Raw genomic sequence first — 57,671 nt, 5'->3', positions numbered from 1 at the left:
ACACCATCCCCACCAAGGATCGCATCGGGCTGGTGACCATCCGCGGCGAAGACTACGCCATCGTCGACATCGGCATGCGCATGCTGACGCCCCGCGAGCTGGCGCGCGCCCAGGGCTTCCCGGAGACCTACATTCTCGATCTGGTGCATAACGGCAAAAAACTGTCGAAGGAAGCGCAGGTGCGCATGATCGGCAACAGCGTTTGCCCGCCGCTGGCGCGAGCCTTGGTGGCCGCCAACTTTCAACACGAACAACACTTTGCGAGGGCCGCATGACGAAATGCATCACCAGCGACAAATGGCGCGGCGAGCGTGACGAGCCGGTCAACCCGGCCGCCGTGCGCTACAAGGCCCAGGAGGCGGCAGCGCCCAGCTGCGAGGGCTGCCTGTTCGAGCGTTCCGTGGGCGTGTGCTTTACCGCTGCGGCGCTGGCCATGGCCAATGACCAGCCGGACTGCGACGACCGCTCGCCGGCCGGCATGACCTACATCTACGTGCTGGACAAAAGCGACCCGCGCCAGCTCGACCTGATCAAAGTAATGAAATCACCAGCACCACACCCGCAACAACAAGGAATCGAATAATGGACCAACTACTGTATAAAGTAACAACTGTGATGGCAAAGCTTGAAATCTGCCGGGCGACTGTCTACCGCATGGTCCATCGCGGCGATCTCGATCTGGTCAAGGTGGGTGTCGGCGCCACCAGAATCACCGCAGCCAGCGTGGAGCGCGTGGTGGCGGCGGTGAGGCCGGCTAAATAACGCGTGTATCATGCGGCTGAAACAGGGTTCATTGTGGCGCACCTCAAATTTGTAGCTAGATTTGTAGCCAGTCACAATATTTAATATTTATCACCCTTGAAACCCGCATTATTACTAAATATAAGGTCAAAAATGAAATTAGCCACCTGGAACGTCAACTCGCTGAAAGTGCGCCTGCCGCAAGTGCTGCAGTGGCTGGCCGACAATCCGGTCGACATCTTGTGCCTGCAAGAAACCAAGCTGACCGACGACAAATTCCCTGCCGCCGAGATCGCGGCGGCCGGCTACCAGGTGGTCTTCAGCGGCCAGAAAACCTATAACGGCGTGGCCATCCTGTCCAAGCTGCCGATCGAGGACGTGGTCAGGAACAATCCCCGCTACGAAGACGCGCAGCAGCGCATCCTGGCCGCCACCATCGGCGGCGTGCGCGTGGTGTGCGCCTATGTGCCGAACGGCCAGAGCGTCGATTCGGACAAGTATGAATACAAGCTGGGCTGGCTGGCCGCCCTGCATGACTGGCTGGCCGACGAAGCGGCCGCGCATCCGCAACTGGCGGTGGTGGGCGACTACAATATCGCGCCGGACGACCGCGACGTGCACGACCCGGTCGCCTGGGCCGGCCAGGTGCTGGTGTCCGACAAGGAACGCGCCGCGCTGCAGCGCCTGTTCGACCTCGGCCTGGTCGATTCCTTCCGCCTGTTCGAGCAGGCCGAAAAAACCTTCAGCTGGTGGGACTACCGCCAGCTGGGCTTCCGCCTGAACAAGGGCCTGCGCATCGACCATATCCTGCTGTCGGCGCCGCTGGCGGGCCGCTGCAGCGCCTGCGTGATCGACCGCGTGCCCCGCAAGTGGGAACAGCCGTCCGATCACGCCCCGGTGATCGCCACCATCGATTAATTCGTTCTTCGTTCGAGCAGTACCTGGGCATTGGACACCGGCATCGGCGCCGAGAACAGATAGCCCTGCGCATAGCGGCAGCCTTTGTCCTGCAGCAGGGCGAACTGCTGCTCCGTCTCCACCCCTTCGGCCACGGTCGACAATTGCAGGCTGTCGGCCAGCGCGATGATGGCCGAGACGATGGCGCGGTCTTCCGCGCTGGTTTCCAGGTCCTTGATGAAGGCGCGGTCGATCTTGATCTTCTTGACGGGAAAGCGCTTCAGGTAGGCCAGGCTGGAGTAACCGGTGCCAAAGTCGTCGATCGACAGGCGCAAGCCCATGGCGTTGATCTGGCGCAGGATCTCCAGGGTCTGCTCGCCCTGCTGCATCAGCGCCGTCTCGGTGATTTCAAACTCCAGCAGACCGGGCGCGATGCCGCTTTCCTCGATGGTGGCGGCGATCGACGCCACCAGGCCCGCATGCATGAACTGGCGCGGCGACAGGTTGACCGCCAGCGGCACCGGCTGCAAGCCCTGGCGCAGCCAGTCCATGCTCTGTTCGCAGGCCTTGCGCATCACCCATTCGCCGACCGGCACGATCATGCCGTTCTCCTCCAGGATGGGAATGAAACGGTCCGGCATCACCAGGCCATGGCCGGGCCGGCGCCAGCGCAGCAGCACCTCCATGCCATGCAGGGTACGCGTGGCGATATCGATCACCGGCTGGTAATACAGCTCGAACTGGTCCTGCGCCAGCGCCGTGCGCAGGCTGCTTTCCAGGTCGAAGTGGATCGCCGCCGCCTGGTTCATCTTCTGCGTGAAGAACTGGTAGTTGTTGCGGCCATTGGCCTTGGCGTGATACATGGCCGCGTCGGCATGGCGCATCAGCGCGTCGACATCGGCGCCGTCGTCCGGATACAGGCAGATGCCGATCGACGGCGTGATGTGCAGCACGTGGCCCTCGAGCGGAAACGCCGGCGTCAGCGACTCGATGATCTTGGCGGCCACCGTGGCCGCTTCTTCGGCGCCGCGGATGCCCGGCACCAGCACCACGAACTCATCGCCGCCCAGGCGCGCCACCGTGTCGCTGGCGCGCACCGCGCGGCACAGCCGGGCCGCCACGTCCTTGAGCAGAATATCGCCCGTCATGTGGCCCAGCGAATCGTTGATGTTCTTGAAGCGGTCCAGGTCGATGAACATCACGGCCAGCTTGCGGCCCGAGCGCTGCGAGGCCAGCATGGCGCGCTCCAGGCGGTCGGCCAGCAGCGCGCGGTTCGGCAGGCCGGTCAGGCTGTCGTGGTAGGCCATGTGGTGCACGCGCGCCTCGGCCTGGCGCCGCTCGGCGATCTCGCCCTGCAGCAGGGCGTTGGCGCCGGCCAGTTCGGCGGTGCGCTCCCGCACCCGCAATTCCAGTTCGTCGCGCGCGCGCAGCACCGCTTCGGCCGCCTCGCGGCGCGCCGTCACGTCGTCGACCAGCCACACCGAGCGGCCATGCGCATGCGCCAGGTCGAACGGGCGTCCTGACAGGCGCGCCCAGAAGCGGCTGCCGTCCTTGCGCACCAGCTGGTATTCCGACATGTGCACGCGGCCGGCCTCGAAGTCGCGCGCCGTCTCGCCGCGCGCCGCCTTCCACGACGCCAGGTCCGGGTACAGCGCCTGCACCGACAGGCCGTTGATCTGCCCGGGACCATAGCCGAACAGCTCTTCCATCTTGCTGTTGGCATGCAGGTTGTAGCCGTTTTCGATCACCGAAATCCCCAGCACGGCGCTGTCGAGGATGGCCTGGTTTTCCAGCAGCGCATTGCGCAGGGACTCTTCGGCGCGCTTCGCTTCCGTGCGGTCTTCGATGATCCAGATGGTGCCGGCCGCCGCATCGTCCGGATTGACGACATAGGCGATCAGCTGGCCCCACAAGGTACTGCCGTCCTTGCGCTGCATTTCCACTTCGGTCTGGAACGGCTTGCCCACCGACAGGAAGGGAAAGGCGGCCGCCCCCAGCCTGTCGTAGGCGTCCTGCGACAGGTACAGCGCCCGTCCCGGCAGGCCCAGCGCCTCGTCGCCCTTGTAGCCGAACATTTCGGCAAAGCCCAGGTTGTAGCGCGTGATCAGCCGGTTCTTGGTAAACAGGATGCTGACCGAGGCATTGGTCATGATGGCCGCCACTTCCATCTGCGTCTGGCGGCTGGCGCTGACGTCTTCCAGTATCCAGATCGTGCCCTGCTCGCTGCGTTCCTGGTCGACCGCCTTGGCGCGGATGCGGCACCAGAACAGGCTGCCGTCGCGGCGCCGGAACTGCGTCTCTTCCTGCTCGTACGGCAGGCCCTGCCCCAGCAGCGGCGTGGCCAGCGCGCCAAATTCGGCATACGCCTCGGGCGAGGGGAACAGCGCGGCGGCCGGCATGCCCGTCATCTCCTGCTGCGCATAGCCGAACATCTCGGCAAAGCGCGGATTGCAGCGCAAGACCTGGCGCGAACGCGAAAACAGGATGCCGACCGACGCGTTGTCGAGGATGGCCTGCTGTTCCACCATGGCCCGGCGCAGCTGGTCTTCATCGCGCCGGTGGTCGCTGATGTCCTCGACGATCCACACCGTGCCGTCCTGCGTATTGAGCGGATCGACGGCGCGCCCGTGCAGCCGGCTCCAGAACAGGCTGCCGTCAAGGCGCCGCAATTGCAGCTCGGTGCTGAAGGAGCGGCCGATCGACAGCAGCGGGCCGGCCTCGCGGCCCAGCGCCTCGTAATCTTCCTGCGAGCGGTACAGCGCCACGCCGGCCATGCCGGTCAGCTGGTGGCGCGCATAGCCGAGCATTTCGGCGGCGCGGCTATTGCATTCCTCGATCACGCCATCGCGTGAAAACAGGATGCCGACGGCCGCGCTTTCCAGGATGGCCTGCTGTTCCAGCAGCGATTTGCGCAGCGCCTGCTGGTCGCGCTGCTGCACGCTGATGTCGGCAAACACCAGGGTGGCGCCAGCCAGGCCGGCGCCATCGGCCGGCAGCAAAGGCCTGGCCCAGACCTGCACCGCGATATGCGCATCGACGCCCTGCAGGCAGCTGTCCCATTCGCGCTCGCGCCCGTTTGGCCCCAGCGCGGCGCGCAGCATGCTGGTGCTGGACGCGCGGTACGCGTCGCTGAAACAATCGGCCAGCAGCCGCCCCGACACATCCATGCCCAGCATGCGCGCCAGCGCGTCATTGGCGGCCACCACCATGCCGCAGGCGTCGCAGGCGCAGGCGGGCAAGGCAATCAGCTGCAAGGCATCGGCAATGAAATCAGGACTGGTCGGAACGCGGTTCATGGACACCACAAGGTTGAAAAGACGGAAAACGTATGCATTCAGGCAACAAGATGCTGACAGATCATAAACCAGTTTCGCCGGATTTTTCCAACTGACGCCAGAGCGGGACGCGCAAGCCATGGCGCGTGCCGGCGATACAACAGACCACTTGCCTGTTTCACCGTCAGGCAGCGAAGCAAATGCTTTACAATCGGCCCCATGCGCCGCCCTTCCCTGCCCATGCTGGACCACCGCGACAAGCCCGTCATCTGGACCGTCTCGGTCTCGCGCCTGTTCGACCTGTTCCGCGACATCACCCTCGAATACGACCACCTGGCCACCATCGAGCCGATCAACCTGGGCTTTGACGACGCCGTGCGCCATATCCGCGAACGCATGGCCGTCGAACGCTGCGACGCCGTGATCGCGGCCGGCTCGAACGGCGCCTATCTGAAAGGCCGGCTGTCGGTGCCGGTGATTATCGCCAAGGCCAGCGGCTACGACGTGATGCAGGCGCTGGCGCGCGCGCGCCGCATCTCGCCGCAGATCGGCGTGGTGACCTACCAGGATACGATGCCGGAACTGGCCGAATTCGCATCCACCTTCGGCTTTCGCATCGCGCAGCGCAGCTATGCCACCGAAGAAGACGCGCGCGCGCAGATCAATGAACTCAAGGCGGCCGGTGTGAAAGCCATCGTCGGCGCCGGCCTGGTGACCGACCTGGCCGAAGAGGCCGGGCTGGCGGCCGTGTTCGTGTATTCGGCCACGGCGATCCGGCGCGCCTTCGACGATGCGCTGGAACTGGCGCGCCTGACCCAGCTCGAAGCGAACCGCGGCAAGCGCGCGCCCGCCGGCGAAGTGCAGCGCGCGCGCCATGGCCTGCACGATTTGCGCGGCGAGTCCGACACGATGGAAGCGTTGCGCCAGTCGGTGGTCCTGTTCGGCAAATCGCCGGCGACGGTGCTGATCCAGGGCGAGACGGGCACCGGCAAGGAACTGGTGGCGCAGGCGATCCACCGCGAAAGCCCGCGCAACCTGGGCGTCAACCGGCCGTTTGTCGCCATCAATTGCGGCGCCATCGCCGAATCCCTGCTGGAATCGGAACTGTTCGGCCACGAGGACGGCGCGTTTACGGGCGCGCGCCGCGGCGGCCACGCGGGCCTGTTCGAGGCGGCCAACCACGGCACCCTGTTCCTGGATGAAATCGGCGAAATGCCCCTGCCTTTGCAAACGCGCTTGCTGCGCGTGCTGGAAGAGCGCGAAGTGGTGCGCGTCGGCGGCACGCGGCCGATCCCGATTCACGTGCGCATCATCAGCGCCACCCACTGCGACCTGGAGCAGCGCATCCGCGAAGGACGCTTCCGGGCCGACCTGTTCTACCGCCTGGCCGTGCTGCGTCTGCAGCTGCCGGCGCTGCGCGAGCGCGCGGGCGACATCGCCGGCCTGATGGAGTGGTCGCTGAAAACCGCGCTGGCCGCGCTGGGCGCGCGCCCGCAGCCGAACCTGCATGCCGAGCTGCTGGCCTGCGCGCCGCTGCTGCGCCGCTACGGCTGGCCCGGCAATGTGCGCGAACTGCGCAACCTGGCCGAACGGCTGGCCCTGTTCCTGGCGGCCGAACCGCTGCAGGCGCTGACACCGGCCTTTATGCTGGCCGTGGCGCCGGAGTTGGGCGCGAGCGGCGACAGCGTGCCGCAATCCCCTTCCTTGCCGGCGGCGACGCTGTCCGCGCGCGAAGAAAGCGCGGCCGAAGTGCTGGCCCGCTTCGGCGGCCGGCGCGACGCGGCCGCGCAACACCTGGGCATCAGCCGCACCACCTTGTGGCGCCGGCTGCGCGCGTCGTGATGGAGACGCCATGATGGATGACATGCCATTGCTGCGCAGCCTGTGGCAGCGCAGCGCCGGCCCGGCCGGTGACAAGGGCGCCGCCACGCCGGCGCGGCATCAGCAGGAAGTCAGGGCGCTGTACGCGCGCGGCATCTTCATGGACGATGCGCTGCAGTTCCTGTTCCACCAGCGGCCATCGCTGGACGCATTCCTGGCCTGGACCACGGTGCGCACGCGCGCGCGGCCGGCCCACGCGTTTGACATCGTCGACGACGTGCTGTCCTTCGATGAGCTGCAATTCTGGGAGCGCAACGGCTACGTGGTGCTGCGCGGCGCCGTGCCAAAAACCCAATGCGCGGCGGCGCAGGCCGCGATCTGGGACTACCTGGGCGCCAGCCTCGATGACCGCGCGTCCTGGTACCGGGCGCACCCGGGCAAGGTGGGCTTCATGCTGCAGTTTTCCGACCATCCGGCGCTGGAAACCATCCGCCACCAGCCGCGCATCCGGCGCGCCTACCAGCAACTGTATCGCAGCGAGGCGATTTATCCGACCATCGACAAGGTCAGCTTCAATCCGCCGCAAGCCGCGGACACCTGCTTCACGGGCAGCCCGCTGCACTGGGATACCAGCCTGGCCTTGCCGATCCCGTTCAAGCTGCAAGGCCTGCTGTACCTGGGCGACTGCGCCGCCAGCCATGGCGCGTTTCACTGCGTGCCGGGCTTCCAGCACCGCATCGGCGACTGGCTGGCGACGGTACCGCCCGGCCACAATCCGCGCGAGTGGGCGCTGCAGCAGCTGCGGCCGGTGGCAGTGCCGGGCCAGGCCGGCGACTTCATCATCTGGCACCAGGCCCTGCCCCATTGCGCCACGCCCAACCTCGGCGACGTGCCAAGAATGGTGCAATACCTGAGCTACCATGCCGACGATGGCGTAGACCAGGAGGAGTGGATCTGAGGGCGGCGGCGCCGTTCATCCCGCGGTATCGCCACTCATCACCTGGCAGTAGCCAAGCGCAGCGCGCTTCGCCAAGATCGGCCTGTCGATCACTTACCCGGAGCCTGCCATGACCCTCTTCCTGCTGCGCCGCTGCGCCGCCTTTTTCACCACCCTGGCCATCGCCTGCGCCGCCCAGGCTGCGCCCGTATCCGCCCGCACGGCCTTCCAGGTCGCCGTCACCGGCCAGGGCGCGCCCGTGATCCTGATTCCCGGCCTGGCCTCCTCCGGCGAGGTGTGGCAAGCCACGGTCGCGCGCCTGTGCGGCGACGCTCGCCCGCAGCGCCAGTGCCATGTCCTGACGCTGGCCGGTTTTGCCGGTGTGCCGAAGATCGAAGGAGATTTGCTGGCGCAGGCCGAAACGCAGCTGGCGGCCTATATCCGCGATCATCAACTGGGAAAGCCGGCCATTATCGGCCACAGCCTGGGCGGCTTCCTGGCGCTCAAACTGGCCATCGGCCATCCGCGGCAGGCGGGGAAACTGATCATCGTCGACTCGCTGCCGGCGCTGGGCGCGGCCCAGTTGCCAAGCATCACGCCGGAACAGCTGCAAGGCATGGCTGCGCAGATGCGCAGCGCCATGCGCGCGCAGGATGGCGCCGGCTTTGCCGAAGGCCAGCGCCGTTCGGTCGCCAGCATGGCCGGCAAGCCGGACGACGTGGCGCGCATCCTGGACTGGGGCGCGCGCTCGGACAGGAACACGGTGATCGACACGATGGCCACCCTGATCGGCACGGATTTGCGCCAGGACGTGGCGCGGATCGCCTCGCCCACGCTGGTGCTGGGCACCTGGATCGCCTACAAGGATTATGCGCCGCGCGCCGCCACCGAAGCCGTGTTCCGCAGCCAGTACCAGCAGCTGCCGGGCGTGCGGGTCGTCATGAGCGATGCGGCGCGCCACTTCATCATGTACGATGATCCCGACTGGCTGCATGGCCAGATCGAACAATTCCTGAACTGAGCCGCCTGCCCTTTGCATGAAACATTCGCCGCCCCTGCTCGCCCGCTTGAACTGGTACTGGATCTTCCAGCTGGCGGGCTGGAACATCGCTGCAATGCTGAGTTTGCTGAGCCTGAGCCGCGCGCCTCTGAGCTGGGCCATCCTCGGTGTCTGCTGGTGGGGCGCCGCCAGCGGGCTGCTGCTGTCGATGGCCTGGCGCCGCGTGCTGCAACGGCGCGGCTGGATCCACGGCCGCTTCGCCTGGCAGTATGTGCTGCCCGCCCTGATGCCGCTGGCGCTGGCGCAGTGCGCGCTGGCGGGACTGGGTTACGTGGTGCTGCAGCCGTTCGGCCCGGTCACCAGCCTGAACTGGCTGCCGTCGGCGCTGATTTCCTGGTTCACGACCTTCCTGGTCTGGACCGTGCTGTATTCGATGGTGCAGTCGCTGCGCCGCGCCAGCCGCTTCGAAGCCGAAGCGCTGCGCCTGGAAGTGCTGGCCAAGGACGCCGAGCTGCGCGCGCTGCAGGCCCAGGTCAACCCGCATTTCTTTTTCAATAGCCTCAACAGCGTGCGCGCGCTGGTGTTTGAAAACCAGGCAGCGGCCGCCGGCATGGTCGACCAGCTGGCCGCGCTGATGCGCTACACGCTGCAATCGAACCGGCACGACACCGTGCCGCTGGCCGACGAATGGCAGGCGGTGCAAACCTACCTGGCGATCGAGGCGATCCGCTTCGAAGCGCGGCTGCGCGTGACCCTGGCGTTTGAGGCGGGACTCGCCGCCGTGCGCATCCCGCCGATGGCATTGCAGACGCTGGTGGAAAACGCCGTCAAGCATGGCGTCGAACCGTGTTTGCATGGCAGCGAGATCGCCATCAGCGCCAGGCGCCACCATGACGGCGTCATCATCACGGTGAGCAACACGGGAGTGCTGCGCGCGCCATCGGGTTCGCCTCGTACCGGGCTGGCCAACGTGCGCCAGCGCCTGCATCTGGCGCTGGGCCCTGCGGCCACGCTGTCGCTCGATGAACGCGACGGCGCCGTGCATGCCGTGCTGCTGTTGCCGCAGCCATGAGCCGCTTGCGCGTCCTGCTGGTCGACGACGAACGCCTGGCGCGCGCCGAATTGCGGCGCCTGTTGCAAGCCCATCCCTCGGTGGAGATCGCCGGCGAGGCGGCCAGCGCCTTGGAGGCGATGGCGCAGATCGCGGCGCTGCAACCGGATTTGCTGCTGCTCGACGTGCAGATGCCGGGCGGCTCGGGTTTTGATTTATTGGCCGCGCTCGACCACGCGCCCGACGTGATCTTCTGCACCGCCTACGACCAGTACGCGCTGCAGGCGTTTGAAGTGAGCGCCCTCGACTACCTGCAAAAGCCGGTGCAGGCGCAGCGCCTGGCCACGGCACTGGCGCGCGCCGGTGCCCGAGTTCAGGCGCTGCCGGCATCGGCAGCGCGCAAGATCTTTATCAAGGATGGCGAGCGCTGCTGGTTCGTGGCGCTGGCCGACATCATGCTGTTCACCTCGGAAGGCAATTACGCGCGCGTGCATTTCGGCTCGCAACAGCCACTGATGCCGCGCTCGCTGAACCAGCTCGAAGAACGGCTGGACCCGGCCCAGTTCCTGCGCGCCAACCGGCGCCAGATCGTCAACCTGGCGCACGTGAAACAGGTGACGGCGAATGCGGCCGATGGCCTGGAACTGCTGCTGGCCGACGGCACGCAAGTCGAGGTATCGCGCCGCCGCGCGCAGCAGTTCCGCGCCGCCGCCAGCCTTTAGCGCTTCAGGGCCGGTATCGGCTGCGCCTGGAACTGGCGCAGCGGCTGCTCTTTCAGCTTCCTGGCCAGCATCTCCAAAGCCACTTCCAGCTGGCGGTCGGCGCCGTTGAAGGTGGCGTGCGGCGGGTTTTCCACCTCCACATCGGGCACCACACCCACGCCTTCGATCAGCCACTGGCCGTCCGGGCCGAACTGGCCGTTTTCCGCCACGCGCGCCATGCCGTTGTCCAGCAATCGGGTATTGTCGCTGAGCCAGACGCCGGCGCCGGCCGTGCGCTTGCCCACCAGCGGCGCCAGTTTCAATGCCTTGATGCCGGCGGCAAAAGTCTCGCCGTCGGAATAGGTCAGCTCGTCGACCAGCACCACCAGATGGCCACGGAAGGTGTTCTGCATGTTCGACGACGGCTGCACGCCGGGCGGCGCCCAGAAGGCCCAGGCCTTGCGCAGCAGCTTTTCGATGATCCAGCTGTCGATATTGCCGCCGTTATTGCGGCGCACGTCGATGATCAGGCCGTCGCGGTTGATATTGGCATAAAAATCGCGCGCGAACGAGGCGATATCGCGCGCGCCCATGGCGCGCAAATGCAGATAGCCGATGCGCCCTTGCGAGCTGGCCGCCACCTGTTCGGCGCGGCTCAGCTCCCAGTCGCCGTAGCGCAGCGCCGTCTGTTTCGCCATGTCGACCGGCGTGACGATCACGGCGCGTGGCGCGGAGCCACCCCGTTTCACCTGCAGCAACACCTGCTTGCCGGCCTGGTTCAGCAGCAGGTCGCTGATATCGCGCGCCCCCAGGGCCGGCTTGCCATTGACGGCGGTGATCACGTCGCCTTCCCTGACGTCCACGTCCGGGCGCGACAGTGGCGCGCGCTCGGACGGCAGTTCCGGTTCGCTGCGGTAGATATGCTCGACCACATAGCCGTCCTTGCCGCGCGCGAGGACGGCGCCCAGGCCGGCCGGCGCGCCTTCCTGTTCCGTGCGGCGCAATTCGCCGGGGCGGATCTGCGAATGCAGGGCGCCCACTTCGGCCACCATCATGCCCAGCAGGTCGTTGAGTTCGGCGCGGTCGGTCACGCGCTCGACCAGCGGCGCATATTTGTTGCGTGCGGCCGTCCAGTCGACGCCGCGCATCCTGGCGTCGTACAAAAAGTCGCGGTGCAGACGCCAGGCGTCGTTGAACATCTGCTTCCATTCCAGGCGCGGATTCGACACAAAGGTCCAGTCGTCGACCTTCACCTTGGCTTTCGTCAGGTCGGTCGGCAGCTTGGCGCCCGCCTCGATCACCAGCATCTCGCCGGGTCCGGTCTCCGCCGCAGTACGGTAGTACAGATGTTTCTTGTCCTGCGCCAGGTCGAACTCGCGCACATTTGCCACCAGCAGTTCGGGCTTGGAACCGGTGTTGCCGATCGCCAAGGTCTTCAGGCTGGCCTTGTTGTCCGCGCCGTCGCGGTCCAGGAAATACAGGCGCTTGTCGTCCACCGCCAGCGCCGTGTAGTTGCCGGCCGCCAGCGGCACTTCGTACAGCCGCGCCGCCAGGCCATTGGTAATAATCGCCGGCAAGCTGGCCGGCGCCTTTTTCACGGCCGGCTTGCCACCCGCTTTTTCCAGCGCCTTTTCGGCCGCCAGTTCGGCCGCCTTTTCATCGTCCGTTTCCGCTGGCTTCACGCCGGGACGGCTCAGCTCATCGTCGGGCTGGAAAGGAAAACGGTTGCCTGGCTGCAGCGCCAGCGCATACACGCCGACCCGCTTGTCGAACACGGGCCCCATGTTGCGGTCACCCCAGGGCGAGCCATTGGCCAGCTGGAAATTGCGCGCCGACAGAAAATACAGCCAGCGGCCATCGGGCGAAAACATGGGCGAGCCCGAGGTATAGCGGTCACTGGTAACGAAATGCAATTCCTTGCTGGCCAGGTTGTACAGGCCGATCTGTTCGCGCTGCTCGTTGCTGGCCACCCGCACCAGCGCCAGGTTGCGGCTGTCGGGCGACCATTGCACCTCGTCGTGCTTGTCGACGCCGGCCTTGCCCGCGTCGTCGATCAACTGATTGGCCTTGGTCGCCAGGTCCAGCAACCAGAAGCGGCCCTTCTTGTCGCTGTGCGCCAGATAGCGCCCGTCCGGCGACGGATACAGTTTCCAGCGGTGGCTGTCGCCCGCGGTGGTCAGGCGTTCGCCGGGACCGGAACCGTCGGCCGCATAGCGCCAGATCTCGTTTTCGCCGCTGGTGTCGACGATGGCGTAGACGAATTTTTCATCGCTGCTGAAGACGGCGTCGCGCGCGCGGGCGCCTTCGGGAATCGCGATATCGACCCGGCGCTGGCTGCCGGTGCCGGCGATGCTGACCCGTCCGCGCGCGGTGAGGATAATCCGCTCATCCTTGCCGGACAGCTGCACATTCGACAGCGTATCCAATGGCGAACGCACCTGGCGCGCGCGCTGCTGGTCGAAGTCCGAGACCAGGCTGATCGGCAATGGCGGCGAGTCCGTGCCCGCCGCCAGATCCAGCACCTGCAAGTCCGCGCCCAGCTGATACACGATCTTGCCGTCGCCCAGCGAGGCATTGCGCACGTCCCACTGCGTGTGGCCGGTGATCGCGCGGCGGTCCGAGCCGTCCGGCAGCATGCTCCACAGATTGTCGCTGCCGCTCTCGTCGCTGATGTAATAGACCCTGCCCTGCCACCACATGGGGCGCTTGTTGTTGCCGTCACGTACAGCGGCGTCCGCATGCAGGGGCACCGCCTCGTTCTTGCCGTCCAGCTCATAGCGCCACAGCTGGGCATGCGCGCCACCGCGGTAGTTGCGCACATTGTCGTTGGTCATGGCGAGACCGAAGCGCGTGAAGAACAGCGTCTTGCCCGCATCGTCGAGCACGGCGTCGTTGGCGTCGGCGACCGGGAACACGCGCCGCGTGAGCTTGACGGGATCGATGGCGGCGACGATGCGCCGCGAGGCGGGGCCATCGGTATTTTGCGTGCTGATCAGCACTTCGCCCTGCGCCGTCCAGCCCAGCACCAGCACGCCGCCATTGTCATACGAGATGCGGCGCGGCAAGCCGCCCGCCAGCGGCATCACATAGGCGTCCTGCGCCCCTTCATACGAGGCCGAAAACGCCAGCCACTGGCCGTCGCGCGAGATCGCCGCATTGGTTTCATAGCCGGGATGGGTGGTCAGGCGCTGGGCGGGGCCGCCCTGCACGCTGCTTTTCCACAAGTCGCCTTCGGCGGTGAAGACCACGGTGTCGCCGCGCACGGCAGGGAAACGGAAATAACTGGTGGCGGCTTGGGCAGCGGCGCTGCCCAGCAGGCCGGCCGACAACAACAGCAAGGAGAGACGATGAGAGATTTTCATGTAAGCATCCAGAGAACGGTCAGGCGGCATGGACATCGTGTCGATACCGGACAGCAATTCTGGCATAAAGCGCTCCGAAGAAAACCTTCTTTATTGCCCATATGAACGTAAAAAAACCCGCGCAAGGACGTAAAAAAACCCGCCCATTTGCGTGGGCGGGTTTTTTGAAGTGCCAGGGACCTATTCGACTTCAACCGTTTCCGGTGCTGCCGTCGGCGCCGCATCAGGCGGTTCCGGGAATTCCAGCAGGACCTGGTCCTTGTCGTCGAGGTCGACCGTGACCTTGCCGCCAGACACCAGGCGGCCGAACAGCAGTTCGTCGGCCAGCGCCTTGCGGATCATGTCCTGGATCAACCGCGACATCGGCCGCGCGCCCATCAGCGGATCGAACCCTTTCTTGCCCAGGAAGGCACGCAGCTTCTCGGTAAACACGGCTTCGACTTTTTTCTCGTGCAACTGCTCTTCCAGCTGCATCAGGAACTTGTCGACCACGCGCAGGATGATTTCCTGGTCCAGCGCGCGGAAGCTGATAGTGGCATCGATACGGTTGCGGAACTCCGGCGTGAACATGCGCTTGATGTCGGCCATCTCGTCGCCTGCCTGCTTGGAATTCGTGAAGCCGATCGAGGCCTTCTGCAAACTCTCCGCGCCCGCATTGGTGGTCATGATAATGATCACATTGCGGAAGTCGGCCTTGCGACCGTTGTTGTCCGTCAAGGTGCCATGGTCCATCACTTGCAGCAGGATATTGAAAATGTCCGGATGGGCTTTTTCAATTTCATCGAGCAGCAACACCGCGTGCGGCTTCTTGGTGATCGCTTCGGTCAGCAGACCGCCCTGGTCGAAACCGACATAGCCCGGTGGCGCGCCGATCAGGCGGCTGACGGCATGACGCTCCATGTATTCCGACATGTCGAAACGGATCAGCTCGATACCGAGGATAAACGCCAGTTGCTTGGCCACCTCGGTCTTGCCGACGCCGGTAGGACCGGAGAACAGGAAGGAACCGATCGGCTTGTCCGTCTTGCCGAGGCCAGCGCGCGCCATCTTGATGGCCGAGGCCAGCGCATCGATGGCCGGGTCTTGCCCGAACACCACGTTGCGCAGGTCGCGGTCGATGGTTTGCAGCTTGCTGCGGTCGTCCTGGTTGACCGTTTGCGGCGGAATACGGGCGATCTTGGCGATGATGTCCTCGATCTCCGCCTTGCCGATGGTTTTCTTCTGCTTCGACTTCGGCAGGATGCGTTGCGCCGCGCCCGCTTCATCGATGACGTCGATCGCCTTGTCGGGCAGATGGCGGTCGTTGATGAAGCGCGCCGCCAGTTCGGCCGCCGTCGACAGGGCCGACGCCGAGTATTTCACGCCGTGATGTTCTTCGAAGCGCGATTTCAGGCCGCGCAGGATCTGCACGGTCTGCTCGACGGTCGGCTCGTTGACGTCCACCTTCTGGAAGCGGCGCGAGAGCGCATGGTCTTTTTCGAACACGCCACGGAATTCCGTGTAGGTGGTCGCGCCGATGCACTTCAGCTGGCCGTTGGCCAGTGCCGGTTTCAGCAGGTTGGACGCGTCCAGCGTGCCGCCCGAGGCCGAGCCCGCACCGATGATGGTGTGGATCTCGTCGATGAACAGGATGCCGTTCGGATTGTCCTTCAGCTGTTTCAGCACGGCTTTCAGGCGCTGCTCGAAGTCACCGCGGTATTTGGTACCGGCCAGCAAGGCTCCCATGTCCAGCGAATACACGACGGCATTTTGCAGGATTTCCGGCACATCGCTTTGCGTGATGCGGTAGGCCAGGCCTTCGGCGATGGCCGTCTTGCCCACGCCCGCCTCGCCGACCAGCAGCGGATTGTTCTTGCGGCGGCGGCACAGGATCTGGATCACGCGGTCGACTTCGTCCTCGCGCCCGATCAGCGGGTCGATCTTGCCTTCGGCAGCGGCCTTGTTCAGGTTTTGCGTGAACTGGTCGAGCGGACTTTCCTTCGGTTGCCCTTCGGCCGGCGCCTCTTCCACGCCTTCCGACGCTTTCGCGCTTTCGGTCGACTGGTCCTTGCGTACGCCGTGGGAAATGAAATTGACCACGTCCAGGCGGGTCACGCCCTGCTGGTGCAGGTAGTAGACCGCGTGCGAATCCTTTTCGCCGAAGATCGCCACCAGCACATTGGCGCCGGTGACTTCCTTCTTGCCATTCGATGCCGATTGAACGTGCATGATGGCGCGCTGGATCACGCGCTGGAAACCAAGCGTCGGCTGGGTATCGACCTCGCCCGTGCCAGGCACGGTCGGCGTGTTATCGCCGATGAAGTTGGTGAGGGTCTTGCGCAGGTCGTCGATATTGACCGCGCAGGCCCGCAATACCTCGGCCGCGGAGGGATTGTCCAGCAGTGCCAGCAGCAGATGCTCCACCGTGATGAATTCGTGCCGTGCCTGCCGAGCTTCGACAAACGCCATGTGCAAACTTACTTCTAATTCCTGCGCAATCATACTTCCTCCATCACGCACTGCAGGGGATGCCCCGCCTTGCGCGCATGCGTTAAAACGAACTCCACTTTGGTACACGCTATATCTTTAGAGAACACGCCGCACACTCCTTTGCCGTAGCGGTGAACACTGAGCATGATTTGCGTCGCCGTTTCACGGTCCTTGTTGAAATACTCCTGAATGATGGCCACCACGAATTCCATCGGGGTATAGTCGTCATTGAGCAAGGCTACCTGATAGAGCGGCGGCGGCTTGAGGGCTTGCCGCTCCAGCAGGGCTTCTGTGTCGTGCTTGGTTGCCATACGCTTATTCTAATGCTTTCACAGTGGTTGTCATGCGCAATATCTGCGCGTTTCCAATTGTTTTCAATCTTACGCGTTTTCTCACTACAGCGCAGATGGCGTCCCTGTCGCCAAAATCAAGAGTTGCTTTTTTGGTGCTCGTGAAGAATTTGGCAAGATCAGTGGAAAAGCGCTTGACTTCAATATTTATTCCGCCAACAATGCGGTATCGACTGTTGCAGTAATATGTACAGCTTGATAAGAAGTGAGACGTCGAGGAGGGGGCAAGAAGCTTCTTGCTTTTATGGCTCGTGTGATTTGTTTTAATTTTGAAAGTTCTTTTTATGGCAACAGGTACAGTTAAGTGGTTCAATGATTCCAAAGGCTTTGGCTTCATCACTCCAGATGATGGCGGCGAAGATTTGTTTGCTCATTTCTCCGCAATCAACATGAACGGTTTCAAGACCCTCAAAGAAGGTCAAAAAGTTCAATTCGAAGTCACGCAAGGCCCTAAAGGCAAGCAAGCTTCCAACATCCAGTCCGCCTAAGCTTCTTTCGGCCCTCAGATGTGAAAAACCCCGTTTTCGAACGGGGTTTTTTTTCGTCCGGCCGCTTTACATCTGCTCGACCATCACCGCGCCAAAGCCCGAGCACGACACTTGCGTCGCGTCTTCCATCAGGCGCGCGAAATCATAGGTCACGCGTTTCAGGGCGATCGACTTCTGCATCGCCGCGATGATCAGGTCCGCCGCCTCGACCCAGCCCATGTGGCGCAACATCATTTCCGCCGACAAAATCAGCGAACCGGGATTCACCACATCCTTGCCCGCGTATTTCGGCGCCGTGCCGTGCGTCGCTTCGAACATGGCCACCGAATCGGACAGGTTGCCGCCCGGCGCGATGCCGATGCCGCCCACCTGGGCCGCCAGCGCGTCGGAAATATAGTCACCATTCAGGTTCAGGGTGGCGATCACGCTGTATTCCACCGGGCGCATCAGGATTTGTTGCAGGAAAGCGTCGGCGATCGAATCCTTGACCGTGATGTCGCGCCCGGTTTTCGGATTCTTGAACTTGCACCACGGGCCGCCATCGATCAGTTCGGCGCCAAATTCCTTTTGCGCCAGCGCATACGCCCAGTCGCGGAAACCGCCTTCCGTGTATTTCATGATGTTGCCTTTGTGCACGATCGTCACGGAAGGCTTGTCATTGTCGATCGCATATTGCAGCGCCTTGCGCACCAGGCGCTCGGTTCCCTCCACCGACACCGGCTTGATGCCGATGCCCGAGGTTTCCGGGAAACGAATCTTCGTGACACCCATTTCCTTTACCAGGAAATCGATCAGTTTCTTTGCATCATCGGTACCCTGCGCGTATTCGATGCCGGCATAGATATCTTCCGAGTTTTCGCGGAAAATCACCATATCGGTTTTTTCCGGCGCCTTCAATGGCGACGGTACGCCCTTGAAATAGCGCACCGGACGCAAACAGACATACAGGTCGAGCTGCTGGCGCAGGGCCACGTTGAGCGAACGCATGCCGCCGCCGACCGGCGTGGTCAGCGGACCCTTGATCGACACCACATAGTCTTTCAGCACGGCCAGCGTTTCCGCCGGCAGCCAGCTGTCGGCGCCATACACGCGGGTGGCTTTTTCGCCGGCAAAGATTTCCATCCAGCTGATCTTGCGCGCGCCGCCATAGGCCTTGGCCACCGCCGCGTCGACCACCTTGATCATCACCGGCGTGATATCGCTGCCGGTGCCATCGCCCTCGATAAAGGGAATGATGGGCTGGTCGGGCACGTTCAGCGAAAAGTCGGCGTTGACGGTGATTTTTTGTCCGTCAGCAGGTACTGTAATATGTTGGTACATCAAAATCTCCGAAGGGGATTGCGTCACAAAACAAATCAGGGGCAGAGAAAGGCATCAAAAGGTCTTCTATAAGATATAAGACGACTGCGTTTCTCATTATGCACCACTATAGTACACGGCGCCACGCCTCACCGGCGGCAACGCCTTCTTTTGCATCAAGATAACACCATGCCACTCATACTTTTTAACAAGCCGTTCCAGGTCCTGTGCCAGTTCTCGCCACAGGATGGCCGCCTCACCCTGGCCGACCACCTTGATATCCCCGGCATCTACCCGGCCGGCCGGCTCGACGCCGACAGCGAAGGCCTGCTGCTGCTGACCGACGACGGCCGCCTGCAGCACGCCATCAGCCACCCCGACCGCAAGGAGGCGAAGACCTACCTGGTGCAGGTCGACGGCGTGCCCGATGCGGCCAGCCTGGCGCGCCTGCAAGCGCCGCTGGATCTGGGCGACTTCGTCACCAAGCCGTGCCAGGCCGTGCGGATTGCCGAGCCAGACTGGTTGTGGCCGCGCCATCCACCGATCCGCACGCGCCTTGACCACCCTACCTCGTGGCTGGCGATCACCTTGAAAGAAGGAAAAAACCGCCAGGTGCGGCGCATGACGGCCGCCGTCGGCCTGCCGACCCTGCGCCTGGTGCGCAGCAGCATCGGGCCGTTCTCGCTGGCCAGCCACCCCTTGATGCCGGGCGAATGGTGCGAAGTGCCCGGCGACGCCATCAGCAACGGATGACGCCGGCTTGACGGCTGGCGCGCCAGCATGGCTTAATCGCCGCTTCCACCGCTAACGTCTTGCACATGAAAACTTTTCTGATTTGCAGCAGCCTGGCCTTTGCGATGGCGGCGCCGGCCCCGGATTCCCGGGCGCAAAACCCGCCTTTGACGACGGTGCAGCTGCTGGCCGGCAAGCATGCGATCGTGGCCGAGGTGGCCGCCACGGAAAACCAGCGCGAACTGGGCCTGATGTACCGCGACAGCATGGCCGTCAATGGCGGCATGCTGTTCGTGTTCGGCGCGCCGGCCGCGCAATGCATGTGGATGCGCAATACGGCACTGCCGCTGTCGGTGGCCTTTCTCGATGCGTCCGGCAAGATCATCAATATCGAAGACATGCAGCCGCATACGCTCGACAGCCATTGCTCGACGAAAGCCATGCCGGCGCGCTATGCGCTGGAAATGAACCTGGGCTGGTTTCGGCTACGCAATATCAAGCCGGGCATGGTGATCGCCAACCTGCCAGCATCAAAATAGACGGCATCAGCCGGCGATGAACGCGAAAAAACCCGCCAGAACAAGTCTGCGGGTTTTTGCTTTTCATCCAACGCCAGCGAACTGGCGAAAGGGCGAATATTAAGCGGACAGTGCTTTCAAAGCAGCTGCCAGACGGCTCTTGTGGCGAGCTGCCTTGTTTTTGTGGATGATCTTCTTGTCAGCGATACGGTCGATGGTCGACACGGAAGCCTGGAAGATTGCAGCAGCAGCTGCCTTGTCGCCGCCCTGGATCGCTTTGCGAGCAGCTTTGATAGCTGTGCGCAAGGTCGAACGCTGGGACGAATTGTGTGCGTTTTGCTTAACTGCTTGACGAGCGCGTTTGCGCGCTTGTGCGGTATTTGCCATGGAATTTCCTAAAACAGGGTCAAAGTGCGTTTGCAAACATTAGTGTTTGCCAACCGGTGCGTTCTGTGCGTCTGCCGAACCATGTGTGCCAAACCAGTGCCTGTCAAACATTAGTGTCTGCGTAACAGAATTCTGTACAGCCTTCGATTATAACGAGATTTTCCGGCGAGGGCAATTCAAAAAAGCCGCTATCGACATCAAAAGGGCGAAAAACGGCGGCACCCGGGGCCGGAAAGCGCTGATTATTACAGCATGTTAACCGTTTGCACAGGCCGCGCCCAGCTATAATCTGCCCCCATGAACTTGCTCAGAACCCTCGCCGCCATTTCCAGCATGACCATGCTGTCCCGAGTCACCGGTTTGTTGCGCGAAAGCCTGTTCGCGCGCGCCTTTGGCGCCGGCGCCTACACCGACGCCTTTATCGTGGCCTTCCGCATTCCCAACCTGCTGCGGCGCCTGTTTGCCGAAGGCGCGTTCTCGCAAGCCTTCGTGCCGATCTTGTCGGAGTATAAAAACCAGCATGGCCAGGAGGCCAGCAAGCAGTTGGCCGACCATGTGGCCACCACCCTGGTGTGGGCCACCTTGCTGGTGTCCGCCATCGGCATCCTCGGCGCGCCATGGTTCGTGTATGTGATCGCCACCGGCCTGAACAAGGACCCCGGCGCTTTCGACGCGGCCGTCTGGATGACGCGCCTGATGTTCCCTTATATCAGTTGCATGTCGTTCGTGGCGCTGGCCGGCGGCATCCTGAACACCTGGCGCGAATTCAAGATTCCCGCGTTTACACCGGTGCTGCTGAACCTGTCCTTTATCGCCGCCTCCCTCTTTTTGGCGCCGCACCTGGCGCAGCCGATCTACGCCATGGCGATTTCCGTGTTTGTCGGCGGCCTGCTGCAGGTGGCGATCCAGATCCCTGCCCTGATCAAGATCGGCATGCTGCCGCGCCTGTCGATCAACCCGGCCATCGGCCTGTCGGACGGCGGCGTGCGGCGCGTGCTGAAAAAAATGGGACCGGCCGTGTTTGCCGTGTCGGCCGCGCAGATCAGCCTGATGATCAACACCAGCATCGCCTCGCGCCTGGCCGAAGGCAGCATTTCCTGGCTGTCCTACGCGGACCGCCTGATGGAGTTCCCGACCGCCATGCTGGGTGTGGCCCTGGGCACCATCTTGCTGCCCAGCCTGTCGAAAGCCAATGTCGATGGCGACAAGACGGAATACTCGTCCTTGCTGGACTGGGGCTTGCGCCTGACCTTTTTGCTGGCCTTGCCGGCGGCCGTCGGCATGGCCACCCTGGCCACGCCGCTGATCGCCACCCTTTTTCATTATGGTAAATTTTCGGCCGAATCGGTGGCCATGTCGACCGAGCCGCTGGTGGCCTACAGCCTGGGTTTGCTGGGCATCATCCTGGTGAAAACCCTGGCGCCGGCGTTTTATGCGCGCCAGGATATCCGCACGCCCGTCAAGATCGCCATCGGCGTGCTGATCGCCACGCAGCTGATGAACTGGCTGTTCGTGCCCTACCTGGCCGTTGCCGGGCTGGCCCTGTCGATCGGCCTGGGCGCCTGCCTGAACGCCACTTTCCTGTACTGGGGCTTGCGCCGCCGCGGCATCTACACGCCGAAACCGGGCTGGCTGACATTCTTCCTGCGCCTGCTGCCGGCCCTGGCCGTGATGGGTGGCGTGGCCGCCTATGGCGCGACCCGCATCGACTGGATCGCCATGCAAGCCCATCCATTGCTGCGGGCCGGCACCCTGGGCCTGCTGATCTGCCTGTGCGGCGTGGCCTATTTCGGCACATTACTGCTGGCCGGCTTCCGCTTCCGCGATTTCAAGCGCACCGCATAAGCAAATGTCCAGGGCATTGTTGCCTGCGCCTCGCCGTGCTGGCGCACTGTCTTCGTCTTGGCGCCTAGCCCTGAACGTTTGCCAGTGCCAGACAAAAAAACCCGCCTCGGCGGGTTTTTCATTTTGCACCAGCACTATCAGGCAGATTTCTTGACGCGGCGGCGAGCCACGGCGCCCACCAGCGCCAGGCCGGCCAGCATCATGGCGTAGGTTTCCGGCTCCGGTACCGGCAGGGCCGCGACGGTCGCGATATATTGCGAGCGGTCAATAGCGGTCACGCCTGAAATGTCCACGCGGTAGTTACCGGCGGCCAAAGGACCGGCCCAGCTCAGGTTCTGGTTCGAACCACCGGCCACATTGGTCAGCGCACCATAGTAGGTATTCGTGCCGACACCGAACAGCGATCCCGCAAAATTGGTGATCGCGCCTTCGGCCACCGAGAACGTTTGCAACGCACCGAAGGAAGTCGACGAGGGCGTCAGCAGCTGGAAGAACCAGCTGTCACTGATGGCCGTGCCGGCGTCAAGAAACTTGTCCGACTTGTCGGACAAGGTATCCGAACCGGCCGGGTCCAGGATCCCCAGCAGATGATCGGTCGCGGAAGCGCTGAACGATGCCGCCGCCAGGATACCAGCAGCAATCAATTTCAATTTCATGTTGTATCTCCTTCAAAATGAATTTATGGCTGCTGTACGCTGGCCACCCAAAGTACATGAAATACTGATAATAATGGTAGCATAATTACACGGAATAAATTATAAATATTTTATTTAAAGTTTCACTTTGGAAATTATTATTCTCATGAAATAGTTGCCTGCTTTACGCAGTTTCCAAGCGTAAATGTCAGCGAGGTGGCCAGGAGGCTCGCCATGGCGAGCCTGCAACACCCTGCGGGAATTATGAAAGCAGACTCGACACTGAACAGAAAAATATGATATATTTCCTACAAATAAGTTTAATTCCTGATAAGGACTAAACAAGACGCAGTACACACAGGTTCAGGCCTCATCCATGCCTGGCCTTGAAAAGCACGCCTTTCCCCGCACACAACGGTCACAGGGATGGGTGGCTGCAATATGCGCAATCAGCGTCACCAGCGACGCGGCGCACCTGCTTTTTGAGAGAACTATCATGTCCAAATCGATTTTTGCCTGCTTGACAGCGCGCCCTTTGCTGCTGGCCGCCGCCATCATGGCGTTCGGCGGCAGCGCCCATGCGCAAACCCAAGCCCAGCCGCGCGACAATCAGAAAAGCTGCCAGGCCAGCACCAACAACGCAAATGGCGACGCCAAGGATGCCAACCTCGACGGCACCTACAGCGCCTGCAGCCTGGCGGACGGCTTTATCAGTGGCGGCACGCGCGCCAATGACGGCAAGCAACCGACGCCGGACTTTACCGGCGTGGTCTCGGACCAGGAGTTGCGCAAGTTCGATTCCAGCGACAGCACCCACCGCCTGGCGATCAATGGCATGCCTGGCAATGATGCGGTCATACCTGGCGGCAAGATCCTGACGACCGATGACAACCAGTTTCGCTTCCGCACCCGTGATTTCGTGGCCAACGAGGAAGTGTATCCACTCGACGAGACCCCGGCCTATGGCGCGGCGGGCCGTGCGCTGAATCGCAGCCGCAGCGGCAGCGCCGACAACCAGGCGCCATTGGTGGTGGCGTCGTCGCTCAGTGAAAACCTGCCCGCCGCCACTGGCGGTTCAAGCGGCGTGGGCGGCGGCGGCGCGGCCGGCGGCCTCAATACCGGCGGCGGCCTGATCCCGGCCACGCCGGAAGTGCCGGCCGTGCCGGAACCGGAAACCTGGGCCATGCTGCTGGCCGGCCTGGCCCTGGTGGCCTTCGCGGGACGGCGCAAGCGGGCCGCAACAGCGTAAATAAAAGTGTAAACCAAGAGCAAAAAGGCCCGCGAGGGCCTTTTTTTCGTCTGGAAAACTGCTGACACTCAGCGCCGGAAGCGCGCGTACGGCGCGGCCAAGGGGTCGCCGATAAACAGGCCTTGCGCAGGCCATGCCACGCTGCCCCAGTAGGCTTCGAGCGCGGTGCTGCCCGACAGGTAGCGGCGCAGCAGCACGCTGGGCTGTGGAAACTTTTGCCAGTAGCTGCACGGTTCGCTGACGGTGCCATAACTGGCCGTCGCACCTGCTTCCAGCCAGCGCTGGCTGCTCATCTGCTGGGTACCTTGCAGGTCGCCACCAAACGAGGTCAGGTGATCGGCCAGCGCACCGGGCAGGAAGCGCAGGGTGTCGAGCTTGGCCACCTTGGCCATGCCCGTCTGGTAGACCATGATGTCCTGCGCCCCTTCCAGGCTGTCCGCCTTCAGGTGCTTGATGGCCAGCTTGCGCGGGGCCAGCATGCCCGGCGGCGGAAACAGCGGCGCGCGGCTGTTGCGCGCGGCATCCGACGTCGTCAGATAATACGCGCTGGCGGCCGGCGGCGAAAAGCCGCTGACGGCGCCACGGTCGGCCACGGCCTTGGCCTCGTCGACAAAATCGATGGGCAGCAGCATCGCCAGGCGCAAGCCCAGCTGGGTATACGGTTGGGCCACATTGCTGTTGAAATACGGGCTGGCCTTGCCGGGATCGCAGGTCTTGGTGCACTGCCCCGCGTCGTAGCCCAGCGTAAATGCCGAGGTGATGGAATTGCACTCGACGGCATACGGCGCGCTCCACACCATCAGCACGGCCTGGATGCCGGGTTTCAGCTGGGCGTCGATGCGTTCCTTGAGCTGGGCGAACTGGTCCATGCTCAGCTTGCGGGGCCGGTTCGGAATCGTGACGTGGGCGACATTGGCGGCGGGAATACCATGCACCTGCCGGTAGTATTCGCCCACTTCGACGCTGTTCGGTTCGGCGTCGTTGATGATGATGGCCAGCTGCGACGGCTGCAGGCCGGCGGCGGCGGGCGGTGCATCGGCACTGGCGCTGCTGGCAGCGCTGGCGGCCAGCGCCAGGGAAAGATAAAGGAATATACGCAAGGTCAGGTCGCCGCCGTCAGGTTGGGAGTGCGGGCAGCCGGAGCCGCCCGCCCGGCGACGATTATAGCGCCCTATGCGCGCTGGCAGGCTTTATGGCTTTACGCTCGCTGGTAGACATCTTCCAGCCGCACGATATCGTCCTCGCCCAGATAACTGCCCGACTGCACTTCGATCAGGTGCAGCGGCAGCTTGCCCGGGTTTTCCAGGCGGTGCGTCATGCCGATCGGAATATAGGTCGATTCGTTTTCCGTCAGCAAGGTCACCTTCTCGCCACACGTCACCCTGGCCGTGCCGCTGACCACCACCCAGTGCTCGGCCCGGTGATGGTGCATCTGCAGCGACAGCTTGCCGCCCGGATTGACGGTGATGCGCTTGACCTGGAAGCGCTGGCCCAGGTCGATGCCTTCGTAGCTGCCCCAGGGGCGGTACACCTTGCGGTGCTGCACGTGTTCGCTGCGGCCCTGCTGCTTCAGATGGTCGACCACCTGCTTGACCCGCTGCACCTGGTCCTTGTGGGCCACCAGCACGGCGTCATCGGTTTCCACCACCACCAGGTCGCGCACGCCCAGCACGGCCACCAGGCGGCGCTCGGCGCGCACCAGGCAGTTGCTGACGCCATCGAGATACACGTCGCCGCGCACCACATTGCCGCTGGCGTCCCCCTGCTGCACTTCCCACAGGGCCGACCAGGAACCGACATCGCTCCAGCCTATGCTGGCCGGCAGCACCACCGCATGCGCCGTCCGTTCCATCACGGCATAGTCGATCGAATCGGACGGGCTGCCGGTAAATGCCTTTTCATCGAGGCGGCAGAAATCGAGGTCGCGGTAGCCGTCGCGCACGGCCGCCATGCAAGCGTCCAGCATGGCGGGCTGGAACTGGCCCAGTTCGCTCAGATAGCGCTCGGCGCGGAACAAAAACATGCCGCTGTTCCAGAAATAATTTCCGGCCGCGACAAAACCCTGCGCCGTCGCCAGGTCCGGCTTTTCCACGAAACGCTCGACCTGGCAAGCGCCCTGCCCTGCCTCGGCGCCCACCGGCGCGCCGGCGCGGATATAGCCATAGCCCGTTTCCGGTGCGGTGGGCACGATGCCGAAGGTGGCCAGCGCACCATCGGACGCCAGCTTTGCTGCGGCAATGATGGCCTGGTGGAAGGCCGGCACGTCGGTGATCACATGGTCGGCCGGCAACACCAGCATCAAGGCCTCGGGGTCGATCGCCAGCAGGTACTGCGCCGCCACCGCCACCGCCGGCGCCGTATTGCGGCCCACCGGTTCAAGCAGGATGCCTAGGGGGTCCAGCTTGATTTCGCGCAGCTGCTCGGCCACCATGAAGCGGTGTTCATTGCCGCAGACCACCAGCGGCGGCATCACCTGGCAAACCCCGTCCGGCAGGCTGTGCACACGCAGCGCCGTTTCCTGCAGCATGGTCCGGTCCGTGACCAGCGCCAGCAGTTGCTTGGGCAGCACGGCGCGCGACAGCGGCCACAAACGGGTGCCGGAACCGCCCGACAGGATCACTGGATATATCTTCATGGCTGTTGTCCCGATCTTATTTATTCACTTGCAGCGCCGGCGCGGCGGCGGGAAACAGGCGCGCGTAGGCGGCCAGCAATTTCGGCGCCTCGTACTCCCATTCCAGCTCGTTGATCACGCGGTGGCGGCCAAATGCGCCCATCTGTTCACGCCGCGCCGGGTCGTCGAGCAGCTCGACGATCTTGCGCGCCATGTCGACCGGATCGTTCTTCATGGCATACAGCGACGCGTCCTGGGCCGAGACCTTGCCCTCGACCAGGTCGAACTGCACGATCGGTTTGCCCAGCGCCATGTATTCCATGATCTTGTTCATGGTCGACTTGTCGTTCATGTCGTTGGCCACGTCCGGGTTCACGCACACGTCCGAAGTATTGAGCATTTCCAGCAGTTGCTGGTCCGGCACGCGCCCCGTGAACGTCACGTAATCGGCGATGCCCATGTCCTGCGCCATCTGTTTCATCTGTTCCAGCGAGGTGCCGCCGCCGACCAGGCCGAACTGCACGTCCTGGCGCCCCAGGGTCTGCACGATATACTGGGCCGCCTGCAGCAGCAGGTCGATGCCTTCCTGGGCTCCCATCACGCCGACATAGCCGACCAGGTAGCTGCGGCCTTGCTTCAATTCCGGCACCGGCGGCAGCACCCGCAGGCGGTCCAGCTTGGGACCGCTGCGCACCACATACACGTCTTCGGGCTTCATGCCGCCGCGTTCGATGGCGATCTTCTTGTACGACTCGTTGGTGGCGATCGACACGTCGGCGCTCTGGAACGACCAGCGCTCGAACAGCACCATCAGCTTGTAGAAAAAGTCGCGCCGGCCGAACTTGGCTTCGTACAGTTCCGGGTTGATGTCGTGATGGTCGAACAGGAAGCGCTTGCCCATCGTCAGCTTGAAAAAGCCGCCAATCAAAAACAGCAGGTCGGGCGGATTGCAGGCGTGGATGACATCGAAGCCGCGCGCGAAATGCACCTTCCACGCCAGGCGGAAGGTGTGGAACAGCGCCAGCGAGTATTCCACCAGGTAACCCTTGGCGCCTTCGGCTTCCAGCGGCAGGTGGTAGCGGTAGATATGGATACCGTCGATCGCCTCGTAGCGCGATTCATACCCCTTGCCGGTGGGGCAGATGATCGACACCTCGTAACCGTTCGCATGCAGGGTGGTCGCTTCCTGCCACACGCGCCGGTCGAACGGCGACGGCAGGTTTTCCACCAGGATCAATACCCGACGGGCCTTACCAGCAGATGCCGTCATATTGCTCTCCACTTTGTTCCTTGCTGATGCGCACCAGGTCGACGATATGCTGGTGCGGCTTGAGGCTGCCCGGCACGGTCTTGAATTCGGCCGCGCCGTTGCCGATCACGATGGTGTCGGCAAAATCGAGCACGTCCTGCATGGTGGTCACCATCAATTTGGAGATGTGCGGAATATGGTTCAGGATGTAATCCTGGTTGGCGCCCGTCAGCGCGGCCAGGTTGACATTCTTGTCGTACAGTTTCAGCTCGTAGCCCTTGCCCAGCAGATATTCGATCACGTCGACCAGCGGCGACTCGCGCAGGTCGTCGGTGCCGGCCTTGAACGAGAAGCCCAGGATACCCACCTTGCGCGCGCCCTTGTCGGCGATCATCTTGATGCCTTTTTCCACCTGCTTCTGGTTCGACGGCAGGATCGAATTGAGCAGCGGCAAATCGAGATCCAGGGTGCGCGCCTTGTAGGTCAGCGCGCGCACGTCTTTCGGCAGGCAGGAGCCGCCGAACGCGAAGCCCGGCTTCATGTAATACGGTGACAGGTTCAGCTTGGTATCCTGGCAGAAGATCTCCATCACCTTGTGGCCATCGATGCCGACCGCCTTGCAGATATTGCCGATCTCGTTGGCGAACGCCACTTTCACGGCGTGCCAGGTGTTGTCGGTGTACTTGACCATCTCGGCCGTTTCCACATCGGTGCGCACCAGCGGCGCGTCCATCTTTTCGTACAGCTGCACCAGCAGGGCGCCGGCCTTTTCGTCGGACTCGCCGATCACGGTTTTCGGCGGATTGTAGTAGTCGTGGACGGCCGTGCCTTCGCGCAGGAATTCCGGGTTGTTGCAGACGCCAAAATCGACGCCGGCCACCTTGCCGGACGCCGCTTCCAGGGTCGGGATCACCAGCGAGCGCATCGAGCCGGGCAGCATGGTCGAACGCGCCACCACCACATGGAAAGAATCTTTTTCGGCGATCGCCGCGCCGATTTCCTGGCATACCTTGCGCACATGGCTGAGGTCCAGGTTGCCGTTCAGCTGCGAGGGCGTGCCGACGCAGATCAGCGACATGTCGGAACCGAACACGGCATCGCGCACGTCCGCCGTGGCGCGCAGATGGCCGCTCTTCACGGTGGCGGCGATCATCTCGCCGATATCTTTTTCGATGATGGGCGTGGTGCCCTGGTTGATCAGGTCGACCTTGGTCTTGTTCGGGTCGACGCCGATCACTTCGTGGCCGTCGCTGGCCAGGCAACCGGCGGAGACGGCGCCCACATAACCCAAGCCAAATATACTAATTTTCATGTTTTTTCCTCGTCAATTTCTACAGATCAGATGTCATCAAGTGTAATGTGGTACGCAGCTTGGTCCCGCCGTCGAGCCGCGCGCGCCAGACCAAAGTGGGCGCAGCCTGTTTTTCATCAAAGCGATGCGCAATCCAGCCCAGCACCGGCTGCTCGCCGCCCCGCACCAGCGCCATGGTGGCGCCGGGCACATCGGGCAAGTGCATGGCGATCTCGCATTGCTTGCCACGGATATGCAGCACGCCACCGTCGAGCCTGACCGCGCATTGCGGATCGATATGCCAGAACAGCTCGACCTCGTGCGTGCCTTTGCATTCAAGCACATCTTCCACCACGATCCGCCGTGCGCCGGGCGCCACGCTGACCTCGCGCCGGTGCAGCACAGGATCAGGCAAGGCCAGGTAGCCGTCGTGGCTGGCGCTCCAGAACTGGCCGTCACTGTCGTCGCGCCACGCCAGGCACTGTGCCCTGGCCTTGCGCAGCCACAAGAAGTTGCCGCCCGATTCGGACTGGTCCCGGCCATCGATGCGCAGCGTGTTGTGCGCGCTGGTGCCGCGAAAATAATCGCGCCACTGTTTCTGCGTGTGATAGGCATAGGTGCCCGGATCGACCAGCACCGCCTGGCCCGCCACCGACAGGGTCAAGGCCAGCGCGTCGGCATGGCCGTGGGCGGCAATGCCCAGGTAGCCGAGGGGACCGGCGTCCGCGATCAGGCGCACCTCAAGCGGTGTATCAAGATTTGCGCCCATGATCCAGTAGCCGCCGTCGGCGAAACTGCGCGGCAAGCGCGTCTGCGTTGCGACCGGCAAGGCGTCGAAAGCCTGCCGGCCCGCCTCGCCCAGCAGCCAGGCGCTCTTGTCGTCAAACCGTCCCGCCTTGAACTTGAAATCGCTGCGCCCGAACAGCGCCGCGCCGCTGGCCAGCAATGAGCGGTAGACATTGACGCCGGGCGACTTGTCCCAGCTGGCCAGCTGCGCGTCGTCGGCGTCGCCGATCATCGGCACCTCGCCCGCCACGTTCATCATGGCGGCGATAAATTCCAGCATGGCTTCCAGCCGCTGCAAAAAGGCGGCGGAACGGGGCCGGCCATTGGCGCGGCCCGCCAGCACGCACAGCAGCATCTCGTCGGCCACGGTGTGCTGGTAATAGATCGCTTGCTCGCGGTTGACGCCGTCCGCGCCGTTCTGCAGCAAGGCCTGCTGTTCCAGTTCGCGTTCCGTCTGCGCCAGCCAGGCCGCGCTGTCCGGCCAGCACGGCCAGGTCAGCGCCGCCACGTGCAAGCCCGTCAATTCGCCAAACAGATGGTTGTTGGCCGACGAGTGGCGCGAAAAATGGCCGGCAATAAAATGGCAGTGCTGGTAGATGCTGGCCAGCCAGCGCTGCAAAAACGCCTGGCCGCCGCTCCCCTGGAACAGCACGCTATCGATGCCGCCCAGCAAGTTCCAGGCATGCGACCAGCTGACCAGGCGCAAGGCCAGTTCCAGCGCGCTGCTCCAGTTCGGCCCCAACGTATACGGGCACTGCCGCCACCACGATTCGAGCAGGATTTGCACGCCCTGCGCATATTTCAGCTCGCCACTGAGGCGATACGCCATCGCGAGATCACTGATCATCAGGTGGCGGTTCGGTTCCCACAGGCATTTGATATCGCCGACCACCGCCTCGTCGCGGTAATTGAGGGTCTTGCCGAAGCTGACCGGGGCCACGGTACCCGTCTTCGGGTCGCGGTTCCACTCGGGCGGAAAACCGAGTTCCACATCGCGCAGCGCGAATACATCAAAGCGGCCGGCCAGGATGCGTTCGGCCGCCGCCAGGTGCGGCGCCGGGTCGGACGGCAATCCCAGCCACGGCTGGCCGAAGCGCGCCAGCGACGCCGGCGGCGGCACAGGTACCAGACCGATGCCGCGCGCCTGCAGGCGTTGCTGCACCGCGTCGCGCACGCGGTGCGCCACTTCGGGCGCGCCCATGGCGCGCAAGCGGTTCAGTTTCCAGGACAAATTAGCCAGCATGGTCCGCGCTCACAGATACTGGCGATGCCAGATTTCCAGGGTCAGCAAGCTCCACAGCAGCTTCTCGTGGTTTTGCCGCCCTTTCACGTGCTCGGCCAGCACCTGCTGCAGCGCTTGCGCATGGTAGTAGTGGCGCGTGCGCGACGAGGCGCCCGTCAGGTGCTCGTACAGATACTCTTTCATGGGACCGCGGAACCATTCGTTGACGGGCACGCGAAAGCCCACTTTCGGCCGTTCCAGGATCGCCGTCGGCAGCAGCTGCTTCATCGCTTCGCGAAGGATCCACTTGGTGGCGCGCCCGCGCACGCGGTAATCGTCGGGCAGGGTCGACACATAGGCGGCCAGCTCGTGGTCCATGAAGGGCATGCGCGCTTCGAGCGAGGCGGCCATGGTCATGCGGTCACCCCGTTCCAGCAGATTGTCGGGTAGCCAGCTTTTTTGATCGAAGCACAGGATGCGGCGCAGCGCGCTGTTGTCGCCGCCGCCACAGCCGAGACCCGCCTCCTGCGTGCGCCGTGGCGCGGGCATGGCGACCAGGCGCGCCCTTTCCTGGTCCGACATCATGCCGAACCAGCGCGGCATGCGCTCGTCGAACGCTTCCAGGCCCAGGTTGACGATGGCCGTCTTGGCGCGGCGAAAACGATATGGCAAGGCGCCGATGGCCGGCTCGATCAGGCCACGCCGCAGCACGCCGGGCAATTGCTGGTAGCTGCCCGCATAGCGCTCGTACACATGCTTGGGGTAACCCCCCAGGATTTCATCGGAACCCTCGCCCGTCAGCACCATCTTGACCGTCTTGCGCGATTCCTTCGCCAGCAAATAGATGGGAATATCGGACGGCTCGGCCACCGGCGCGTCGCGAAAGCGCACCAGGTCGGGCAGCAATTCGATCACCTGGTCGACCGACACTTCCAGCTCGTGGTGATCGGTGGAAAACTGGCGCGCGATATCGGCCGCATACGCCAGCTCGCTGAAACCGCCCTCCTTGAAGCCGACCGAAAAAGTTTTCACAGGCACGCCGGCATGGCGCGACATCAAGGCCACCACGGCCGAGGAATCGATGCCGCCGGACAAAAAGGCGCCGAAGGGCACGTCCGAGATCATGCGGATGCGCACCGATTCGTCAAGTTTTTCCAGGAAGGTGGCGACCGGATCGGCCGGCAAGCTGCTTGCCACGCGCGGCCGGCTGTCGGGCGGCGTGTAATACACGCTCTCGCGCAGCACGCCGTTTTCCCAGGTGGCGGTGGAACCGGGCGCCAGCTTCCTGATGCCCTGGAACAGGGTGGTGGGACCGGGCACATAGCGGTAGGCGAAATAATCCCAGATCGCGTCCTCATTGGCACGCGCGGCCACGCCGGGCAAGGCCAGCAGCGCCTTGATTTCCGAACCGAAGGCCAGCCGCCCTTCGTGCTGCCACAGGAACAGCGGCTTCTTGCCGAACGGGTCGCGCGCCATGAACAGGCGGTTGTGGCGCGCATCCCAGATGGCAAACGCGAACATGCCGCGGAAGTGGCGCACGCACTCCTCGCCCCACTGCACGTAGGCGTGGACGATGGTTTCCGTGTCGGAAGCGGTGCGGAAGCGGTGGCCCAGCGCGATCAGTTCCTCGCGCAGCGGCTGGTAATTATAGATTTCGCCATTGAAGATGATCTGCACGTCACCCGTCTCGTTGCCCAGCGGCTGGTGGCCGGTGGCGATATCGATAATCGACAGGCGCCGGTGCAGCAGGCCCACCTGCCACGCACCGTCGGCGGTAGTGGCCTGCAGCACGCCGGTGTCATCGGGGCCGCGGTGCGCGATGGCGCGCCCCATGGACTCGAGCGCGGCCAGCTGGCCGGCGTCGGACGAGGGAAAGATCAAACCGGCAATACCGCACATAATATCTCGCTTGAAAAAACTATTCTGACGCTGGCGGCGCCAGCAAGGCGCGATAGACGCGCCGGAAATCGTGCGCCAGGCGCTCGACCGCGTAGTGACTATCGATGCGCTCGCGGCAGGCCTGGCCCATGCGCCGCAACAGGGCCCGGTCGCGATCGAGGCGCACGATGGCGTCGGCCAGCGCCTGCGGATCGCGCGGCGGCACGAACAGGCCGTGCACGCCATCTTGCACCACGTCCGGAATCGCGCCCACCGGGCAGATCAGCACCGGCGTGCGCGCGGCCATGCTTTCCAGCAAAGCATACGGCAATCCTTCGTGATGCGTGGGAAAACCGAACACATCGGCGCCGCGCCACAAGGCGTTCTTGGCCGCGCCAAACACGGGGCCCAGGAAGCTGACCTGCCCCTCCAGCCGCAAGGCAGCCACGCGCGCACGCAAGGCCGCTTGCGCCGGGCCGCTGCCGGCCAGCGCCAGCGTGGCCGTGCTGCCCGCCGCGCGCGCCAGCGCCAGCGCCTCGACCAGTTCGAACAAGCCCTTGCTTGCGGCCAGGCGCCCCACGTACACCAGCGACAGCGGCGATTGCGGCGATTGCGGCTTCTCGCCCGCGTCCTGCCCCGCGTCGATGGCGTTCGGGATCACCTCCAGCGGCAAGCTGGCATCGAAACTGCGGTAGCCGCGCAACTCGCATTGCGCCAGCAGCACCACCACGTCGGGCAAATGCAGCACGCGGCGCAGCAGCCCCGTCAACAAAGGTTTGCCGCCAAAAAACACCTGCGGCAAGGCGCCGCCATGCACCTGGTACAGCACGCGCTTGCCCATGGCCTTGGCCACCAGCAAATAGGCCAGGTCGCGCCAGTAACTTTTCTGCTCCATCGACGTATTGATATGCACGATCTGCGGCTGCTGCACGCGCAAGGCCTGCAGGAACTGGAATGGGCTCCAGGCGAAGCGCAGCAGTTTGTGCAGGCGCGACTCGCGCCGCCCCTCGCTGCCCACCTGGAAATGCACCAGTTGAAAGTCGCGCGCCAGCGAACAATGAAACAATTGATTCAAATGCGTCGTCACGCCGCTGACGGCATCGAGGGCAGGTCCCAGCAGCATTACAGTAGTCATATTTGCATTATATGTTATAGATTTGCAATTGTGCGCAAGGCGCCGTTATTTCGCGCTCACGATGCAACAGTACCCGCCAGGCGGTGGTAACACGCCGCCAGTTCGCCCGCCAATACGCGGTAGCTGCGCTGCGCGTCGATATACGCGGCGCCGCCCTGCGCGCGCGCGCGCGCTGCCGGCACGTCGCGCAAAATGTCGACCATCGCGCCGGCCATCGCGGCCGGATCGCTGCTGGTGAGCCAGCCGCAATCGCTGCCCGAGAGTACCTGCACCTGGTCCGGGCTGTCGTTGCCGACGGCCGGCATGCGCAGCGCCAGGTATTCGAGCAGCTTGGTGGGCGAGCTGACGTCGTACAGCGCGCCGCGCGGGATATACGACAGGGCCGCGTCGGCGCCGGCCAGCAGCGGCCAGGCCTGGCTGGACGGCAGCCAGCCCGTCACGCGCACGCAGTCGGCAAGGCCGGCGCGCCGCGCATGGTCCAGCAGTTCATCGACGTCGGACGGCGTGTCGGAGGCGCCGATCAGCAGCAGACAGGCGCCGGGCACGTCACGGCGCACGATCTGCAGAGCGTCGAGCAGGCGTTCGAGCTGGCGCGACTGGTCCAGCGTGCCCAGGTAGGCCAGCAGCGGCACGCCGTGCCAGCCGTCGGGCCGCACGGGCTCGATGGCTTGCTGGCCCAGCACTTCCATGTCGACCCCCATCGGCACGGCGCTCAGCCGCCCTGCGGCGACACCCTTGCCGCGCATCATCTGCAGCATCGCCTCGCTCTGCACGAAGACGTGGTCGGCGCGCGGCAGCAGCACCCGATACAGCAGCCACTGCTCGACCAGGCCCTTGCACAGCACCAGGCGTCCGCGCAAGGTCGCTCGCTGCGCCAGGCCGGCGCGCGCGCGTTCGATGCGCCCTTCGCTGATCAGGTAGGAAACCCAGTAATAAAAGGGAATGCCCTTCAGGCGGGCGATCAGCAGCGCCAGCAGGCCGGTCGGCACCATGTCGCGCACCTGGACCGCGTCGCAATCGGCGCGGCGCGCGCCGCACAAGGCGCGCAGACAGCCGAGTTGAAAAGCCAGTTCGCGCCGCAGCCGGCTGGCGTGAAAGCGCGGAGTGCGCACCGAGCGAAAGCCCTGCGCCTGCGGCGCCTGCGGCGACGGCATGCCGACGATATCGCAAGCGACGCCGTGGCGCGGCAGGTATTTGCCGAACAGTACCGCCACATCGGGACGAAAGGTGGGCAGGCTTTCCGGCACCAGTTGCAAGATCTTCAGGGACATAGGCAGAAGCAATCAGCTTGCGCGGCAGTGGAAAACGGGGCACGGCCACTGCCGGCATCAGGCTATGCCCATATGAAACGATCAATCATCTTACCCGAACAGCATGGTTTTAGCGGCACGCCAGAGCCGAAAAAAAAAGCAATACCAGGCGGTATTGCTTTTTTCGGCCTGGGGTGCCGCGATTACTTTGGCAATGGCAGTGTCAACGTTTGCGTGCCGACCACGACCTTGCGCAGGCCGCCGCTGGTGTCGAGCCTGACGGCCGTGCCCTTGCAACCGACGTCGAGCACCGTCAGGAATTCGCCGCTGGTGGCGGCGGCGGCCTTGACGAACACGCCGTGGTCTTCATAGGTGCCGCTTTGCGGCGGCGGGCCGACGCGGCGCTCGAAACGCTGGTCGCTGGTGGCCAGCGGCACCAGGCACACCTTGCGGCCCTGGTTGGTGATGGAGATATTGCCGGCAGCATCGGCGACGATAGGCGCATAGCCATGGAAGTTCCACTCGAAGACGCGTGGCGTGGCCGACGCGTACTGGTCGAGGATGACGGCGGTGTCGGTGCCGCGCACATACCAGATCTTGCGCGTGGCCGATTTCAGCAGGCCGGCATAGGCCGGCGTGGCGTCGCCTTCGACGTAGTCGACGGCAGGCGTGGTGGAAAACGCGTTGATGCGGCCATTGCGCGACAGCGGCTCTTCATAACCCTCCACCACTTGCCCGATGCCGCCGTCGAAGGTCAGCGCATTGTGCGACTTCGACTGGCGGTACCAGGAATTCCACAGCGGCGAATCGTACCAGTCGTACCAGCCGGTTTCCGTCAGCAGCGGCACGCCGCCGCTGAACAGCACGAAACCGTTCTGGTCGCCATGGCTGTGATTGAAGGAACCGTAAGGGCTGGCCTTGAAGTACAGCGAGGTGCGGCCACTGTCGGCCAGGTTGCTGTGCATGGCGGTCCAGCCGATGCTCGGATAGTAGGCGGCATTGGCCGGCGGCGTGGCGGCCGCGGCGGCAACGGTCGCGACCGGCATCGGATACGGCGCCTGCAAGGTAGCCAGCACGTCGTCCGGACGGGTCAGGTTTTTCACATACCAGGCCGCCTGCGGCGTGGCGTAGCGCGAGGCGAAGCCCTTCATGAAACGGTATTCGGGCGCCGTCTCGTGGCCGTCGCCAAACACGTGGGTCTGCTGGCCGGGCGGCACGAAATGCATCAGGAACTGCGCGTAGCCGCGCGACCAGGGCTTGTCGAACATGTTGACGCCGGTCGCCTGCGCCAGCGCGGGCCAGATCTGCAGCGCGAAGTCCGCTTCGTATTCCGCATACGCGGTACCGTTGGCAAAGCCGCCCTCCGGGCCGCTCCAGACGCTGAACGAGCTGACGAAGGCGCGGAACGAGAAATCGAACCAGTCGGCCGCGGCGGGAATATCGCCCAGCGCCAGGGTCGAGGTCAGGGTCAGGTAAGCCATGCTGGTGGCCGCGTGCGAATCGTAGGGCAGCTGGTCGAGACGGCCGCCGCCGGCCGACAGGTCGGCGTACAGCGCGCTGGTGCGCGCCGCCACCACCGACAGCCACTTGTCGCGGCGCGTGGTGTCGCCATTGACCACCAGCGCGCCGGCCAGCATGTCGATCGCTTTCATCAGGCTTTGCGCGATCACGCGGCTGCCCATGTCCTGGTTGGCAAAACTGGTCGGACCGTTCACGTCCAGCGCGGCGAACTGGTCGCCGCGGCGGATCGCTTCATCGAGGTAGGCTTGCTGGCCGGTCAGGCGGTACAAGGTCGCGGCACCCTCCAGCTGGCGCGCATTCGGATTGACGCGCTGCATGATGTTCGACTGCTGCGCCACCAGCGCCGCCGTGCGGATCTTGCTTCCCGGCAGCGGCCACTCGCTGTCGGACACGGTTTTCAGCGACGAGACGTAGTAGTTCACTTCGTTCGTCAGGCCCGTCAGCGCCTGCTGGCGGTCGGCGCGCATGGCGGCGCTCCATGACGAGAAAGGCTTCAGGCCGCTGGGCAGCGCGCGCGGGCGCGCCTTGCGCGTGACGGCATTGCGCAGCGCCAGGTTTTCAGCCACCTCGAACAACTGCGAGTTACTGGCAATCACGAAGCTGCGCGGGGTCGACCACTCCTGCGAGGTCGATGGCCGCACGCGCCAGGTATAGTTACCAACAGGCAATGCTCGCGGTGGCAAATACCAGTTGCGGGTGCTCTTGAAAGTACGGTTCAGCACGCCATTCAGATACACTTGGACCACGTATTCCGGCGGCGCCGAAGGATGGCGCGACCACGAGAAAGTCGGCGGGTTCTGCGCCTGGGTCTGCATGTTGTCCGGCAGTGGTCGGATGGCCAGCGGATCGGTCGCCTGTACCCAGTCTGCCCGGGCGGCGCCGCACAAAGGCAACAGCAATAGCAAAGCGGAACGCAACAGGGGGCGGTTGCTTGATTTCATGGAGGCAATTCCTTCGGCGGGTGTCAGGTTGGGCATGGATCCGGGGTGACCATCGACATTGCGCGACGCTACCGTAACGCAAGGGGGACGGTCTTTTGATGCAAAAGCAAGAGGTGATTTTTTAACCAAGAAGAACTTGGGCAATTCCCTCAATTATACCGAAATGCCCATCGGCAACGACTATATTAAGCGGCGATGCGTGATTTTCGCCACAACGACCAGCGCCTGGTCATGGCCGGTGTAAACAGCAGGCACATGATGGCCGTGCTGCACCAGTGGCGCGTGACGCCGTTGCGCATGGCGCGCCCCATTTCGGCCAGCGCCGCGCCGCGGCGGCCCGCTTCGAGCAGTTCGCGCGCCACCACCACGCGCGCATTCGACACCAGCAGCAAGGCCGGCCGGCGCGCCGGATCGCTGGCCGGCCAGCCGCGGGCGCGCTGTTCCAGCCGGGCAAACACGGGCAGCACCACGTCACGCCCGGAGATGGCGCTCAGGCTGCCGCCCACGTCCAGCCGGTAGGCCACCAGCGGCAGCGCCGTCTGCACCAGGCGGTGGCGTTCGGCCAGGCGGAACCACAGGTCCAGGTCTTCGCCGAACTGCTCGCCCTCGGGAAAACACGGCTGCAAAGCCAACAGCGCGCTGCGCCTGGCGGCGACCGAGCCGGTAAAGAAGGAGAGCCATTGCCGATTGCAACGCGCAAAGAAATCATCAACGACTTCCACCTGCTGCGGCGACAAGGCCGGCGCATCGGCCAGGCGCGCATCGCCGCCCGGCGTGACGCCCTTGAAGCCGGTGGCGAAATAGGACTCGGCGGGATAGGCCAGCGCCATGCCGGCCTGCGTACGCAGGTAGTCGGGCGCGTACCAGTCATCGGCATCGAGGAAACACACCAGTTCGCCACGCGCTTCGGCGATGCCGCGGTTGCGCGCGCGCGACACGCCGCCGTTGGCCTGGCGCACCAGCCGCACGCGCGGATCAAGGCAGGCCTGCACGCGCGCCGGCCCGTCGTCGGTCGAGCCATCGTCGACCACCACCACTTCCCAGTCGGCATGGGTTTGCGCCAGCACCGAAGCCAGGGTGGCCTCGATATACGCCGCCTTGTTGTACAGCGGAATAACAACCGAACACAGCATCACGCCATCCCCGGTATGCGCGCCCTGCGCGCCCTGACGGCCTCTTTGTCGGCCACCGGATAATTCGCCGTGATAATGATCAGCAGCAGCACATGGGTCAGGGCTTCGGCGGCAAAGCCGGACAGCGACAGCGGCACCTCGCTGAAGGAGCGGCTGGCGATCAGCACGAACAGTGCCATCGACAGGCCCTGGCTGGCCCTGGCGGTGCGCGCCGAAGCGTACAGCAGCACCAGCGCATATAGCACCAGGCCGATTACGCCGATGGTGCCGGCACTGGCCAGGCTCTGGTAAAACTGGCTGTGCGCATGCGTGGCATATGGCATGCCGATGCTGGCGCGAAAAGCATCATCCCACAAGGGCAGGCCATAGCCGAAAATCGGACTCTTGTACCACTCCTGCACCGCCACCTGCCAGATCACGTCGCGGCCCGTCAGGCTCATCAGTTCAAAACCTTCGTCGCTCGAGGCGAAACGCGCCAGCTTGGCATCGAGGCTGCCGAACATCACCAACAGCATGCCCATCGTGCACAGCAGGATAAAGCAGAAGATGGCGATGATCGACAACTGCGGCCGGCGGTAATCGAACAGGCGTTCCTTGATCTGCTCGCGAAAGCCGAAATACGCGATACAGGCAAAGCACAGGATGCAGGCGATCCAGTTGGTTTTCGATTGCGACAGCAGCAGGCTGGCAATGCCCACGACCCAGGCGAACAGGTTCAGCGGACGCCAGGCAAACGGCTTGCGCCACAGGCACAGCAGATACACCACCACCATCGGCCCCAGCACGTTGGCATGGCTGGCCAGCCCCGCATAGCGTACGTTGAGGAAAGGCAGCAGGCCATGGTAGTTCTTGACGATGACCATGTTCGGCTTCCAGGCCAGCATGCCCGCGCTGAGCACCAGGAACAGCAAGTTGGCATTGCGCATGGAAACGATGCTCAAGTCCACTTCCCTGGGCTTCATCAGCATGGCGGCACAGCCGGCCAGGAACATGTACAGGTATTCATGCGACACTTCCATATGGCGGCCAAACAGGGCCGGGCTGACGATATTGCTGAGGAAATACAGCACGAACGCCCAGAACAGCAGCAGCGGCATGGCCTGCGCCTTTTCGCGCGACGTCATGCGGTGCAGGAAGCGTTCGCCGCAGGCGAAAATCACGAACAACGAGGTTAACCGGCCAAGCCAGACGGTGGCCGGATGGCGCACCACCGCCTTGACGCCCAACAAGATCTCGCTCAGCGAAAAATCGCGGTTCGACAGCATGGCGGTAACGGCAATCGACAACATCACCGGGTAAAACACATACGGCACCAGGCCGGTTGCGCGCTTGCTGCCCCAATGAATGCTCAAGGCAATGACGAACACCACCACCAGCGCGGCGACCAGAGCAAACAGGCCAAACAGTATTTCACTCATGTAGTTCTCGCGGTTCGATTAAATGGTTGCCGGCGCCGCAGCGCTCGCGCAGATAGCGGATGACGCCGGCCGGCACGGGCGGACTGAAACGCCCCAGCATGCCGACTACGCGCAGGCCCAGCAACGGCGGCCAGGCCAGCACGGCGGCCAGCAGCAGCGCGCCGCCCAGCAAGGCTCCGCCCAGGAAAGCGGCCAGCGGATGGCCGCTCGCCATGCCGCCCAGCACGGTGCCGCCCCAGCTGCCGGCGCCGGCCAGCAGCGCCATGGCGACGCCGCGCGACGCCAGCGGCGCCAGGTCGCGCAGGCCCACGTGCAGGCGCAGGCAGGCGGCCGTGCCCACCACCAGCGCGCGCGCCAGCAAGGTACCGGCGGCGATCAGCGCCACGGTGGCCGCGCCCTGCCCCGCAAACCAAAACAGCATGGCACCGGCTGCCACGATCAGCGGCAGCTGCAGCAGGCTTTCCAGGTGCTTGCCGCCGGTATTCCACAAGATGGGGGTCGACATGCCCCAGGTGATATAGGCCGGCATGGCCAGCGCCAGGATGGCCAGCACGATGCCCGACTCTTGCCAGACGGTGCCGTACAGCACGCCGATCAGGGCCGGCGCCGTCACCGCCAGCAGCACGAACAGCGGCAGGATCACGATCCAGATGGTCGCCAGCACCGACACATACATGTCGCGCAGGCGCGGCATGTCGTCCTGCAGCTTGGCGCCGGTGGCGAGAAACGCCGGCTGCAGCGCGTTCAGGAACAGTCCGTTGGGCGTATTGGCCAGGTTGTAGCCGACCGCATACACGCCGACCGCGTGGGCGGTGAGAAAGCGGCCCAGGAAAACCCGGTCCAGGTTGTTCAGGAACCAGTTGCACAGATTGGTCACGAACACCGTCAGGCCCACATGCGTCGAGCGGCGCGCGCCCTCGTACCACAGCAGCGGGCGCAGCGAAAAGCGCGTGCGCGCATAGGTCAGCAGCAGCGCCGTGGCCGACTGGCCCAGCCAGGCGCACACCAGGGTCCACACGCCGGCGCCGGCATACGCCATCGACAGGCCGATCATCAGGTAGCCGACGATATAGCTGGTCAGCTGGATGATGTTGAGCGCGCGGAAATCGAGCTGGCGGCGCAGCAGGCCACTGCCGGTGGCCGTCAGCGCATTGAGCACACAGGTCAGGCTCATCCAGGCGATCACCGGCGCGATGCGCGGCTCCTTGAAATATACGGCGACCCACGGTGCGATAAAGAACAGCAAGGCCATCGCCGCCAGCCCGGTGATGGCCTGCCAGGTCACCGTGAAGCGCACGTCTTCCTCGTTCAGGGTCTGGTTTTGCACCAGGCCCCAGGAAAAGCCGAAATCGGCGAGGAAATTGCTGAACGTCATGACGAGCAAGCCCATCGCGAACAAGCCGTAGCTTTCCGGACCCAGCAGGCGCGCCAGCAGCACTTGCGTGACCAGTTGCAGGCCGAACATGGCGACCGTGCCCATCGCCGCCCACTTGACGGCGCTGACGCTTTTTTGATTGATATCGCTGCCCATGATTCTCACTGTCTGCCACGGCGACGGGCGCCGTGGGCGCGCATCAGCCCGGTGGTGTGCCGATCAGCCGGCTACGCTCGGCCGCCGGCATGCTGGCCAGCAGGCTGTTGACGAAATTGGCCTGCAACTGATACGAGTGCGGCAAGTCGGTGTCGATATTGGAAACGCGAAACAGCATGGCGTCGGCGACGGTGCCGGTCAGCCCGTAGCGCAATTGCTCGAGCCGCTGCTGCAGGCCGACCTTGCTGATCTTGTTGCCAACCGTGATCCAGTAGGTGATCGGTTCGCTGCGGTTGCCCGTCACCGCCAGCAGGCGCTTGACGGGCAGCTTGCCGTACGACGTAGCGAGCTCGCCGTATTCGTCGCGCTCGACCTGGAAGCCTTGCGCGGCGTAGCAGACCTCGGGCTTGTGCACGCTCATGTTGTCGCTCTGGTCGCCGCCATAGGCGATCGACAGCATCACCCGTTCGCCGCGCGGATTGACATAGGTGCGCGACAGGGTCTGGTTATAGATCTTGTTCAGGCGCGACTGGGTTTCCGGATCGACCTGCAGCGGCACCAGGGTGTTGTCGAGGCGCCATTCGCCAAACGCCTGCGGTATCGCCGTTTCCAGCGAAAAACTGGGGCGCTGGTCAGACATTTTCACGCCGGGCGCCACCGCGCGGCTGAGGATGGCGGCGCCCAGCAGCAAGGCGCCCAGCAGCAAGTTCATGCGTAACGAGGCAGTCATGGCGCCACTCCCGCGGCCGGTGCGCCAGCACCGCCGCGCTTGCGCACGATCCATTGCAGCAAGGAATCAACGGCAAGAATCAGCAGCAGCGCGCTGATGAACAGCACCATGCCGGCAAAGCCGTGCAAAAAGCCCTGGCCGGCCGCGTCGCCGAAATAATAGGTGATCAGGGTCAATGTCATCACGCGGATGACATTGGCGGTAAATGAAATCGGCACGATCAGCAGCGCCAGCACGATATTGCGGAACGGCGAGGTGTGGCGCACCAGGTTCAGGTAGAACAGGCCCAGCGCTTCGAGCGTGAGCAGGGTCTGCAGGCCGGCGCAGGCGTCGGCCACCAGCAGCTGGTATTGGCCGATCTGCAGGATCACGCCGGTGCGCGCGATCGGATAGCCGGCCAGGAACAGCAGGTGTTCGGTGACATACGATACGGCCATCTTCATCGGCATGGTCAGGGTGGTGACCAGCGGCAGCGGCAGCGGCACCATGAACAGCATGAAAAAGAAGGGGAACCAGAGCACGCGCGCGGCGGGACGGCCGCGCTTGAGCAGCAGCAGCGCCAGGCCGGTGCCGATCAGGGCCAGGATTTCCAGCGACAGTATCTGCTGCGAACGGCCCAGCACGTACAGCAGCAAGGACGCCACCAGCAGCGGCCAGCCGGCGCGGCTGGACGGGGCGCCGGCGCTGGCCGCCAGCATCTCGGGCCACTTGCGGTAGATCAGCCACAGCGACAGGGCCAGAATGATGGGGCCGTGCGCCTGCTCTTCGGTGGACCAGATGCCGCGAAACAGGCCGACCAGGCTGGGCAGCAGCATGGCCAGGAAGCCCAGCGCCAGCGGCAGCCAGTCGGGCAGCGCAAAGCGGCCGGTACGGGCCGGCGGAATGGCGTGGCCGTGCGCAGCCATCAAAAATCAACCATCACGGAACCGACCACCTGGGCCCCGCTTTGCGTCATCTGCTCGGACATGGCGGCCACGTCCGCCATCGGCGTCTTGTTCTTGCGCGCCACCAGCAGCACGCCGCCGGCGCGCGCGGCCACCGCGATCGCGTCGGAACCGGTGGTGTAGGCCGGCACGTCGTACAGCACCGCGTCGTAGCGGCTTTCCAGCTGCTTGTTGAGCGTGACAAAGGAACTGCGGCTGAGCAATTCCTGTGGATTCGGCGGCAAGGTGCCCGCCGCCAGCACCGACAGGGCGACAAACGACTCCACCTTGGCGATGATGTCGAGTTCGGCACGTCCGGCCAGCACGTCGGACAGGCCCTGGCGTGTCTTCAGGTCGAAGATTTCATGCTGGCGCGGCTTGCGCAGGTTGGCGTCGACCAGCAAGGTGTGCTCGCCCAACTGGGAAAACACCACCGCCAGGTTGGCCGTAAACAGGCTGGCGCCATCGCCCGGTTCCATGCCCAGCACCACCAGCGACTTGCTGCCGCGGGCAAACCAGCGCAGCATCAGCTGGCTGCGCACGGCGCGCAGGATTTCCACCTGCGAGCTGAAGGGCTGATAGGCCGCCACCAGTTCCTGCGGATACTTGCCGGCGCCCGGCTGCAGATAGGGATAGTCGAACTGGCGCGCCAGCACTTGCTGGATGTCCGCTTCCGTGATCAGGCCCAGGCGTTGCGCCGCTTCGCCGAAGCGGATGCCCAGTTCCTTCTGCATGCGCAGCACGCGCTCGGCGTTTTCCGGCGTGATCTTGCCCGATTCGAGCAGCAGGCCGCCGATGCTGGAGTCGGCGCCGCGCGGCTGCGGCGTACTATTCAATACATGTGCACTTGATGTCATGTCAGTTCCATCTCAATTGAGTCGCAGGCGGCGCGGCAGCAAGCCACGCAGGCCGCGCATGCGGCGCTGTTTCGGTTTCCAGTCGACCACGCCGAACACCGGAATCTGCAGCACGTCGCTCAGGTCCTGGTCGGAACGGATGCGGCGGTCCAGCAATTCGGCCAGCAGGGCGATGCCGCAGCCCAGCATGATACCGACGAAAATCGACAGCAGCACGTTGCGCGGAATATTCGGGCTGTCCGGCTGGATCGGCGCCACGGCCGGATTGAGCATGGCGATGTCGGACTGCTCGGCCTGGCCTTCGATGCGCGTTTGCGACAGGCGCTGCGACGTCACGTCGAAGGCGCGCTGGGCGCTTTCCACGTCCTTGCTCATGACGCCCATTTCATCGCGCGTGCGGTTCAGTTCCAGTACCTTGGCCTTTTGCGCGGCCAGGGCGGCGCGGATCGACGCCTCGCGCTGTTGCAAAATCTGCGCATTGTTGCCCACGCTCTGAGAGGTGGCGCGTGTCTGCTCGGCCAGGTCGCGGCGCAGCTTGTCGACTTCGGCCTTGGCGCTCTGGTATTGCGGGTGATTGCGGTCCAGGCGCTGGCCCAGCTCGGCCAGCTTGCCTTCGGCATTGCCCAGGCCCAATTTGAGGCTCTGGATCAGCGGGTTCGAGGCCACGTCGGGCGATTCGGAAGTATTGCCGCCGGACGCCATGCGCTGGCGCGAGGTCGCTTCCATCGACTGGCCCTGGGCGATGACCAGCTGCGCCGACAGGTCGTTCAGGCGGTTCGATTCCACGTCGAGGCGGTTGTCGAGACTGACGATGCCATTGTCCTGCTGGTATTTCGACAAGCGGCTTTGCGCCTGTTCCACGTTGTCGCGCAGCAGCTTGGTCTGGTCGTCGAAATAGGTGGTCGCCTTGCGCATCGGATCGACCTTCAGCTGGATGCTGACCTTCTGGTATTGCTCGGCGAACGCATTCGACACGGCCGCCACGAATTGCGGGTCGGCGCCCTTGAAGCTGATGTCGACCACGCTGCTTTCGCGCGAGGGCATCACTTCCAGTTTTTTCAGCAGCAGGTCGGCCAGCCAGTCTCGCACCGTGCCCTTGCCTTTCGCCGCCTCGTTGAACTGGGCGATGACGGCCGGGCTGCGGGCCAGCTCGAGCTGGTCAACCACGCGCAGCGCGACGTTCTTGCTGCCGATGATGTCGACCTGGGTCGCCATGTAGCCGGGCAGCAGCTGGCCCGGCAGCGTCACGCCGGTCAGGGGGTCGATGCCCTTGTAGTTCATCAGCAAGGTGCTGGTGGCCTTGTAGGTCTTCGGCAAGACCAGGCTGACGCCCAGCGCCAGCGCGACGGTGATCAGGAGGGTCAGCAAGACGATGGTCTTGCGCGCCCGCAGGATCAGCAACAGTTGGGAGAGATTCATGATGAGACTTTCAATACTTGACGATGAGGCGCGGGTACGCGCTTAGAACAGGCTTTCCTGGACATACACGACATCGTCGACCAGCAGCAGGTCGTCGTGCTTGGCCTGGATCACTTCGACCTGGCCGGCCGCATTGCGGCGCTTGATGCGCACGCCGCGTTCGGTGCCGCGCTGTGTCAGGCCGCCGCCGACGGCCAGGGCTTGCACCACGGTCATGTTGCGTTCCAGGCGGAACGCGCCGGGGCGCTGGACTTCGCCATAGATGTAGAAGCGCGGCGCGCGCTCGACGTAGATGATGTCGTTGCCCGACACGTCCATGTCGCCCTTCAGGTCGCCATTGCGCACGATGTCGAGGATCTCGATCACGTCACGCGAGGTGCTGCCGGCGCGCTTGCGGATCAGGCTGACCTGGTCCGATCCTTCGGGATTCATGCCGCCGGCCATGGCCAGCATGTCCATCACGGTGCGCTTGCCTTCCAGCGGATAGCGGCCCGGGCGGTTGACTTGTCCCAGCACCGAGGCCTGCTGGCTTTGCAGGCTGGTGACGATGATGTTCACCTGCGCCTTGCGCAGGTAGCCGCCGCTTTCGAGCAGGCCGCCGAGTTTCTTTTCCGCCGCCGAGGCCGACAGGCCGCCGATATCGACCGCACCCACCAGCGGGAAGGTGATCTGGCCCGCCTCGCTCACGCGCGTCTCCAGGCCCAGGTCCGGGTTGCCGTAGACGGAGATTTTCAGGACGTCACCGGCGCCGAGCGGCACATCGGCGGCGCCGGCCATGCCCGCGGCCAGGAACAAAAAGGCCGCCATCATCCAGTTTGCGAGTCGTTTCATGATTACTGATACCCCTAGGTTAGTGCTGATGTTGAATTACGTAATGGCCGCACTTACTTCAAGCCGGCCACGCCACGCTCATTGGCTTCATTGCTGCTGCCCGCCGGAGCTGCCGGCGTGCCAGCCGGCGCCGGGACGGCTGCGGCGGCCGGGGCCGCGTCCTTGTTGAAATACTCGATCTTGGCGCTGGTGCGCAGGCGTTTCAGCTCGGCGTCGGCGGCATCCTTGCTTTTCTTGTTGGCGAGGAATTGTTCGATCTGCGGCGTAGCCGCGTCCAGGCCGACCGGGCTGTCCTTCACGTCGGCCAGCGACACCAGCAGGCTGCGCTCGCCTTCGCGCACGATGAACAACTGCCCTTTCGTCATCGCCGCCAGCTTGCTGCTCAGTTCCGGCGCCAGGTCGGCGCTGGTGCGCGACACCTGGCTGCGGGCGTAGGCGACCTTGTGGCCATCGAGCCATTGCGCCACGTCTTCGAGCGACTTGGCGCCATCGATCACGGCCTTCAGTTCATCGTTGAGCGCGCTGGTCGGCAGGATCAGCTGGCGCATGTCGAATTGCTTGCGCTGGGTGAAAAACTGCGGATTCTGCGTGAAATAGGCCTCGACTTCCGGCTTGCTCGGGCGCACGGCGGCGCCGATGCGCTTCTGCATGTAGGCCTGCGCCAGGATCAGGGCCTTGGCACGCTCGATCGCCTGCATGACTTTCGGATCGCGATCGACTTTTTCCTTCTCCGCTTCATTTTGCAGCAACTGGCGGTCGATCAGCGACTCGAGCAGCTGCTTGCTGGCGGCCGCCTGCTGGGACGACTGCACGCCGGCCCGCTGCAGCTCTTCATTGAGCTGCAGGATGGTGATTTCCTTGCCATTGACGCTGGCCAGCGACTGGCCAGGCTTCTTGTCCTTGTCGCCGCAGGCGGACAGGCCGGCCGCGGCCAGCAGGACCAGCGCGGCGCACAGCAGGCGTGGCGCACGAGGGGCGTAAGCGGAGTGGGTAAAATGATTCAAGCGTGCTCCTTAGCAATAACCGGCAGGAAGATGCATACCTCGGCGGGAAAATCGGCGAACGGCCCGGCGCTGGTGTGCGGCACGGTCATCGCCCGATGTTTTCCCCAAGACATGGATATGCATCAAACAATTAACAATCTTGTAAATATAATACAGCTGACACATCTCAACAAGCGAAATATTTGCCTAAATATCTACTAACAAGATAAAAAAACAACTTTTTCCAACGTCTTCTTGATTGCAAATAATTATGCATCAGACGCGGCGATAATGCTTGTTGATGATGAGTCGCGTTGCCTTGCAAGCTACCAGTAACGGTAACGCAACGCCGGCAGGGGCAAGGCCGGGAGAGGGAGAACATGATCGCAGCCTTTCCAGGAGGAAGGCAAACCACCGCAACACGCGGACCGGCAATCACGCGCTTGACGCGCCTGTCACCATGGGACGGCGCACTCGGCAGCACGATGCGCCATTTTAACGCGGTTTAATCCCGCACAACGTTTATTCAAACGCTATTTTTAACAGTGGCGTCATCCTGCAACGACCCGGGCGCACGTCAATGCGCATTTTCACGCGCCAGCACCACTTTCACGGTGCGTATGATAATCCACAAATCGAGCCAGAGCGACCAGTTGCGCAGGTAATCGAGGTCGAAATGGATGCGCGCCTCCATCTTGTCGAGCGTTTCGGTCTCGCCGCGCAAACCGTTCACCTGCGCCCAGCCGGTAATGCCGGGCTTGACCTTGTGGCGCAGCATGTAGCCTTTGATCAACTTGCGGTATTGCTCGTTATGCACCACCGCATGCGGGCGGGGCCCGACGATGCTCATGCGGCCTTGCAGCACGTTGAAAAACTGCGGCAATTCGTCGAGCGAACTGCGGCGCAGGAATGCGCCGACCCTGGTCACCCGCTGGTCGTTCCTGGTGGCCTGCACCACCTTGTCGCCATCCTCGCCCACCGTCATGGAACGGAACTTGTAGACCACGATCTCTTCGCCGTACAGGCCGTAGCGGCGCTGGCGGAAAATCACCGGGCCTTTCGAACTGAGCTTGACGGCAATGGCGATCAGCAGCATTACAGGCAGCAACAAAATCTGGATCAGCAAGCCCAGCACGATATCGCTGCCGCGCTTGATCATGCTGTTATAGCCTGTAAACGGCGACTCGCGGATGGCGATCACGGGCATGCCGCCCACATTGTCGAAACGCGCCTGCATCAGGTCGAAGATATAAATATCGGGCAAAAAATACACCGATGCCGTCGTGTCTTCAAGGTCGTCGAGCATCTTGCGGATGCGCGGCTGGGCCGAAATGGGCTGGCTGATGAAGATCATCTTGATATGGTGTTCGCGCACATAGGCGGCGATATCGTTCATGCGTCCCAGCATCGGCTCGCGCATCTTCTCGGGCCAGCGGTCATCGGTGCGGTCGTCGAAAAAGCCGCGCACGCTCATGAACAGGTTGGGATTGCGCGCGATCGTGGCGGCAAACTTCAGGCTGGCGTCATTGGCGCCGATGATCACCACCGAGCGCACCTCGCTTTCGCCATCGGGACGCAGGCTGAACTTGCGCGCCGCCAGATGACAGGCGAGCAAGACGAACGGCGTCAGGACCAGCCAGGCCAGTACCACATCGGTATCGAAATGATAGGCCAGGCCGGTGGCCGAGCCGAGGAAGACCAGGATCAGGGCCGTGATGCCCCAGCCGATCAGGATGTCGCGCGCATACGCCAGCATGCGCCCGCTGCGCCAGGTGCGGTAGGGGTCGACATGATGGAACACGGTCGACGAAATGAAGATGGCCAGTATCATCAGCACCAGCGTATAGCCGGTAAAAGGCGAGCCGGAAGCGAACGCCAGCAGGTAAAGCAGCCCCATGATGACCAGGGGATCGAGGACCCGTTGAAAGAAGGAAATCAGGGGAATATCGTTGACCGTCATGTTCATTGTTTAAAACTGTACACTGCCATTGAAAGAAACGCCTTTGGCGCGGTAGTTGCCGCTATCGATGATGGACGCGCCGGTGCGCCGCTCGTGGAACACGCGCGCGCCCAGTTGCACCTTGGGATGCGGCGCATAGGTCAGGCCCAGCGAGGCGGTGCTGGTGGTGTCGCGGCCGTCGCCGGGCAAGGTCAGGCCGCTGACGGCGGAAAAATCGCGCCGTACGCGGCGCAGCTGCGCTTCGGCGCGCACCTTGGCCGAGATGGTCCAGACGCTGCCCAGGCTGGCGCCCGTATTCAGGCTGCTGGTGACCAGGGAATTGTCGACCGAACCGAATTCACGCCAGACCATGCCCGTGAAACGCACCTTGCCCAGCGGCTGCCAGTACACGCTGAGGCGGCCATTGCTGCCGCTGCTGTCGCGGCCCGCCAGCATCTTGTTGCGGTGGCGTACCCAGCCGCCGAGAAACTCGATCTGAGTGATGCCGCTCAGTTCCCAATAGATATTCGCCTTGGCCTCGTCCTGGCGATAGCCATTGCCATACACCGCCGAGGCGTCGCCGAGGCGGTTCGGATAGCTGCCGTCGAGGTGGCGCAACTGCAGGCCGATGCGGCTGCCACTGGGCGCCAGGTAGTCGAGCCCCAGTTCCGTCGCGTCTTCGCTCCAGTTCGAAAACGCCTGCGCCGGCAGGTCGTAGGAATAGCGCTCGCGCGTGATGCCGCTGCGCACGCGCCAGCTGGGATGAAAGCGCCAGGCGCCGTCGAGATACTCGCGCCGCTCGGTGCGCAGGTTGCGCACATTGCTCTGGAAGTCGCTGAACGGCGTCAGGGTTTGCGAATAACTGGCGCCCGCATGGCCTTCCAGGTGATTGCCGACATGCCATTCCAGATCGGCCAGGAAATCCTTGCCGTCGTAATCGAATTGATTGAAGCGGTTGAAACTGACCTTCGACCACTTGGCCTGGCCCGTCAATATCTGCCGCCCGATCGGGCGGTTGAACAGGAAACCGGCTTGCAGCAGGCGCGAGGTATCCGAGCGCGGCCCGTCAAAGCCCGCCACCACATCGGGCAAGCGCATCAGGTTATCGTCGTAGGAATACGACGCGGCGGCGAACGGCTTGATGGTGTCGCTGATATCGGCCAGTGCGCAGGGACTGGCCAGGGTGCCGAACAGCAGCACCACGGCGCCCAGACCAGGGGGCGCCGAGATGGCGCTGGCAATTGCTTTTTTATGCAAAAAATTCAACATGGATTTAGTCTTTGACAAGTCAATCAGTTGACAAACAATACTACCAGTAATTCCAGTGCCCACCAGAAATTATCCAGAGCCCCAACACGCCATTTGTCACGCCGTGCGCCAGGATGGGCGACCACAAGGACCCGCTGCGCATGTACAAGACGGTATAGGCGGCACCGGCCACCATGCCGGCCAGCCATAAATTGTGTTCAATGCCAAACAGCAACACGCTCACGACGAAGGCCCTGGCGCTGGCCAGGCGCGGCGCGCGCGCCAGGAAATCGGCCGCATCGAGCCAGCGCAGCAGGAAGGAACGCCAGAACAACTCTTCCATGACAGGCACCACCAGCGCGGCGCCGGCGATCCGCAGCAACACCAGGCTCCATTCGATCCGGCCATCGTTACGCGGATCGAAACCGTCCGCCTTGCCGATGCTCATCCAGTCCGTGTCCAGGCAAATCCACAGCAAAAAAACAACAGTCCCGGTCATCAAGGCGACGGCGATCGCACGCGCACCGAGCGCAAACGAGGCCAGTTCCGTGTAACTGCGGCGCCAATACAACAGCAGGCCCAGCACGACACCGATCTTCAGCGCGTACAGCCAGCGCAATTCGTGCAGCGCATGGCCCAGGCGGCCCAGCATATCGGCGAGAAAGATGAAGAACAGGTAGGCCAGGAAAGGCGCCACCCGCTGCAAGGTGGCGCGCTCAACCATGCCGGCGCACGCAGGGTGGCGTCAGACGCGCCAGGCGCGCTGGCGCGGGTGGTGCAGGTGGCGTGTTTTTAATTGCAAACATGCATCCCTCGATGTAAAAAATATAATTATATCAAGCACGATCGATCGATGGCAAAAAATCGTGCTTTTAATTACAACAAGGGATAAAAAACTGTTAACTGTTTGTGCGCGCTTCGATCTGCTCCCATTTTTCGAGGGCGTCGAGCAATTCGCCTTCAATCTCGGCCACGCGCGCGTTCAGGCGCTTGCCTTCGGCCGGCGTCTTCTTGTAGAAGTCGGGATGCGACAATTCGGCCGCCAGCACCGACTGCTCGTCTTCCAGCTTGGCGATCAGCTTCGGCAATTCGTCCAGCTCGCGCTGCTCCTTGTAGCTGAGTTTTTTCTTGGCGGCAGGCGCCGCCGCAGCCTCGGCCTTGGCGGCAGGCTTGCTGGCCGGTGCGGTGGCCGCCGGCAAGGTGCGCACGCGCTCCCAGTCCGTGTAGCCGCCAACGAATTCGCGCCACTTGCCGGCGCCTTCGGCCACCACCACCTGGGTCACCACGTTGTCGAGGAAGGTGCGGTCGTGGCTGACCAGGAACACGGTGCCCTTGTAGTCTTCCAGCAACTCTTCCAGCAGCTCCAGCGTGTCGATGTCCAGATCGTTGGTCGGCTCATCGAGCACCAGGCAGTTGGCCGGCTTGGCGAACAGGCGCGCCAGCAGCAAGCGGTTGCGCTCGCCACCGGACAGCGTCTTGACGGGCGAGCGTGCACGCTCGGGCGAGAACAGGAAATCGTTCAGGTAGCTCATCGAGTGCTTGCGCTGGCCATTGATCTCGACCCAGTCGCTGCCCGGCGAAATGGTTTCGATCAGGCTCGCTTCTTCATTGAGCTGGGTGCGCATCTGGTCGAAGTACGCCACCTGCAGCTTGGTGCCCAGCTTGGCGGTTCCCGTATCGGGCGCCAGTTCGCCGAGGATCATCTTGAGCAAGGTGGTCTTGCCGGCGCCGTTGGCGCCGATCAGGCCGACCTTGTCGCCGCGCAGGATGGTGCCGCTGAAGTTGTCGATGATCACGCGGTCGCCAAAGCGCTTGCTGACATTTTCCAGCTCGGCCACGATCTTGCCCGAGCGTTCGCTCGAACCGACTTCCAGCTTGACCTGGCCCTGCTGGTCACGGCGCGCATTGCGCGTCAGGCGCAGCGCTTCGAGGCGGCGCACGCGGCCTTCGTCACGCACGCGGCGTGCCTTGACGCCCTTGCGGATCCACACTTCCTCCTGCGCCAGGAATTTGTCGAACTTGGCGTTTTCCACTTCCTCGTTTTCCAGCTGCTCGGCCTTGCGGGTCTGGTAGGTGGTGAAGTTGCCCGGGTACGACAGCAGGCGGCCGCGGTCGAGTTCGATAATCCGCGTGGACACATTGTCGAGGAAGGAGCGATCGTGGGTAATGAACAGCACGCTGCCCTTGAAGTCGCGCAGCAGGCCTTCCAGCCACAAAATCGAGGTGAAATCCAGATGGTTGGTCGGCTCGTCGAGCAGCAGCACGTCGGGCGCCGAGACCAGCGCGCGCGCCAGCGCGACGCGCTTCTGCATCCCGCCCGACAGGGTTTTCATCAGCATGTCGCCGGTCAGGTTCAAGCGGTCGAGCACGGTTTCCACCTTGTTCGGCAAGCTCCAGGCGTCAGCCGCATCGAGCTTGACCTGGATGTCGTGCATGCGCTCCATCAATTCGTCGTCATTGCCCTGGCCAAACTGGCCCGTCAGCTCGTCGTATTCCTTCAGCCACGCCTGCGATTCGCCCATGCCCGACGCGACCGCGTTGAACACCGACATCTCGGGATCGAACTGCGGTTCCTGCTCCACATAGGCGATCTTGATGCCTTGCTGCATCACCAACAAGCCATCGTCGAGCTTGAACTTGCCCGAGATGACCTTCAACAGCGACGATTTGCCGGTGCCGTTGCGGCCGATCAGGCCGACCCGCTCCGAGGTTTCCAGTGAAAATTCCGCGTGATCGAGCAGCGCGACGTGACCGAACGCAAGTTGCGCCGATGAAAGAGAAATGACAGCCATAATGAGTAAAGGTGCTCGGGCGCTGCGTATTGCGAACGCCTGGGCGTGCAAGACAGCTGCCGATTGAATGAATGAAGCACGCATTGTACCGATAACCGGGCCTCGGTTGCGGGCGATCAGAAATTTGCCGCTGGCAAGGAACAGGCTGCCGAGGTGCGTTGCGTGATGGTTGGTGTCGCCAGCAGGAATCGAACCTGCATTTAAGTCTTAGGAGGACCTTGTACTATCCATTGTACGATGGCGACACACGAAGCGGCATTATACAGCCTGCCGCACTACATTGACAGCCTGCTGCCCGCGCTGACGCCCAACAATGGCAACAATTGTTGCGCCGCCAGGCCATGCGCCACCTTGTTCCAATGGCCGTCCATCGGCGCAAAGTCCAGCCGCTCGCGTTGCGCCGCCCAGTGCCGGGCAAATACGGGCTGCATGTCGAGCACCGGGAAGCCGTGCCGCTCCAGCTGCGCGATCAGGAACTGCCGGTTGTCATCCTGCCAGGAGGGCTTGCCGCGGCGCGCATCGTAGAGCAGGCCGCGCTCGCCATCGATGACGAAGATATAGCGCATGCCCGCACTGCCCTGCACCGCCTTCAGTTGCGACAGGTAATACTCGAGCACGCGCGCGCGCGCCGCATGCGTAGCCTGCAGGTCCGGCGCGGGCGCCGGCAAGGACTTGCCGTCCGTACGCCAACTCGACGCGATCCAGTCCGGCAGCTTCAGGTTGTAGTACACATAGCGTACCAGCGCGGAGCGCGACACCAGCTGTTTCAGCCGGGATTCGACATAGGCATTGTGCATTACGCGCACGCCGCCCGCGCTCTCTTCGAACTGGCTGTGGCCGCGCGTCGTTGGCTGCAGCAAGTGATTCATGCTGCCCGAGTCGATCAGCAGCACCACCGTGCGCGGGTGCAGGAGCGGCACATGATAGCGGGCCATCTCCAGCGTGTCGGCCAGGGTATTGCCGGAACTGGCGGCGGCCAGCACGGCGCCGCCCAGGAACAGCGACAGTTGCCCCTGCAAGCTGTCGCGCCGGTCGAGCATCAGGCTTTCCACGAAGCTGTTGCCCAACACCAACACCTCGGGCCGCTCGCTGAAATCGGGCGAATTGGCGTAGCCTTGCCGGTTGGTGACGCCATGGCGTGCATTGTCGAGCCCCCAGCCATACGAATACACATAGTCCTGCCGCGGCAGGTAGCGGCTCAAGGGCATGCGCGCATCACTGGGCTGCAAGCGCAGGCCGTCGGCCACCGGCAGGCATTGCAGCACGAGTTCCAGCAGCATGGCCATGGCCAGCGCGCCGAGTCCGATAAAGAAAGAAGTACGCATATGAGCCGACGCCAGATCAGAAATTAAAGTACAGGAATTCGGATACGCCGCGCGTCTCGCTGATCGACAGTAACAGCATGCACAGCAACAGCATGGCGCCCAGCAACAAGCTGCCGCGCCGGCCTTCCAGCCGGCGCTCCTGCTCCAGGCGCAAGCCGCGGCCCAGCAGCTGGTAGGCATTCGGCAGGCAAAATGCCGTCACCGCACACGCCGCCAGCCAGGCCAGGCAGGATGACAGTTGCATGATGCGGTTGATGCCCAGCACGGCGCCTGCCATGTCCTCGGTGAGGGTGCCGCCCGCCATCGCCCTGAGCACGTCGACGGCGACGGCGACCGAACTGGCGCGAAAGAAAACCCAGGCCAGCACCACCGCCAGGAAAGTCGCCGCCGCACCGGCCAGCCTGAGCGCCAGGTTGCTGCGTTGCCCCAGCACATGGCGCAGTGCATGGTTGACGATCAGGTAGGCGCCATGCAGCATGCCCCACACGACAAAGGTCCAGTTCGCGCCATGCCACAAGCCGCCCAGCAACATGGTCAGGAACAGGTTGCGGTAGCGCTGGAAAGCGCCGTGGCGGTTGCCGCCCAGCGCGATATACAAATAGTCGCGCAGGAAGCTCGACAGCGTGATGTGCCAGCGGCGCCAGAAGTCGATGATCGAGGTGGCTTTGTAGGGCGAATTGAAATTGATCGGCAAGATAATGCCAAACATGTAGGACAAGCCATAGGCCATGTCGGAATAGGCCGAAAAATCGAAATACAGCTGGAAGGTGTAGGCCAGCGCCCCGGCCCAGGCTTCGAGCATGCTCAAGTGCTGGTGATGCTGGTCGAACACGGGGCCGACAAAGCGCGCCACGCCATCGGCAAGGATGACCTTCTTGAACAGGCCGATGGTAAAGAAAGCCAGCCCCACCACCAGCCGGCCACGGTGAAACACATGCGAGGCCGGCTGCGAAAACTGCGGCATCATCTCCTTGTGATGCAGGATGGGACCGGCGATCAGGTGCGGAAAATAGGTGACGAACAGGCCATAGCTTTCCGGCTGATAATCCTTGACCTTGCCGGCGTGGCAGTCGACCAGGTAGGCAATCTGGGTAAAGGTGAAAAACGATATGCCGATAGGCAGGACGACGCCCAGCGGCGCGATGGACGCGCCCGTCACGGCCGCCACATTGCCGAGCAAAAAATCGGCATATTTGAAAAATACCAGCAGCGACAGATTGAAGACCAGGCCGGCCACCAGCCAGCCCTTGGCCGCTTTCAGGCGGCCCTGTCCATGGCGCAGCGAAATGCTGCGGCCGACGGCAAAGTTGGCGCAGATCGACAAGGCCAGCAGCGGCAGGAAGGCGATATCCCAATAACAATAAAAAGCGACCGAGGAAAACAGCAGGAAAATGATCGACATCCGCAGTGAATAGCGGGAAAGAACAAAGTATCCAAGCAGGGCCAGCGGCAGGAAAACCAGGAAAAACGCAAAAGAATTAAATAGCACTGAACGTTCCTGGCGAGGATGGATCGGCAAGCGCGCCGCGCTTGCGCGCATGCAGGCCACCCAGCAGGACCAGTCCCGCCAGCAGCATGCCGAAGGTCGCCGGTTCCGGCACCGCGCTGATGCTGTACACCTGCAGCGCGCCGAAGGTCAGGGCCGACGCATTGGCCGAACCGTCCACCAGGCTCAGGCCCGACGACGGCTGGCCGGCAGGGCTGTATGTATACAGGTAAGAATAGCCGCCGGAGGTCAGGTCGCGCGGCACATACAGGTCATGGCCGATGCCGAAGGTCGGACCGAAATCGCTGTCGTTGTAGGTCTGGCCGCTGCCGGTGCTGTCGCCGCTGAAATACTGCTTGAGCTGCGGCAGCATCAGCCCGGACGTCAGGTTGAACAGGAATGCCGTGCGCTCGCTGTCGGCCATGGTGACGTGCAGGCCCGCGCTGGCATTCCAGCTCTGCGGGTTGTAGCCGCCGACCAGCCAGGTCTGGCCCGCTGTGTTGCTGGCTTCCATCACCGAAAATGTGCGTCCCTTGCCATCGGCCGCCGCGTGGAAGTCGAGCGAGGTATCGCCCGCCGCCTTGGTGTAGATGGGCGTGAGCGCCAGCGGGCCTTCGCCCAGCCACGATGACAGCTGCGCCGTATCCTGCTGAGACAACAGGGACGGCGTGGCCGCAGCCTGCGCGCCCGCGCAAAACACCAGGCTGGCCAAGGCCGGCAGCCACCTGTTGATGGTCGTGAAATGATTTTGCATACCTGGCTCACCCATGTCTGTTCTATATACCGATGTATTATAGGGTTGCCAAACAAAACATGCTTGATAATATTTTCATATGCCTTTGCGCAAGGTTTTCAGGCCTTGCCGGCGAGGCTGGCCAACAACATCGTCAGGCGATATCGGCATGCCGGCGCAGCCGCCGCGCCTGGTGCACCGTGCTGCGCGCCAGGGTGGCGAGCGCCTGCCGCAGCGCCGCGTCATCGAGCGCCGGCGCCTGCAGCACGGCGGCCAGGCCGTCGGCCGCGCCATACAGGCCCAGGGTAGTGCAGCCCAGGTGCAGGCGTTCGACCTGCTGGCGCGCCTGGGCCGGCTCGCCGCGCGCCTGCAGCGCTTCGATATGGCTGGCGCTGGCGGCGGCCTGCTCCTGGAAGCCGGCCAGGTAGGCCAGCAGGCGTTCGGCATCGACGCCCAGCCGTTGCAGAGTCAGGCCCGGCGCTTCGGCCGGCGGCGCATCAGCGTCGGTGGCGGCGAGGCAGGCATCGAGATGCTCGCGCACCTGTTCCTGCTGGAACGGCTTGACGATATAGCCGGCGGCGCCGGCCCGCACCGCGTCGCGCACGGTGTCCTGGTCGTTGGCCGACGACACCAGCACCAGCGGCATGGCGTCGAGCGCGCCGTCGGCGCGCACTTTTTG

General features: G+C 63.6%; 47 protein-coding genes and 1 tRNA gene (2 of these 48 only partly in view). 14 read left to right on the top strand and 34 right to left on the bottom strand.

Features of this window, described 5'->3' with window-relative positions; translation table 11 throughout:
- From ACP7B7_RS09360 to xth, 4 genes are all read left to right on the top strand, one after another.
- A protein-coding gene (locus tag ACP7B7_RS09360; RefSeq protein WP_426076490.1) for a DNA cytosine methyltransferase crosses the window boundary here: on the top strand, positions 1-275 show its final stretch. 1,273 nt of this gene lie to the left of the window's left edge; 275 of the gene's 1,548 nt are visible here — the last part of the coding sequence; the start codon falls outside the window, past its left edge; it ends in the stop codon at positions 273-275.
- Complete coding sequence (locus tag ACP7B7_RS09355) at positions 272-583, top strand: hypothetical protein (RefSeq protein WP_426076489.1); 312 nt, start codon at positions 272-274, stop codon at positions 581-583. Before ACP7B7_RS09360 ends, ACP7B7_RS09355 begins: the two co-directional genes overlap by 4 nt.
- Positions 583-762, top strand: coding sequence for a helix-turn-helix transcriptional regulator (locus tag ACP7B7_RS09350; RefSeq protein ID WP_426076488.1), 180 nt, complete (start codon positions 583-585; stop codon positions 760-762). Before ACP7B7_RS09355 ends, ACP7B7_RS09350 begins: the two co-directional genes overlap by 1 nt.
- A 132-nt stretch (positions 763-894) precedes the next feature.
- Positions 895-1,659: an exodeoxyribonuclease III gene (gene xth / locus ACP7B7_RS09345; protein WP_308922469.1), complete on the top strand. Its 765-nt coding sequence runs from the start codon at positions 895-897 to the stop codon at positions 1,657-1,659.
- Here xth and ACP7B7_RS09340 read toward each other — a convergent pair.
- A complete protein-coding gene (locus tag ACP7B7_RS09340; protein WP_426076487.1) occupies positions 1,656-4,934 on the bottom strand; it encodes an EAL domain-containing protein in 3,279 nt (1,092 codons plus the stop codon). The genes xth and ACP7B7_RS09340 overlap by 4 nt on opposite strands.
- 198 nt (positions 4,935-5,132) lie before the next feature.
- Here ACP7B7_RS09340 and prpR point away from each other — a divergent pair, with 198 nt between their 5' ends.
- From prpR to ACP7B7_RS09315, 5 genes are all read left to right on the top strand, one after another.
- Entirely contained in the window at positions 5,133-6,755 is a 1,623-nt protein-coding gene (gene prpR, locus ACP7B7_RS09335; RefSeq protein ID WP_308922471.1) for a propionate catabolism operon regulatory protein PrpR, read from the top strand.
- A 10-nt stretch (positions 6,756-6,765) separates the two neighbouring features.
- Positions 6,766-7,692, top strand: a complete 927-nt coding sequence (locus ACP7B7_RS09330; RefSeq protein ID WP_308922472.1) for a phytanoyl-CoA dioxygenase family protein — start codon at positions 6,766-6,768, stop codon at positions 7,690-7,692.
- 109 nt (positions 7,693-7,801) lie between these two features.
- On the top strand, positions 7,802-8,692 hold the full coding sequence (locus ACP7B7_RS09325) for an alpha/beta fold hydrolase (protein WP_308922473.1): 891 nt from the start codon (positions 7,802-7,804) through the stop codon (positions 8,690-8,692).
- A gap of 16 nt (positions 8,693-8,708) precedes the next feature.
- Entirely contained in the window at positions 8,709-9,743 is a 1,035-nt protein-coding gene (locus ACP7B7_RS09320) for a sensor histidine kinase (RefSeq protein WP_308922474.1), read from the top strand.
- On the top strand, positions 9,740-10,444 hold the full coding sequence (locus tag ACP7B7_RS09315; RefSeq protein ID WP_308922475.1) for a LytR/AlgR family response regulator transcription factor: 705 nt from the start codon (positions 9,740-9,742) through the stop codon (positions 10,442-10,444). The genes ACP7B7_RS09320 and ACP7B7_RS09315 overlap by 4 nt, the downstream gene beginning before the upstream one ends.
- Here the strand turns inward: ACP7B7_RS09315 and ACP7B7_RS09310 are convergent.
- The 3 genes from ACP7B7_RS09310 to clpS form a co-directional block, all read right to left on the bottom strand.
- Complete coding sequence (locus ACP7B7_RS09310) at positions 10,441-13,785, bottom strand: S41 family peptidase (protein WP_426076486.1); 3,345 nt, start codon at positions 13,783-13,785, stop codon at positions 10,441-10,443. The genes ACP7B7_RS09315 and ACP7B7_RS09310 overlap by 4 nt on opposite strands.
- Before the next feature lie 180 nt (positions 13,786-13,965).
- A complete protein-coding gene (gene clpA / locus ACP7B7_RS09305; protein WP_308922477.1) occupies positions 13,966-16,266 on the bottom strand; it encodes an ATP-dependent Clp protease ATP-binding subunit ClpA in 2,301 nt (766 codons plus the stop codon).
- Entirely contained in the window at positions 16,263-16,565 is a 303-nt protein-coding gene (clpS, locus tag ACP7B7_RS09300; protein WP_308922478.1) for an ATP-dependent Clp protease adapter ClpS, read from the bottom strand. Before clpS ends, clpA begins: the two co-directional genes overlap by 4 nt.
- A 323-nt stretch (positions 16,566-16,888) precedes the next feature.
- Here clpS and cspE point away from each other — a divergent pair, with 323 nt between their 5' ends.
- Positions 16,889-17,092 (top strand): transcription antiterminator/RNA stability regulator CspE, encoded by a 204-nt coding sequence (gene cspE, locus ACP7B7_RS09295; protein WP_008446468.1) that lies wholly within the window; start codon positions 16,889-16,891, stop codon positions 17,090-17,092.
- Between the two features lie 66 nt (positions 17,093-17,158).
- Here the strand turns inward: cspE and icd are convergent, their stop codons facing one another.
- A complete protein-coding gene (gene icd, locus ACP7B7_RS09290; RefSeq protein ID WP_308922479.1) occupies positions 17,159-18,412 on the bottom strand; it encodes an NADP-dependent isocitrate dehydrogenase in 1,254 nt (417 codons plus the stop codon).
- A 168-nt stretch (positions 18,413-18,580) separates the two neighbouring features.
- Between icd and ACP7B7_RS09285 the strand changes: the two genes are divergently transcribed.
- Positions 18,581-19,144 (top strand): pseudouridine synthase, encoded by a 564-nt coding sequence (locus tag ACP7B7_RS09285; RefSeq protein WP_308922480.1) that lies wholly within the window; start codon positions 18,581-18,583, stop codon positions 19,142-19,144.
- A gap of 65 nt (positions 19,145-19,209) precedes the next feature.
- Positions 19,210-19,662, top strand: coding sequence for a DUF192 domain-containing protein (locus ACP7B7_RS09280; protein WP_308922481.1), 453 nt, complete (start codon positions 19,210-19,212; stop codon positions 19,660-19,662).
- Positions 19,663-19,761: 99 nt separating this feature from the next.
- Here the strand turns inward: ACP7B7_RS09280 and rpsT are convergent, their stop codons facing one another.
- Positions 19,762-20,028, bottom strand: coding sequence for a 30S ribosomal protein S20 (gene rpsT / locus ACP7B7_RS09275; protein WP_010395935.1), 267 nt, complete (start codon positions 20,026-20,028; stop codon positions 19,762-19,764).
- Between the two features lie 297 nt (positions 20,029-20,325).
- Between rpsT and murJ the strand changes: the two genes are divergently transcribed.
- A complete protein-coding gene (gene murJ / locus ACP7B7_RS09270; RefSeq protein ID WP_426076485.1) occupies positions 20,326-21,873 on the top strand; it encodes a murein biosynthesis integral membrane protein MurJ in 1,548 nt (515 codons plus the stop codon).
- 137 nt (positions 21,874-22,010) lie between these two features.
- Here the strand turns inward: murJ and ACP7B7_RS09265 are convergent, their stop codons facing one another.
- Complete coding sequence (locus tag ACP7B7_RS09265; protein WP_308922483.1) at positions 22,011-22,529, bottom strand: FxDxF family PEP-CTERM protein; 519 nt, start codon at positions 22,527-22,529, stop codon at positions 22,011-22,013.
- A gap of 475 nt (positions 22,530-23,004) precedes the next feature.
- On the opposite strand from ACP7B7_RS09265, the gene ACP7B7_RS09260 reads away from it, so the two are divergent.
- The gene (locus ACP7B7_RS09260) at positions 23,005-23,757 is read left to right on the top strand and encodes a PEPxxWA-CTERM sorting domain-containing protein (RefSeq protein WP_308922484.1); all 753 of its coding nucleotides are present in this window, start codon (positions 23,005-23,007) and stop codon (positions 23,755-23,757) included.
- Between the two features lie 68 nt (positions 23,758-23,825).
- On the opposite strand, the gene ACP7B7_RS09255 is transcribed toward ACP7B7_RS09260, so the two are convergent.
- From ACP7B7_RS09255 to ACP7B7_RS09125, 27 genes are all read right to left on the bottom strand, one after another.
- Complete coding sequence (locus ACP7B7_RS09255; RefSeq protein ID WP_308922485.1) at positions 23,826-24,857, bottom strand: TIGR03790 family protein; 1,032 nt, start codon at positions 24,855-24,857, stop codon at positions 23,826-23,828.
- A gap of 98 nt (positions 24,858-24,955) precedes the next feature.
- Positions 24,956-26,392 (bottom strand): mannose-1-phosphate guanylyltransferase/mannose-6-phosphate isomerase, encoded by a 1,437-nt coding sequence (locus tag ACP7B7_RS09250; RefSeq protein ID WP_308922486.1) that lies wholly within the window; start codon positions 26,390-26,392, stop codon positions 24,956-24,958.
- 16 nt (positions 26,393-26,408) lie between these two features.
- A complete protein-coding gene (locus ACP7B7_RS09245; RefSeq protein WP_308922487.1) occupies positions 26,409-27,641 on the bottom strand; it encodes a glycosyltransferase family 4 protein in 1,233 nt (410 codons plus the stop codon).
- On the bottom strand, positions 27,622-28,932 hold the full coding sequence (locus ACP7B7_RS09240; protein WP_426076484.1) for a nucleotide sugar dehydrogenase: 1,311 nt from the start codon (positions 28,930-28,932) through the stop codon (positions 27,622-27,624). The genes ACP7B7_RS09245 and ACP7B7_RS09240 overlap by 20 nt, the downstream gene beginning before the upstream one ends.
- A 19-nt stretch (positions 28,933-28,951) precedes the next feature.
- Positions 28,952-30,940, bottom strand: a complete 1,989-nt coding sequence (locus ACP7B7_RS09235) for an alginate lyase family protein (RefSeq protein WP_426076483.1) — start codon at positions 30,938-30,940, stop codon at positions 28,952-28,954.
- Between the two features lie 9 nt (positions 30,941-30,949).
- A complete protein-coding gene (gene asnB, locus ACP7B7_RS09230; protein WP_426076482.1) occupies positions 30,950-32,818 on the bottom strand; it encodes an asparagine synthase (glutamine-hydrolyzing) in 1,869 nt (622 codons plus the stop codon).
- Positions 32,819-32,837: 19 nt separating this feature from the next.
- Positions 32,838-33,932 carry a glycosyltransferase family 4 protein gene (locus ACP7B7_RS09225; RefSeq protein WP_426076481.1) on the bottom strand — a complete coding sequence of 365 codons (1,095 nt, stop codon included), beginning with the start codon at positions 33,930-33,932 and terminating at the stop codon, positions 32,838-32,840.
- Between the two features lie 56 nt (positions 33,933-33,988).
- Complete coding sequence (locus ACP7B7_RS09220) at positions 33,989-35,203, bottom strand: glycosyltransferase (protein ID WP_426076480.1); 1,215 nt, start codon at positions 35,201-35,203, stop codon at positions 33,989-33,991.
- A gap of 182 nt (positions 35,204-35,385) precedes the next feature.
- Positions 35,386-37,644, bottom strand: a complete 2,259-nt coding sequence (locus tag ACP7B7_RS09215; protein ID WP_426076479.1) for a heparinase II/III domain-containing protein — start codon at positions 37,642-37,644, stop codon at positions 35,386-35,388.
- A gap of 185 nt (positions 37,645-37,829) precedes the next feature.
- Positions 37,830-38,777 carry a glycosyltransferase family 2 protein gene (locus tag ACP7B7_RS09210; RefSeq protein ID WP_426076478.1) on the bottom strand — a complete coding sequence of 316 codons (948 nt, stop codon included), beginning with the start codon at positions 38,775-38,777 and terminating at the stop codon, positions 37,830-37,832.
- Positions 38,777-40,195 (bottom strand): O-antigen ligase family protein, encoded by a 1,419-nt coding sequence (locus ACP7B7_RS09205; protein ID WP_308922495.1) that lies wholly within the window; start codon positions 40,193-40,195, stop codon positions 38,777-38,779. Before ACP7B7_RS09205 ends, ACP7B7_RS09210 begins: the two co-directional genes overlap by 1 nt.
- Positions 40,188-41,726: a lipopolysaccharide biosynthesis protein gene (locus tag ACP7B7_RS09200; RefSeq protein ID WP_308922496.1), complete on the bottom strand. Its 1,539-nt coding sequence runs from the start codon at positions 41,724-41,726 to the stop codon at positions 40,188-40,190. The genes ACP7B7_RS09205 and ACP7B7_RS09200 overlap by 8 nt, the downstream gene beginning before the upstream one ends.
- A gap of 43 nt (positions 41,727-41,769) precedes the next feature.
- Positions 41,770-42,456 (bottom strand): exosortase-associated protein EpsI, B-type, encoded by a 687-nt coding sequence (gene epsI, locus ACP7B7_RS09195; RefSeq protein WP_308922497.1) that lies wholly within the window; start codon positions 42,454-42,456, stop codon positions 41,770-41,772.
- Entirely contained in the window at positions 42,453-43,361 is a 909-nt protein-coding gene (gene xrtB / locus ACP7B7_RS09190) for an exosortase B (protein WP_426076477.1), read from the bottom strand. The genes epsI and xrtB overlap by 4 nt, the downstream gene beginning before the upstream one ends.
- Positions 43,361-44,236: a chain length determinant protein tyrosine kinase EpsG gene (gene epsG, locus ACP7B7_RS09185; protein ID WP_308922499.1), complete on the bottom strand. Its 876-nt coding sequence runs from the start codon at positions 44,234-44,236 to the stop codon at positions 43,361-43,363. Before epsG ends, xrtB begins: the two co-directional genes overlap by 1 nt.
- Before the next feature lie 12 nt (positions 44,237-44,248).
- Positions 44,249-45,655, bottom strand: coding sequence for a chain length determinant protein EpsF (gene epsF / locus ACP7B7_RS09180; RefSeq protein WP_426076476.1), 1,407 nt, complete (start codon positions 45,653-45,655; stop codon positions 44,249-44,251).
- A 42-nt stretch (positions 45,656-45,697) separates the two neighbouring features.
- Complete coding sequence (epsE, locus tag ACP7B7_RS09175) at positions 45,698-46,486, bottom strand: polysaccharide export protein EpsE (RefSeq protein WP_308922501.1); 789 nt, start codon at positions 46,484-46,486, stop codon at positions 45,698-45,700.
- A 53-nt stretch (positions 46,487-46,539) separates the two neighbouring features.
- Positions 46,540-47,490, bottom strand: a complete 951-nt coding sequence (locus ACP7B7_RS09170; protein WP_308922502.1) for an EpsD family peptidyl-prolyl cis-trans isomerase — start codon at positions 47,488-47,490, stop codon at positions 46,540-46,542.
- Between the two features lie 556 nt (positions 47,491-48,046).
- Complete coding sequence (locus ACP7B7_RS09165) at positions 48,047-49,429, bottom strand: undecaprenyl-phosphate glucose phosphotransferase (protein WP_426076475.1); 1,383 nt, start codon at positions 49,427-49,429, stop codon at positions 48,047-48,049.
- A 9-nt stretch (positions 49,430-49,438) separates the two neighbouring features.
- Entirely contained in the window at positions 49,439-50,677 is a 1,239-nt protein-coding gene (epsL, locus tag ACP7B7_RS09160; protein WP_426076474.1) for an XrtB/PEP-CTERM-associated polysaccharide biosynthesis outer membrane protein EpsL, read from the bottom strand.
- A 40-nt stretch (positions 50,678-50,717) separates the two neighbouring features.
- A complete protein-coding gene (locus ACP7B7_RS09155; RefSeq protein WP_426076473.1) occupies positions 50,718-51,380 on the bottom strand; it encodes a CAAX prenyl protease-related protein in 663 nt (220 codons plus the stop codon).
- A gap of 175 nt (positions 51,381-51,555) precedes the next feature.
- On the bottom strand, positions 51,556-53,448 hold the full coding sequence (locus ACP7B7_RS09150; protein WP_426076472.1) for an ATP-binding cassette domain-containing protein: 1,893 nt from the start codon (positions 53,446-53,448) through the stop codon (positions 51,556-51,558).
- A 170-nt stretch (positions 53,449-53,618) separates the two neighbouring features.
- A tRNA-Arg gene (locus ACP7B7_RS09145) sits at positions 53,619-53,693 on the bottom strand.
- Between the two features lie 30 nt (positions 53,694-53,723).
- A complete protein-coding gene (locus ACP7B7_RS09140) occupies positions 53,724-54,773 on the bottom strand; it encodes a hypothetical protein (protein ID WP_426076471.1) in 1,050 nt (349 codons plus the stop codon).
- Positions 54,774-54,789: 16 nt separating this feature from the next.
- Positions 54,790-56,262 carry an MBOAT family O-acyltransferase gene (locus ACP7B7_RS09135; protein ID WP_426076470.1) on the bottom strand — a complete coding sequence of 491 codons (1,473 nt, stop codon included), beginning with the start codon at positions 56,260-56,262 and terminating at the stop codon, positions 54,790-54,792.
- A complete protein-coding gene (locus ACP7B7_RS09130; protein WP_426076469.1) occupies positions 56,252-57,013 on the bottom strand; it encodes a PEP_CTERM-anchored TLD domain-containing protein in 762 nt (253 codons plus the stop codon). The genes ACP7B7_RS09135 and ACP7B7_RS09130 overlap by 11 nt, the downstream gene beginning before the upstream one ends.
- A 133-nt stretch (positions 57,014-57,146) precedes the next feature.
- A protein-coding gene (locus ACP7B7_RS09125) for a response regulator (RefSeq protein WP_426076468.1) crosses the window boundary here: on the bottom strand, positions 57,147-57,671 show its 3' portion. It continues 195 nt past the right edge of the window; 525 of the gene's 720 nt are visible here — the last part of the coding sequence; its start codon lies off the right edge, out of view; it ends in the stop codon at positions 57,147-57,149.

The sequence above is a fragment of the Janthinobacterium sp. PSPC3-1 genome (assembly GCF_049896105.1).
Classification (GTDB): Bacteria; Pseudomonadota; Gammaproteobacteria; order Burkholderiales; family Burkholderiaceae_D; genus Janthinobacterium.
This window is presented reverse-complemented; position numbering and strand designations above follow the sequence as displayed.

Excerpts from the sequence above, each read along its gene's own strand:
- ACP7B7_RS09130 (WP_426076469.1), bottom strand. The coding sequence starts at position 57,013 with ATGCAAAATCATTTCACGACCATCAACAGGTGGCTGCCGGCCTTGGCC.
- clpS (WP_308922478.1), bottom strand. The coding sequence starts at position 16,565 with ATGGCAACCAAGCACGACACAGAAGCCCTGCTGGAGCGGCAAGCCCTC.
- ACP7B7_RS09310 (WP_426076486.1), bottom strand. The coding sequence starts at position 13,785 with ATGAAAATCTCTCATCGTCTCTCCTTGCTGTTGTTGTCGGCCGGCCTG.
- ACP7B7_RS09150 (WP_426076472.1), bottom strand. The coding sequence starts at position 53,448 with ATGGCTGTCATTTCTCTTTCATCGGCGCAACTTGCGTTCGGTCACGTC.
- rpsT (WP_010395935.1), bottom strand. The coding sequence starts at position 20,028 with ATGGCAAATACCGCACAAGCGCGCAAACGCGCTCGTCAAGCAGTTAAG.
- ACP7B7_RS09200 (WP_308922496.1), bottom strand. The coding sequence starts at position 41,726 with ATGGGCAGCGATATCAATCAAAAAAGCGTCAGCGCCGTCAAGTGGGCG.
- xrtB (WP_426076477.1), bottom strand. The coding sequence starts at position 43,361 with ATGGCTGCGCACGGCCACGCCATTCCGCCGGCCCGTACCGGCCGCTTT.
- ACP7B7_RS09265 (WP_308922483.1), bottom strand. The coding sequence starts at position 22,529 with ATGAAATTGAAATTGATTGCTGCTGGTATCCTGGCGGCGGCATCGTTC.
- icd (WP_308922479.1), bottom strand. The coding sequence starts at position 18,412 with ATGTACCAACATATTACAGTACCTGCTGACGGACAAAAAATCACCGTC.
- ACP7B7_RS09220 (WP_426076480.1), bottom strand. The coding sequence starts at position 35,203 with ATGTCCCTGAAGATCTTGCAACTGGTGCCGGAAAGCCTGCCCACCTTT.
- epsE (WP_308922501.1), bottom strand. The coding sequence starts at position 46,486 with ATGAAACGACTCGCAAACTGGATGATGGCGGCCTTTTTGTTCCTGGCC.
- ACP7B7_RS09240 (WP_426076484.1), bottom strand. The coding sequence starts at position 28,932 with ATGAAAATTAGTATATTTGGCTTGGGTTATGTGGGCGCCGTCTCCGCC.
- epsF (WP_426076476.1), bottom strand. The coding sequence starts at position 45,655 with ATGAATCTCTCCCAACTGTTGCTGATCCTGCGGGCGCGCAAGACCATC.
- ACP7B7_RS09155 (WP_426076473.1), bottom strand. The coding sequence starts at position 51,380 with ATGGTTGAGCGCGCCACCTTGCAGCGGGTGGCGCCTTTCCTGGCCTAC.
- ACP7B7_RS09285 (WP_308922480.1), top strand. The coding sequence starts at position 18,581 with ATGCCACTCATACTTTTTAACAAGCCGTTCCAGGTCCTGTGCCAGTTC.
- ACP7B7_RS09330 (WP_308922472.1), top strand. The coding sequence starts at position 6,766 with ATGATGGATGACATGCCATTGCTGCGCAGCCTGTGGCAGCGCAGCGCC.
- cspE (WP_008446468.1), top strand. The coding sequence starts at position 16,889 with ATGGCAACAGGTACAGTTAAGTGGTTCAATGATTCCAAAGGCTTTGGC.
- asnB (WP_426076482.1), bottom strand. The coding sequence starts at position 32,818 with ATGTGCGGTATTGCCGGTTTGATCTTTCCCTCGTCCGACGCCGGCCAG.
- ACP7B7_RS09325 (WP_308922473.1), top strand. The coding sequence starts at position 7,802 with ATGACCCTCTTCCTGCTGCGCCGCTGCGCCGCCTTTTTCACCACCCTG.
- ACP7B7_RS09280 (WP_308922481.1), top strand. The coding sequence starts at position 19,210 with ATGAAAACTTTTCTGATTTGCAGCAGCCTGGCCTTTGCGATGGCGGCG.
- xth (WP_308922469.1), top strand. The coding sequence starts at position 895 with ATGAAATTAGCCACCTGGAACGTCAACTCGCTGAAAGTGCGCCTGCCG.
- clpA (WP_308922477.1), bottom strand. The coding sequence starts at position 16,266 with ATGATTGCGCAGGAATTAGAAGTAAGTTTGCACATGGCGTTTGTCGAA.
- ACP7B7_RS09320 (WP_308922474.1), top strand. The coding sequence starts at position 8,709 with ATGAAACATTCGCCGCCCCTGCTCGCCCGCTTGAACTGGTACTGGATC.
- ACP7B7_RS09215 (WP_426076479.1), bottom strand. The coding sequence starts at position 37,644 with ATGAAATCAAGCAACCGCCCCCTGTTGCGTTCCGCTTTGCTATTGCTG.
- ACP7B7_RS09235 (WP_426076483.1), bottom strand. The coding sequence starts at position 30,940 with ATGCTGGCTAATTTGTCCTGGAAACTGAACCGCTTGCGCGCCATGGGC.
- ACP7B7_RS09165 (WP_426076475.1), bottom strand. The coding sequence starts at position 49,429 with ATGACGGTCAACGATATTCCCCTGATTTCCTTCTTTCAACGGGTCCTC.
- ACP7B7_RS09260 (WP_308922484.1), top strand. The coding sequence starts at position 23,005 with ATGTCCAAATCGATTTTTGCCTGCTTGACAGCGCGCCCTTTGCTGCTG.
- prpR (WP_308922471.1), top strand. The coding sequence starts at position 5,133 with ATGCGCCGCCCTTCCCTGCCCATGCTGGACCACCGCGACAAGCCCGTC.
- ACP7B7_RS09225 (WP_426076481.1), bottom strand. The coding sequence starts at position 33,932 with ATGACTACTGTAATGCTGCTGGGACCTGCCCTCGATGCCGTCAGCGGC.
- ACP7B7_RS09340 (WP_426076487.1), bottom strand. The coding sequence starts at position 4,934 with ATGAACCGCGTTCCGACCAGTCCTGATTTCATTGCCGATGCCTTGCAG.
- ACP7B7_RS09210 (WP_426076478.1), bottom strand. The coding sequence starts at position 38,777 with ATGCTGTGTTCGGTTGTTATTCCGCTGTACAACAAGGCGGCGTATATC.
- ACP7B7_RS09250 (WP_308922486.1), bottom strand. The coding sequence starts at position 26,392 with ATGAAGATATATCCAGTGATCCTGTCGGGCGGTTCCGGCACCCGTTTG.
- ACP7B7_RS09350 (WP_426076488.1), top strand. The coding sequence starts at position 583 with ATGGACCAACTACTGTATAAAGTAACAACTGTGATGGCAAAGCTTGAA.
- ACP7B7_RS09355 (WP_426076489.1), top strand. The coding sequence starts at position 272 with ATGACGAAATGCATCACCAGCGACAAATGGCGCGGCGAGCGTGACGAG.
- murJ (WP_426076485.1), top strand. The coding sequence starts at position 20,326 with ATGAACTTGCTCAGAACCCTCGCCGCCATTTCCAGCATGACCATGCTG.
- ACP7B7_RS09205 (WP_308922495.1), bottom strand. The coding sequence starts at position 40,195 with ATGAGTGAAATACTGTTTGGCCTGTTTGCTCTGGTCGCCGCGCTGGTG.
- ACP7B7_RS09315 (WP_308922475.1), top strand. The coding sequence starts at position 9,740 with ATGAGCCGCTTGCGCGTCCTGCTGGTCGACGACGAACGCCTGGCGCGC.
- epsI (WP_308922497.1), bottom strand. The coding sequence starts at position 42,456 with ATGACTGCCTCGTTACGCATGAACTTGCTGCTGGGCGCCTTGCTGCTG.
- epsG (WP_308922499.1), bottom strand. The coding sequence starts at position 44,236 with ATGACATCAAGTGCACATGTATTGAATAGTACGCCGCAGCCGCGCGGC.
- ACP7B7_RS09140 (WP_426076471.1), bottom strand. The coding sequence starts at position 54,773 with ATGCGTACTTCTTTCTTTATCGGACTCGGCGCGCTGGCCATGGCCATG.
- epsL (WP_426076474.1), bottom strand. The coding sequence starts at position 50,677 with ATGTTGAATTTTTTGCATAAAAAAGCAATTGCCAGCGCCATCTCGGCG.
- ACP7B7_RS09245 (WP_308922487.1), bottom strand. The coding sequence starts at position 27,641 with ATGACGGCATCTGCTGGTAAGGCCCGTCGGGTATTGATCCTGGTGGAA.